Below are 55,453 nucleotides of genomic sequence, written 5' to 3'. Positions count from 1 at the left end.
CACGCTCTGCGTGGGAACGCATGCAGTGACGCTCTGCGTCACAGGGACGCGGAGCGTCCCGGGCGGCATTCCCACGCAGGGCGTGGGAACGATCATCCGGTGAACCGTCGTCCTGTGTGAGTGCTTACTTTGCAGCCCAGGAATTGAAGCGCTGTTCCAGTTGCTCGCCGTTGTCAGCCCAGAAGCTGACGTCGATCTGCACCTGGTTGGCGATGTTTTCCGGGGTGGTCGGCATGTCTTTCAAGACATCCTTGGCCAGCAACGGCACAGCCTGGGTGTTGGCCGGGCCGTAGGCGATGTTTTCCGAGTAGGTCTTCTGCTGCTGCGGAGCCACCGAGAACGCGATGAACTTCTTCGCCGCTTCAGCACGGGTTTTATCCAGGCCTTTTGGAATCGCCCACGCGTCGAAGTCGTAGATACCGCCGTTCCACACTACCTTCAGGTTGCTTTCTTTCTGTACTGCTGCGATCCGGCCGTTGTAGGCCGAGCTCATGACCACGTCACCCGAGGCGAGGTATTGCGGCGGTTGTGCGCCGGCTTCCCACCACTGAATGCTTGGCTTGAGTTCATCGAGCTTCTTGAACGCGCGGTCTTGACCGTCTTTGCCGGCCAGCACTTTGTAGACGTCTTTCGGCGCAACGCCGTCAGCCATCAGTGCGAACTCCAGGGTGTACTTGGCGCCTTTGCGCAGGCCGCGTTTGCCAGGGAATTTCTTGGTGTCCCAGAAATCAGCCCAACTGGTCGGAGCGGTTTTCAGCTTGTCGGCGTTGTAGGCCAGCACGGTCGACCATACGAAGAAGCCCACGCCGCAAGGCTGGATCGCGCCCTTGACGTAGTCTTCGGACTTGCCGAACAGCGCAGGGTCGAGTTGCTCGAACATGTCTTCGTCGCAACCACGGGACAGTTCTGGCGATTCAACTTCCACCAGGTCCCAGGACACGCTCTTGGTGTCGACCATGGCTTTGACCTTGGCCATTTCGCCGTTGTATTCGCCAGCGACGATTTTGCCGTGGCCCGCCGCTTCCCACGGTGCGTAGAAGGCTTTGACCTGCGCCGCCTTGTTCGCCCCGCCAAAGGACACCACGGTCAGATCCGGGCCCGCCGCCATTGCATGCGCCGCGCCCATCATCCCTATTGCCAAAGCGATAGCGTTAAATGAGCCGGTGCATTTCAGGGATTTCAACATTTATTGTTCTCCACGTGCAGGGTTGGTGTTGGTGAAGCAGGGGGCGATCAGTTCGCCTCTAGAAGTGGGTCGAGCGCGCGAACGTGTTCGACCTGCCAGCCAAGCGGTACCACGTCGCCGACAGCCAGAGCAGGATCGAGCTCGGCAATCGGTTGTTTCACAAAGAAGTCGGTCTTGCCGCAGACTTCCAGGCGAACCCGGACGTGGTCGCCCAGATAGATGAATTCCGCCACCCTTCCCGAGAAGCGGTTGACACAGGACTCGCTCGAACCATTGAGGCTCACGCGTTCCGGACGAATCGACAGTGTGACGGGCTCGCCGGTCTTGCCGACGTTGACTGCCAGGGCTTCAACCTTTTCACCACGACCGAGTTCGACCACGCAGCGGTCGCCGGTGTGACTGTGCAAGCGGCCGTTGAGGCGGTTGTTCTCGCCGATGAAGTTGGCGACGAAAGTATTTTTCGGCTCTTCGTAGAGCGTGCGCGGTGGCGCGATCTGCTGGATCTCGCCTTGGTGGAACACGGCGACGCGGTCGGACATGGTCAGGGCTTCGCCCTGGTCGTGGGTCACGTAGACCACAGTCACGCCGAGGCGCTGGTGCAGGTGTTTGATTTCCATCTGCATGTGTTCGCGCAGCTGTTTGTCCAGTGCACCGAGGGGTTCGTCCATCAGCACCAGTTGCGGTTCGAACACCAGGGCGCGAGCCAGGGCCACACGCTGCTGCTGACCGCCGGACAGTTGCGCCGGATAGCGCTGGGCGAAAGTGTCGAGCTGAACCATGCTCAGCACACGTTTGACCCGGTCACTGACGTCGCTTTTGTTCAAGCCACGCACGGTCAGCGGGAACGCCAGGTTCTCGGACACGGTCATGTGCGGAAACAACGCGTAGTTCTGGAACACCATGCCAATGTCGCGCTTGTGCGGCGGCACGTTGTTGATGGAACGCCCGGCCAGTTGAATCTCCCCGGCGGTCGGCGTTTCGAAACCGGCGAGCATCATCAGACTGGTGGTCTTGCCGGAACCGGACGGCCCGAGCAAGGTCAGGAATTCGCCTTTGCGAATTTCCAGGTTGAGGTCTTTGACGATCAGGTTCTCGCCGTCGTAGCTCTTTTGCACTCCACGAAAGCTGACCAGAATATCGCTGGCCCCTGCGCTTGAATCAACCTGGCTCATACCCACACCTTTGTTATTGATGACTGCTGTGGACTAAGCCTAGTGGACGCTGGGAGCCGCGCAAATCGGGGCGCAGGAGAGAATCGCCTCAGCCGGATGGAAGGTTGGGGGTAGGGATTGCCCTACAAGGATGGCGGGGATGGATATGCCGATTCGTGATGGCGACAGGCGGTGAGCTGCAAGCCACAGGAACCGGTAAAAGCGGCTTTGCGTGCATGTCGTAAATGGATATGCCCACTCCCACAGGTATTTGCAGTGAACCAGTGGATCGTGTGGATCAGAGCAATTTGTGTTCCATGGCGTACTTCACCAGTTCAGCCAGGGAGGTGATGTTGAGTTTCTGCATCAGCCGCGCCTTGTGTGTGCTGATGGTTTTGCTGCTCAAGGCCAGTTGCTGGGCGATGTCGTTGACGTTGGCGCCCTGGGCCAGGCGTTCGAATACCGAGAATTCACGCTCCGACAGCAGCGAGTGCAACGGCCGCGCATCGGTCAGGCCGACTTCGAACACCATTCGGTCGGCCAGGTCCGGGTCGATGTAGCGCCCGCCCGCCGCGACCTTGCGGATCGCCGTCAGCAACAATGCCGGATCGCTGTCCTTGGTCGCGTAACCCGCAGCGCCGACCTTCAACGCCCGAGCGGCCATCTGCGCTTCGTCGTGCATCGACAGCACCAGAATCGCCGGCGGATTGTTCAAGGCGCGAATCCTCGGGATCGCTTCCAGGCCGTTGACCCCGGGCATGGAGATGTCCAGCAACACCACTTCGCAGGGAACATGGCGCAAGGTATCGAGCAACTGCTCGCCATTGCTCGCCTCCCCGACCACTAGTAAGTCCTTGGCCAGACCGATCAATTGCTTGATGCCTTCGCGAACGATGGTGTGGTCTTCGGCTACCAGTACACGGATCACTTGCCTCTCCTCATTTATAGCGTTGAAGCCGAAAAGATCGTCCGATCTTTTATCAATCCAGCGGTACTCGCACCGTCAGGGTCGTGCCCTCCCCCGGCTCACTCTCAAGCGACAATTGCCCGCCCATGATCAACACCCGTTCACGCATGCCGACCACGCCAAAGGATGTCGGCCTGCCAGGTGCGGCGACAAATCCTACGCCATCATCGCTGACAGTCAGACAAAGTTCATCGCCCTCAAGGGCCAGCGTCAGTTCAACAGTATGCGCCTGGGCGTGGCGCATGACATTGGTCAGCGCTTCCTGAAGGATCCGGAACAGGCCGATGGCCTTGGCATCGCTGAGCACCGGCAAATTATCCGGCACTTGTACCAGGCACGGAATCTGCGTGCGCGCCTCGAACCGCCGGGCCTGCCACTCGATGGCCGAGGCGATACCCGCATCGAGAATCGGTGGCCGCAGCGCCGTGGCTACATCACGCACCAGTTGGAACAGCTGAGCGATCAAACGCTTCATGCTATTCAAGCGCTCGTGCAAGCCCGGATCGAGCTGCGCATAGGCCAGCTCACACATGGACGTTTCCAGCTTCAACACAGTCAACATCTGCCCCAGCTCATCGTGAACTTCCCGGGCAATCCGCGCCTTCTCCTCTTCCCGCACGCTTTCCAGGTGCGCGGACAACTCGCGCAATTGCTCACGGGAGCTGGCCAGTTCCAGTTCGATGCGCTTGCTCTCGGTGATGTCCCAGACGATCCCGTCCCAGACATAGGCGCCGTCTTCGAGCCGGCGGGTAATGGCCTTGATCTCGGCCCAGCGCTGTTCGCCCTGACGGGTCAGAATCCGTCCCTGCCACGACCAGTCGCTGTCGGTATCCAGTGCATGGTCCTGAGTCTGGTGATAACTGGCCTTGTCATCCGGATGCACCAGGCTGCGCAGGCCTTTGTCCCGATGAGCCAGGGTGGCCGGCGAGTACCCCACCAGACTTTCGCTGCCTTCACTGATGTAGGCAAAGTCGATCTGCCCGGTCACCGGTGCGCGCTCCAGGCGAAAGACCAGCCCGGGGACGTTGGCGGCGATGCCCTGCAGCCGCGCTTCGCTTTCCTGCAAGGCGGCCAGGGCACGCCGACGCTCGGTGACGTCATTGAGGTAAACCACCAGGTATTCGCCCTCGCGAAACCGCAAGAAACTCAACGAAACATCCGCCGGCAGAATACTGCCATCGGCCCGCACGCAATTGGTTTCGAAACTGAGCGGCCCTTCCTCGCTGGCCCGGGCACGCTTCCACAGGGTCAGCCAACGGTCCATGTGCAAACCGGGCTCGAAATCGATCAAGGGCCGATCAATGATCCCGCCCGCCGGGTAACCGAGCATGGTTTCGGCGGCACGGTTGGCGTAGCGCACATGGCTGTCCCAGTTGACCCAAAGGATGCCGACGGTGCTTTGATCGATGGAGAACTGCGTGAGGCGCAAGGCTTCTTCGCTGGCCTCGCGCAGGGCAATGTCTTCGCGCGCCGCCAGCAAACGTTGCTCCAGACTGTGTTGCTGACGACGCTGCCAGTACACAATGGCCATGCTGCTCAGCAATAACACCAGCAACAGCAGACAGAGGTTTTTCCAGAAAACCGGTGAATCGGACAGCCGCGGGTACTTGGGTTGCAGCCATTGATCGTGAAGTTGCTCCAGGTTCTTGGCCGGGATCGCCCGCAGCGCGTTTTCGACGATACCCGCCAGTTCCGGCCAGTCCCGGCGCGTGGCCACTCGCAGCAATTGCGGGAAACCGATGTCGCCCACCACGGCCAGCCCGGCAAACTCAGGCTCGGCTGACAGACGCCCGAATTGCGCTTCATCGACCACCGCGTAACCGGCCTGCTGACTCAACAACAGTTGCAACGCCTGGCGCTCCAGAGGCACACCTTGCAGGTTCAAATGCGGGTAGGTGCTACGCAAAAAATCGGCGGTGACGCTGGGCATGCGCACGGCGACGCGGGTCTGACTGTCGAGTTTTTCCAGCTCCACCACACCGGTGCTCTTCTGGTCGCTGACCACCAGTTGCGGCACCCGCATGTACGGATCGGAAAATTGCCAGAGCCGTAAACCGGCGGGGGTTTGGGTCAGCCCCGGCGCGATATCGATATCGCCTTCGCGCGCGGCGGCTTCCAGTTGCGCAAGATCAGGATAATTACGCCAGCTCAGCTCGACCTTGAGCGACTTGGCCAGCCACTTCATCAACTCGATGTTCACCCCGGACAGGCGCTGCAAGCGGCGATCGTATTGGGCATAGGGCGCCTGCAACACCACCCCGACCCGCAACTCTTCATGCTGCGCCAGCCATTGCTGTTGCGCCGAAGACAATGACACGACGTGCGCCGGTGGCGCGGGAGCCGCCCAGCCCATCAAGGGAAACCATAAACAGCCGATAACCCACAGGCAGCGAAAATGCATCATCGAAGTCTCACACACTGACAAATACTGACCAACCCATTAGGCTGCCGGAATAACTTCTGGCCTGGAATATCCGATGCCCCCTGTCTACCGCCTGGCACTGCCAGCATTGTGCCTGTCGCTGATCCTGCCGTGCGCCTTTTCCGTCGAGGCGGCCGACCCGGCACCTGCCACTGCGGAAAAACCCGCCGAAGAAAAACCGGTCGAACGCCAGCCGCTGCTTGAGCGTAGTCAGGAAGAAGCCACGGCACTTGAGCGACAAATCCCTGCGCAGGAACAGCAACAACTGCAAGCCGGCACCGACAGCTTCCTCGCCTTGTGGAAACCGGCCAATACCGCCGAACCCAAAGGCGCGGTGATTATTATCCCGGGTGCCGGCGAAACCGTTGACTGGCCGCAAGCAATCAGCCCGTTGCGCCGCCAATTGCCGGACGCCGAGTGGAGCAGCCTGAGTATCACCTTGCCGGACCTGCAAAGCGAAGCCATTGCGCCACGTATCGTCGAAGTGGCACCCGCGCCCAAAGCCCCTGAAGCCGGTAGCAAAGACTCGACCACCGCGGCGCCCATCGAACAGGCGGCCGGCGGCGAAGCGGAGGTGGCCGACAAGGCCATCGCCGAAACCACTGAAGAACAGGCCAAAGCCGACGCTGAGCGAATCTTCGCCCGCATCGACGCGGCCATCGCTTATGCCGAACAGCAAAGCGCTCGCAGGGTCGTCGTGCTGGGGCATGGCACCGGCGCTTACTGGGCTGCGCGTTATCTGAGCGAGAAGCAGCCATCGCAAATCGAGAAGTTCGTGATGGTCGCCGCCCAGACGCCCGTTACGGCGAAGCCCGGACTGGCCGAGTTGACGCCGACGATCAAGCTGCCGACCGCCGACATCTTCTACATGGACAAGCCGCTGGATCGCAACGCGGCACTGGAACGCTTGCAGGCCAACAAACGCTTGAAGACGTCGGCGTTCAGCCAGGTATCGCTCAAGGCACTGCCGGGCAATGCCAAGGCTGAGCAAGAGCAGTTGGTTCGACGGGTGCGCGGGTGGTTGAATCCGCAGACCGCGGACTGAGCAAAAGCAAAAGATCGTCCGAACGCGGCCCGAGCCTTCGGACGATCTTTTGACCGGCTTTGCGATTACCGGAAATCCCGCCGCTCACGAATCAACGTGTAGGCATTGTGCAACTCACGAGTCTTGTCCGTCGCCTCACGAACCTGCAACGCCGTCGCACCGCTGCCGGCAATCTTGTCCGGATGATGGCGACTGAGCAGGCGTCGATAGGCGCGTTTGATCTGTGCCGGCTCGCTGGTCGCCGACACTCCCAATAGCCGCAAGGCGTCCTGATACGTAATCGCGCTGCTGACCAATGGGCGCTTCGGCTCGTAGTCGCTCGCCAGTGCCTGCACCTGTTGCGGTGTCCAGCCCAACCATTTGCCCCACTGCGCAATCAGTTCGCGCTCACCGCTACCGGCGCGGCCATCGGCCCAGACCATCCGCCAACAGGCACGCAACACGCCTTCCGCCGCATGGGGTTGAGCACTCAAGCGTCGCAGATAACTGCGCAACCGGTCGTGTCCCGACTTGCCGCGATTGAACGCCGCTATCGCCCGACGTTGCGCCGACTCGGTCATCTCCAGCGCACGCATTTCCTGCCGTGCCTGCTGGATGTGGCCATCCACTACCCGCCCATCACTCTTGGCCAATCGGCCCAGCAACACGAACAGCAGTTCATCGTTGCGCAGCACCGAGCGGCCACCGATTTTTTCCCATAAATGCGCCCAGCTCTGCAGGTGCAAGCGCCGATCCAGCGCCTGCCCCAATAAAGCACCGAGCATGGCCCCCGGAATGCTGGCTATGGCAAAGCCCACTCCGGCTCCAATCAGAGTCCCTGGCCACAACATGTCAGCGTCTCGCTTCTATCAAGTTTTCTACTTCAGCCAGGCGTTCGTGGGTACCGACGTCCACCCAATGCCCATTCAGGCGTTCGCCCGTCACTTGCCCATCGGCCATGGCTTTGCGCAGCAGCGGCGCAAGCTTGAAGGCCCCGGCCGAGCAACCGTCAAACAACTGCGGGTGTAGCACGGCGATGCCGCTGTAAGTCAGAGTTGAGGTATCCGGCTGACCGTCCTGCACATGGCCATCGACCAGGGTGAAATCCCCGCTCGGGTGATGCGCCGGGTTGTCCGTCAGGATCAAATGAGCGAGCCCGACGATGGGCTGGTGCAACACGCTGAAGTCGTAGTCGGTCCAGATGTCGCCGTTGACCACCACAAAAGCCTCATCACCCAACAACGGCAACGCGCGGAAAATACCACCACCGGTTTCCAGCGGCTCACCTTCCGGCGAGTACTGAATGCTCACGCCATATTTCGAGCCATCGCCCAGATAATCTTCGATCTGCTGACCGAGCCAGGCATGGTTGATCACGATCTCGGTAAACCCTGCAGCCGCCAGAGCGAGCAGGTGATACTCGATCAAGGGCGCTCCGCCGGCGCGAACCAGTGGCTTTGGCGTAGTCAGGGTAAGCGGACGCATGCGCTCGCCTTTACCCGCCGCCAGAATCATTGCCTTCATGCAGTCGCTCCAGCACGCAGACTGGCCAGCAACACATCCAGCTCCGCCAGTTCAGGGCGACGGCTGATGACCGCGTCTATATAAGCAAAGAAGCGCGGCACGTCGCCGAGGTAACGTGGTTTGCCGTCGCGATGGCAGATGCGGGCGAAGATGCCGATGACTTTCAAGTGACGCTGCACGCCCATCAGGTCGCTGGCGCGCAGAAAGTCTTCGAAGTCCGGCTGAACCGGGATGTCGAGCGCGCCGGCTTGCTGCCAGTAATCTTCCAGCCAGCCGCGCACGCGTTCTTCAGGCCAGCTGAGGAAGGCGTCCTTGAACAGGCAGGTCACGTCATAGGTCACCGGCCCGTAGACCGCGTCCTGGAAATCCAGCACGCCGGGATTCGGCTCGCTGCGCATCAGATTGCGCGGCATGTAGTCGCGATGCACCAGGACTCTGGGCTGAGCCAGGGCGCTGTCGATCAGCAGGTCGCTGACCTGCTGCCAGAGCACCTGCTGCGCCGGGTCGAGTTCGATGCCCAGTTCGCGTTTCACGTACCACTCGGGGAACAGTTCGAGTTCGCGACGCAGCAGCGCGACGTCATAACTCGGCAGCGGCGCCACCATCGGCAATTGCTGGAAAGCCAACAACGCTTGCAGGGCATCCTTGAACAAATCGTCGGCATTTTCGCTGTCGATCACGTCCAGATAAGTCTTGTTGCCCAAGTCATTGAGCAAAAGAAAACCACGCTCGAGGTCTTCGGCATAAATTTTCGGCACGTTTATGCCGGATTTCGCCAGCAGAAAAGCGATATCCACAAAGGGTTTGCAGTTTTCCTGGGGCGGTGGCGCGTCCATCACGACGAAACTTCTGCCGGTGCCTTCCCAGCGGAAATAGCGCCGAAAACTCGCGTCGCTACTGGCCGCGGTCAACGTGGCCGGGGGCACGGTGCCCCAACCTTGTTCTGCAAAGAGGATAGCCAACTGTTCATCGAGCCAAACTTTCAGGTGTTGCAAGCGTACATCTTGGTCAGGCATTACAAGGGTCTCCGACGGCGCTAGCCGTCAAGCGGGTCATGCTTTATTATCCAGCATCTTTTTCAGACCATCGAGAGGCGTGCGGCCCACACCGCGGGCAGATGGCACGCAGGAAGCCCGGACTAATAAGATGGCATTGAAATCCCCCGCGTTTCGTAAAAAATTTCCGTTGTTGGTTACCGGCAGTCTGCTGGCCCTGCAACCCCTGGCCACGTCGTTCGTGGTCGCCGCGGAACAGTATGACTGCTCAGTCTCTGCTTCGGGTGCCTGGGACTGTGCGCCAAAGGCGCCGGCCGCTGCATTGCCGCCGCGTCCCGTCCATGACGGTAGCGCAGTTTCCGCCACTGGCGAGGCCCCGGCAGGCACCACCGCCAGCGAAGACTCCGGCGCCAAGCCTGTGCTGGTTACCGAGTCCAAGGGCCGCGGCCTGAAATCGCGTAGTGAAGACTACAGCCACCTCGACTGGGTTCCGCGCGAGAAGCTCACCGCAGCGCAATTGGCCGAAACCGGCCCTTACTGCTCTGGTTCCTATATCGAACCGATTCGTCCTGGCATGAATGACAAGACGAATAAAAGTGACGCACCGACCTTTATCGGCGCCAAAGCCTCCCGCTATAAGCAGGAAGAGCAGGTCGCGACCCTGGCCGGTGACGTGGTCATGCGCCAGGGCAGCATGCAGGTCGAAGCCGACGAAGCGAACCTGTACCAGGCCGAAAGCCGGGGCGACCTTAACGGCAACGTGCGCATCCGCGACAATGGCGCACTGATCGTGGGCGACCACGCCGACGTGCAGCTCGACACCGGTGAAGCCAAGGTCGACAACGCCGAATACGTGATGCACAAGTCGCGTATCCGCGGTAACGCGCTGTACGCCAAACGTGCCGAGAACGCGATCATCCGTCTCAAGGACGGTACGTACACCACGTGCGAACCGAACAGCAATGCCTGGCAGCTCAAGGGCAACAACATCACCTTGAACCCGGCTACCGGTTTCGGTACCGCGACCAACGTGACGCTGCGGGTCAAGGACATTCCGGTTCTGTACACGCCGTACATCTATTTCCCGATCGACGACCGTCGCCAGTCCGGCTTCCTGCCGCCGACCATCGGCACGGGCAGCGATACCGGCTTCATGCTGGTCACCCCGTACTACTTCAACCTGGCGCCAAACTATGACGCCACGTTGTACCCGCGCTACATGAGCAAGCGCGGCCTGTTGATGGAAGGCGAATTCCGCTACCTGACCAAGTCCAGCGAAGGTCAGTTCGGCGCCGCGTACCTCAACGACGAAGATACCGATCGCAGCAAGCAGACCGACTACGAAAAAAACCGCTACATGTACAACTGGCAGCACAAGGGTGGCCTCGACTCGCGCGTCCTGACGCAGGTTGACTACACCAAGATCAGCGATCCGTATTACTTCCAGGATCTGCAGACTGACCAGATTGGCGTGAAAAGCGCTGACTACGTGAACCAGCAGGGCTCTGTCACCTATCGTGGCGACAGCTACACCGCTCGCTTGAACGCCCAGGCTTATCAGCTGGCGACCGTTTCGAACATCACGCCGTATGACCGTCTGCCGCAGATCACCTTTAATGGTCAGCTGCCGTATCATCCGGAAGGTTTGAACTTCGATTACGAGACAGAGATCGTTCGCTTTGACCGCGATCTGAAGAGTGGAACATTCGTCCAGAAGGACGGGATTACCACCGAGTCACGTCTGGATAACAACATCTTTGGTCTGGCACGCGCCAACGGCGACCGCTTGAATCTCAAACCAAGTGTCAGCCTGCCGCTGAACTGGACCTATGGTTTCCTCAAACCATCGCTCAAGTACCAGTACACGCAGTATCAACTGGATCTGGACGGCCGGGGCAAAAGTGACATCGCTTCGCAAAGTGCGGAGCAAGACAGGCTCAACGGCACGTTCAGCAGCAACCAGAACCGTGGGGTACCGATCGCCAGCATCGACAGCGGCCTGTACTTTGACCGCAACACTTCCTGGTTCGGAAAAAACTACCGCCAGACCCTCGAACCGCGCCTGTTCTACCTCTATGTACCTGAGGAAGACCAGAAGGATATTCCGGTATTCGACACCAGCGAATACACCTTCAATTACGCGTCGCTATTCCGTGACAACCGCTTCTCCGGCTCCGACCGCGTCGGCGACGAGAACAAACTGTCCTTGGGCGTGACCAGCCGCTGGATCGAAGACAGTGGTTTCGAACGTCAACGTATCAGCGTCGGCCAAGCCTTGTACTTCAAGGACCGCGAAGTCCAGTTGCCAGGTATCGATGCTAAAACCCGCGCCGATGCTCAAGCCAATGTTTCACCGTACGCGCTGGAATACGAATACCGCTGGAACCGCGATTGGCGCACCACGGCAGACTACAACTGGGACCCGGACAGCCACAGCCCTCGCTCGGGCAGCGCGATGTTCCACTACCAGCCTGAAGACAACCCGAACAAGGTCATCAACGCCGGTTATCGCTATCGCAATGACCAGGTCCGTTATGACCAGAACACCGGTAAATGGTCGGTGGGCGGTGGTGACTACGGCACCCCGGGCACGCCTGGCTACGTGAAGGACTACTACAAGATCAAACAGCACGACTTCTCGGTGATCTGGCCGATCGTGCCGCAGTGGAACGCCATCAGCCGCTGGCAGTATGACTACAACCGCAACCGTACCCTGGAAGCCTTTGGTGGTTTCGAGTACGACAACTGCTGCTGGAAACTACGCCTGATCAACCGTTACTGGGTTTCCTATGACGAATTCAGTCAGGAAGCTCCACAAAACGAAAAAGGCGACCACGGCGTCTTCCTCCAAATCGTTCTGAAGGGACTCGGCGGCCTCACCGGCGCCAAAGTAGAGAGTTTCCTCGACAAAGGCATCCAAGGTTATCGTGAACGTGAAGACCAAGCTTTCTGATTGTCTGCGCCCGCTGATGCTGGGCGCGCTGTTCCTGGGTACCGCGGCCAACGCCGCGGTACAGTCCATTGACAAAGTGGTGGCCATCGTCGACAACGACGTGGTCATGCAGAGCCAACTGGACCGGCGCGTTCACGAAGTTCAGCAAACCATCGCCAAGCGCGGTGCTGCCGTACCGCCTGCCGGCGTACTGGATCAGCAGGTGCTCGAGCGTCTGATCGTCGAAAACCTGCAATTGCAGATTGGCGAACGTTCCGGCATTCGCATTACCGATGAAGAACTGAACCAGGCTGTCGGCACCATTGCCCAGCGCAATAACATGTCGATCGAACAATTTCGCTCCGCTTTGGCTCGCGACGGCCTGTCTTATGACGATGCCCGTGACCAGATCCGTCGCGAAATGATCATCAGCCGTGTGCGTCAGCGCCGTGTGGCGGAGCGCATCCAGGTGTCCGAGCAGGAAGTGAAGAACTTCCTGGCGTCCGACCTGGGCAAGATGCAGCTGTCCGAAGAGTTCCGTCTGGCTAACATCCTGATTCCTACGCCGGAAAGCGCCAACTCCGACGCGATTCAGAATGCCGCCAAACAAGCCGACGCGGTTTACCAGCAGCTCAAGCAAGGCGCTGACTTCGGTCAGTTGGCAATCGCCAAATCCGCCAGCGAAACCGCGCTGGAAGGCGGCGACATGGGCTGGCGTAAAGCTGCTCAACTGCCACCTCCGTTCGATCGCCTGCTGGGCTCCATGGCCGTTGGCGACGTGACCCAGCCAATGCGTACCCCGGGCGGCTTCATTATCCTGAAGATCCTTGACAAGCGAGGCGGCGAAGCCCAAGTGCGTGACGAAGTGCACGTGCGGCACATCCTGGTCAAACCGAGTCCGATCCGCGACGAAGAAAAAACCAAGGCTCTGGCTCAGTCGCTCTACACCCGTATCGAAGCAGGCGAAGATTTCGGCGAGCTGGCGAAAAGCTTCTCGGAGGATCCGGGTTCCGCCCTCAACGGTGGCGACCTGAACTGGATCGACCCGAACGCGCTGGTGCCTGAATTCCGCGAAGTGATGGCCAAGACCCCGCAAGGTCAGCTGTCCAAGCCGTTCAAGACCCAATATGGCTGGCACGTACTGGAAGTCCTTGGCCGCCGCGCCACCGACAGCACCGCCCAGGCCCGTGAGCAGCAAGCGATGACCGTACTGCGTAACCGCAAATACGACGAAGAGCTGCAAACCTGGCTGCGTCAGATCCGTGACGAAGCGTACGTAGAAATCAAACTCCCTGGTGCAGACCAGGCAGCGCAGTGAAACCCAAGCGTTTCGCGCTGACCCCCGGCGAACCAGCCGGCATAGGTCCCGACCTGTGCCTGCTGCTCGCCTCGCAAGCCCAGCCACACCCCTTGATTGCCATCACCAGCCGCGACCTGCTCATCGAGCGGGCCGCGCAGCTGGGCTTGGTTGTCGATCTGCTGCCGGTAGCGCCGGACAGCTGGCCGGATGCTCCTGCACCCGCCAACAGCCTGTATGTGTGGGATACGCCTCTCAACGCCAAGGTCACCGCCGGGCAACTGGACAAGGCCAATGCGGCTTTCGTTCTGGAAACCCTGACCCGCGCGGGGCAAGGCTGCCTTGACGGGCATTTCGCCGGCATGATCACCGCCCCGGTGCACAAGGGCGTGATCAATGAATCCGGGATCGCCTTTTCCGGGCACACGGAATTTCTCGCTGACCTGACCCACACCGCGCAAGTGGTGATGATGCTCGCCACCCGCGGCTTGCGCGTGGCACTGGTCACCACTCACCTGCCTCTTCGCGAGATTGCCGACGCGATCACGCCAGAGCGGCTGGAGCGGGTCACACGGATTCTGTACACCGATCTGAAAGAAAAGTTCGGCATCGCCCAGCCACGTATCCTGGTTTGCGGGCTTAACCCGCACGCCGGCGAAGGCGGTCATCTGGGCCATGAAGAAATCGACATCATCGAACCTACATTAGAGCGCCTGCGCGGCGAGGGCATGGACCTTCGCGGCCCCCTGCCCGCCGACACTCTGTTTACCCCCAAATATCTGGAGCACTGCGACGCGGTGCTGGCGATGTACCACGACCAGGGCTTGCCCGTGCTGAAATACAAAGGCTTCGGCGCGGCAGTCAACGTGACCCTCGGCTTGCCGATCATCCGCACGTCGGTCGACCACGGCACCGCCCTGGACCTGGCCGGCAGCGGCAACATCGACACCGGCAGCCTGCAAGTCGCCCTGGAAACCGCCTACCAGATGGCCGAGACCCGTTTATGACCGAGCATTACCAACACCGGGCGCGCAAGCGCTTCGGCCAGAACTTCCTGCACGATGCCGGCGTTATCGACCGCATCCTGCGCTCCATTCACGCCAAACCTGAAGACCGCCTGCTGGAAATCGGTCCGGGCCAGGGTGCATTGACCGCAGGCCTGCTCAACAGCGGCGCCCAACTGGACGTCGTGGAGCTGGACAAGGACCTGATCCCGATCCTCAACCAGCAGTTCGCCGGCAAGAGCAACTTCAACCTGCATCAGGGCGACGCGCTGAAGTTTGACTTCAACAGCCTGAACGCCGCGCCAAACAGCCTGCGAGTGGTCGGCAACCTGCCGTACAACATCTCTACACCGCTGATTTTTCACCTGCTGCACAACGCCAGCCTGATTCGCGACATGCACTTCATGCTGCAAAAGGAAGTGGTCGAGCGTCTGGCGGCAGGGCCTGGTGGTGGCGACTGGGGTCGGCTGTCGATCATGGTTCAGTACCATTGCCGGGTCGAGCACCTGTTCAACGTCGGCCCGGGTGCGTTCAATCCTCCGCCGAAAGTCGACTCCGCGATCGTACGCCTGGTGCCCCACGCGGTACTGCCGCACCCGGCCAAGGATCATCGCCTGCTGGAGCGTGTCGTGCGCGAAGCTTTCAACCAGCGCCGCAAGACCCTGCGCAACACACTGAAACTATTACTGAGCAATGCCGAAATCGAAGCCGCCGGCGTCGATGGCAGCTTGCGCCCCGAGCAGCTCGACCTGGCCGCCTTCGTACGCCTGGCCGACAAGCTCAGCGAACAAGTCCTACAAAAGCCCGCCACCGACTGACAGGCGATGAGCGCTATCGGGTAGGACGCCACTCTGGTTTACTACCCGATACTTGGCCTAGACTGAGTTCTATCAGCTACGCCCCGCGTTCCGCTTCGTTTCTAAGGCCTTTTGCATGTCCGATCCTCGTTATCAGGTCGACGTCAGCGTCGTCACCCGCTATCTGGCAGAACAATCGCAACCCGAGCACAACCGCTTTGCCTTCGCCTACACCATCACCGTGCAGAACAATGGCCTGCTACCCGCCAGACTGCTTTCACGGCATTGGGTAATCACCGACGGTGACGGCCATGTCGAGGAGGTTCGCGGTGCGGGCGTCGTCGGCCAGCAGCCGTTGATCGACGTAGGTAAGAGCCACACTTACAGCAGCGGCACCGTCATGACATCCAAGGTCGGCACGATGCAGGGCACCTACCAGATGCTCGCCGAAGACGGTAAGCACTTCGACGCCACCATCGCGCCGTTTCGCCTGGCGGTACCCGGAGCATTGCACTGATGGCGACGTATGCCGTCGGTGATGTGCAGGGTTGCCTTGAACCGCTCAAGTGCCTGCTCAAGCAAGTGGCCTTCGACCCTGCCCGGGACCGTTTGTGGCTGGTGGGTGACCTCATCAACCGTGGCCCACAGTCGCTGGAAACCTTGCGCTTCCTCTATAGCATCCGCGAGTCGCTGGTCTGCGTACTCGGCAACCATGACCTGCACTTGCTGGCCGTCGGAAAAAACATCGAGCGCCTGAAGAAAGCCGATACCTTGCGTGAGATCCTCGAAGCACCCGATAGCGCAGATCTGCTGGAGTGGGTTCGCCAGCAGAAGCTCATGCACTACGATGAACAACGCGAAATCGCCCTGGTCCATGCCGGCATCCCGCCACAATGGTCGCTGCGCAAAGCCTTGAAATGCGCCGCCGAAGTCGAAGAAGCCCTGCGCGATGACAACCGCTTCACGCCTTACCTTGACGGCATGTATGGCAACGAACCCGTGAAATGGGACAACGATCTCAAAGGCGCGGCTCGCCTGCGAGTCATCACCAACTATTTCACCCGGATGCGTTTCTGCACCAGCGACGGCAAACTCGACCTCAAGGGCAAGGAAGGCATCGACACCGCACCGCCGGGTTATGCGCCATGGTTCGCACACACAGAACGCAAGACCAAAGGCCTGAAGATCATCTTCGGCCATTGGGCGGCGCTCGAGGGCCAGTGCAACGAACCCGGGCTCTTTGCCCTCGATACCGGTTGCGTCTGGGGTGGCGCCATGACCCTGATGAACGTCGACACCTTCGAGCGCCTGCCATGCAAATGCGACGCCCATGGCCACGTTCGACCGGCAGTCGCCACCTCTATTCCCGAACCAACGTCAGCCAGCGCCCCGCGCTAGACTGCGCTTTCAGCCGAGCCACAGGAGCCCGCCATGAGCGAATTCAAACGTATCCCCCCAGAACAGGCCCAGGCCCTGCGCGAACAAGGCGCGGTGGTAGTCGACATCCGCGATCCGGCCACTTTTGCCGCGCTGCACATCGCCGGTTCGAAGCATCTGGATAACCATTCCATTTCGGATTTCATCCGTGCCGCCGACCTCGACGCACCGACCGTGGTGGTCTGCTATCACGGTAACTCCAGCCAAAATGCCGCCGCTTACCTGATCAGCCAGGGCTTTTCCGACGTCTACAGCATGGACGGCGGTTTTGAACTGTGGCGTACGACCTATCCTTCGGAAACGGCGCAAGGCATTTCCGAATAATTTTTTTCAGACGCGCAAGCCCCGGCTTTCGCGGGCTCGCGCGATGGCAGACGAACGGTCTGCCACAACTATTTACGCATTGCTACTTTATCTCTCTGATTCCGAACTATCCTTAAGCGCAGGCCATCCAAAACAGGGGAGAGCCGGTACACCGGCGCGCGGGTCATCGGGAGTAGCTTTCGGAGTCGTCAGCTCCGGGAGAGTTCTGGGGGGGTAAACAGCGACTGCCTGTTCGGTTGCTGCCAGCATCGACTGAGTGATCCGGCGTCGGCTCCACGTATCGAGCGAGGTGACGTCATGAGTATCTTTAGCCACTTCCAACAACGCTTCGAGTCCACGCGCCAGGAAGAACTCTCGCTGCAAGAGTATCTGGAACTGTGCAAAAAGGACCGCAGCGCCTACGTTTCCGCGGCCGAGCGTCTCTTGCTGGCCATCGGTGAACCGGAACTGCTCGACACCTCAACCAACTCGAGGCTGTCGCGCATCTTTTCCAACAAGGTGATCCGCCGCTATCCGGCCTTTGAAGACTTCCACGGGATGGAAGAATGCATCGACCAGATCGTGTCGTATTTCCGCCATGCCGCTCAGGGTCTGGAAGAAAAGAAACAGATCCTCTACCTGCTTGGCCCAGTCGGTGGCGGTAAGTCATCTTTGGCCGAAAAGCTCAAACAGCTGATCGAGAAAGTGCCCTTCTATGCAATCAAGGGCTCGCCAGTTTTCGAGTCACCCCTGGGTCTGTTCAACGCCACTGAAGATGGCGCGATCCTCGAGGAAGACTTCGGCATTCCCCGGCGCTACCTCAACACCATCATGTCGCCATGGGCCACCAAGCGCCTGGCCGAATTCGGCGGCGACATCAGCCAGTTCCGCGTGGTGAAACTCTATCCGTCGATCCTCAACCAGATTGCGGTCGCGAAAACCGAGCCGGGTGATGAAAACAACCAGGACATCTCGGCACTGGTGGGCAAGGTCGATATTCGCAAACTGGAAGAGTTCCCGCAGAACGACGCCGATGCCTACAGCTATTCGGGTGCGCTGTGCCGGGCCAACCAGGGCCTGATGGAATTCGTCGAAATGTTCAAGGCACCGATCAAGGTGCTGCACCCATTGCTGACGGCCACTCAGGAAGGCAACTACAACAGTACCGAAGGTCTGGGGGCGATTCCGTTCACCGGGATCCTGCTGGCCCACTCCAACGAATCGGAATGGCACACCTTCCGGAACAACAAGAACAACGAAGCGTTCATCGACCGGATCTACATCGTCAAAGTGCCGTACTGCCTGCGCGTCAGCGATGAGGTGAAGATCTACGACAAGCTGCTGTTCAACAGCTCGCTGGCCAAGGCCCATTGCGCGCCCGACACCCTGAAAATGCTCGCTCAGTTCACCGTGCTTTCGCGCCTTAAAGAGCCGGAAAACTCCAACATCTACTCCAAGATGCGCGTGTATGACGGCGAAAACCTCAAGGACACCGATCCGAAGGCCAAGTCGATCCAGGAATACCGCGACGCGGCAGGTGTCGACGAAGGCATGAACGGTCTGTCGACCCGCTTCGCCTTCAAGATCCTGTCGAAGGTCTTCAACTTCGATCCACACGAAATCGCCGCTAACCCGGTGCATCTGCTCTACGTGCTGGAACAGCAGATCGAACAGGAACAATTCCAGGCCGAGACCCGCGAACGCTATCTGCGCTTCCTGAAAGAGTACCTGGCGCCGCGCTATATCGAATTCATCGGCAAGGAGATCCAGACTGCCTACCTCGAGTCTTACAGCGAGTACGGCCAGAACATCTTCGATCGCTATGTGCTGTACGCCGACTTCTGGATTCAGGATCAGGAATACCGCGATCCGGAAACCGGCGAGATCCTCAACCGCGTAGCCCTGAACGAGGAACTGGAGAAAATCGAGAAACCGGCCGGCATCAGCAATCCGAAGGATTTCCGCAACGAAATCGTCAACTTCGTACTGCGCGCCCGTGCCAACAACAACGGCAAGAACCCAACCTGGCTCAGCTACGAAAAACTGCGGGTGGTCATCGAGAAGAAAATGTTCTCCAACACCGAGGACCTGCTGCCGGTCATCAGCTTCAACGCCAAGGCCAGCAAAGAGGACCAGCAGAAACACAACGACTTCGTCACACGGATGGTGGAGCGGGGTTACACCGACAAACAGGTACGACTGCTGTCCGAGTGGTACCTGCGGGTCAGAAAATCACAGTAACCCGCTGCCGGTCAGACCGGTTGTCGTTAGCCAGAGGCCTGTGTACGTTTTTTCTGTTACACAGACCTCTGGGAGGTGTTCGAAAGTCGGTAACGAGGTTCAGGCAGCATCCAGAAGCGCTTGGGGGAGCGTGAACATCCCTCGGCACAGTCGATGCTGCATAACCGCTCGCCCCTTTCAGGACAGCTTCTAAGGAGCAGTCATGAGCTATGTGATCGACCGACGTCTCAATGGCAAGAACAAGAGCACGGTAAACCGTCAGCGGTTTCTGCGGCGCTACCGTGATCACATCAAAAAGGCCGTCGAAGAGGCGGTCGGCCGGCGTTCCATTACCGATATGGAACACGGCGAGCAAATCAGCATTCCCGGACGCGACATTGACGAGCCGGTGCTTCACCATGGCCGGGGCGGCAAACAGACCATCGTGCACCCGGGCAACAAGGAGTTCACCAGCGGCGAGCACATTGCCCGTCCGCCCGGAGGTGGCGGCGGCAGAGGCCCCGGCAAGGCCGGTAACTCGGGTGAAGGGATGGACGAATTCGTCTTCCAGATCACCCAGGAAGAATTCCTCGAATTCATGTTCGAGGACCTTGAACTGCCTAACCTGGTCAAACGTCACCTGACCGGCACCGACACCTTCAAGACCGTACGCGCGGGCATCAGCAATGAGGGCAACCCGTCACGGATCAACATTATCCGCACACTACGTTCGGCTCATGCCCGGCGCATCGCCCTGTCCGGCAGCAGCCGGGCAAAACTGCGCGAAGTCAAAGAGGAACTGGCGCGGCTTAAACGGGAGGAACCGGACAACTTTGGCGACATCCAGGAACTCGAAGCGGAAATCGAGAAACTCAGCGCGCGCATTCATCGAGTGCCGTTTCTCGACACCTTCGACCTCAAGTACAACCTGCTGATCAAACAGCCGAACCCCAGCTCCAAAGCAGTGATGTTCTGCCTGATGGACGTGTCCGGCTCCATGACCCAGGCAACCAAGGACATCGCCAAACGCTTCTTCATCCTGCTGTACCTGTTCCTCAAGCGGAACTACGACAAAATCGACGTCGTGTTCATCCGCCACCACACCAGTGCCCGCGAAGTGGATGAGGAGGAGTTTTTCTACTCCCGGGAAACCGGCGGCACCATCGTCTCCAGCGCCCTGAAACTGATGCAGGAGATCATGGCCGAGCGTTATCCGAGCAATGAGTGGAATATCTATGCCGCCCAGGCGTCCGACGGTGACAACTGGAACGACGACTCGCCGATCTGCCGCGACATTCTGATCAACCAGATCATGCCGTTCGTGCAGTACTACACTTATGTAGAGATTACCCCGCGCGAACACCAGGCCCTGTGGTTCGAGTACGAACGCATCGCCGAAGCCTTCTCTGACACTTTTGCCCAGCAGCAACTGGTCTCGGCCGGGGATATCTATCCGGTCTTCCGTGAACTCTTCCAGCGCAGGTTAGTGACATGACCGCCAAAGAGCAGAAGCGCCAACCCATTTCCACCGGCTCTGAATGGACGTTCGAGCTGATCCAGGCCTACGACCGCGAAATCAGTCGTCTCGCGGCCCGCTACGCGCTCGATACCTACCCTAACCAGATCGAAGTGATCACCGCCGAACAGATGATGGACGCCTACGCCTCTGTGGGCATGCCCTTGGGTTATCACCATTGGTCCTATGGCAAACACTTCCTCAGCACCGAAAAGTCCTACAGCCGCGGCCAGATGGGGCTGGCCTACGAGATTGTGATCAACTCGGACCCTTGCATCGCCTATCTGATGGAAGAAAACACCATCTGCATGCAGGCCCTGGTGGTGGCTCACGCCTGCTATGGCCATAACAGCTTCTTCAAGGGTAATTACCTGTTCCGCACCTGGACCGACGCCAGCTCGATCATCGATTACCTGGTGTTCGCCAAGCAGTACATCATGCAGTGTGAAGAACGCCACGGCATCGACGCGGTAGAGGACTTGCTCGATTCCTGCCACGCACTGATGAATTACGGGGTCGACCGCTACAAACGCCCTTATCCGATTTCCGCCGAAGAAGAACGCCGTCGGCAGAAGGATCGGGAAGAACATCTGCAAAAGCAGATCAACGATTTGTGGCGGACCATTCCAAAAGGCGCGGACAAATTCAGCGACAAGGACAACGCACGCTTCCCCGCCGAGCCTCAGGAAAACATCCTGTATTTCATCGAAAAACACGCCCCGCTGCTGGAGCCATGGCAACGTGAAATCGTGCGGATCGTGCGCAAGATCGCCCAGTATTTTTATCCACAGCGCCAGACACAGGTGATGAACGAAGGCTGGGCCACCTTCTGGCACTACACCTTGATGAACGACTTGTATGACGAAGGCCTGGTCACCGATGGCTTCATGATGGAGTTCCTGACGTCCCACACCAGCGTGGTCTTCCAGCCGGGCTTCGACAGCCCCTACTACAGCGGAATCAACCCCTACACCCTCGGTTTCGCCATGTATCGCGATATCCGGCGGATATGCGAACAGCCTACCGAAGAAGACTACCGCTGGTTCCCGGAAATAGCCGGCTCCGACTGGCTGTCCAGCATCAAATTCGCCATGAGCAGCTTCAAGGACGAAAGCTTCATCCTGCAGTACCTGTCACCCAAGGTGATCCGCGACCTGAAGCTGTTCAGCATCCTCGATGACGATCAGAAGGACGATCTGCTAGTTCCGGCGATCCACGACGAAGAGGGCTATCGAACCATTCGTGAAACCCTGGCGGCGCAATACAACCTGGGCAATCGTGAACCCAACATCCAGATCTACAGCATCGACCGGCGCGGCGACCGCTCGCTGACCTTGCGTCATCAGCAGCACGACCGCAAGCCTCTCGGCGATTCCACCGAGGAAGTGCTCAAGCACCTGCACCGGCTCTGGGGGTTCGACATTCACCTGGAAACCCTGCAAGGGGATCAGGTGGTGAAAACCCACCATGTTCCACCCAGAAGCGAACACGGCGAGGGGGACTACGGCCGGCTAGACCTGGCTGTCATTCATCTTTGATCCTGTTTCGGCCTCCGCAAGTTCGACGCAAAGGTTATTCTGTCGGGCTAACGGAGGTTTTTTATGCAGATTTATAAAGTCGGTGGTGCGGTACGCGATCGCCTGCTGGGCAAGCCTGTCACCGATATCGACTGGGTCGTGGTAGGCGCCACCACCGAAGAAATGCTCGCCAAGGGCTTTCGCCCGGTGGGTGCGGATTTTCCGGTGTTTCTTCACCCCAAAAGCGGTGAGGAATACGCCCTCGCCCGCACTGAGCGCAAAAGCGGGCGCGGTTACGGCGGCTTCACCTTTCACGCCAGCCCCGAAGTCACGCTCGAAGAAGACCTGATTCGTCGTGACCTGACGATCAACGCCATGGCCGAAGACGATCAGCAGAACCTGACCGACCCCTACCATGGCCAGCGGGATCTCGAGGCTCGCCTGCTTCGTCACGTTTCCCCCGCGTTCGCCGAAGATCCACTCCGCGTTCTACGCGTTGCCCGCTTCGCCGCGCGTTATGCGGGATTGGGTTTCACCGTCGCCCCCGAGACACTGGCGCTGATGCGGCAACTCAGCGAATCGGGTGAACTGGAGGCTCTGACCGCGGAACGCAGCTGGAAAGAAATCGCCCGCGCGCTAATGGAAGACCAACCCCAGGTGTTCATCCAGGTGCTGCGCGAGTGCGGTGCGCTCAAAGTGCTGATGCCGGAAGTCGATGCGCTGTTCGGTGTTCCGCAACCCGAGGCCCATCACCCGGAAATCGACACAGGCGTGCATACCCTCAGCGTGCTGGAGCAAGCGGCACAGCACAAACAACCGCTGACCGTGCGCTGGGCCTGCCTGCTGCATGACTTGGGCAAAGGACTGACGCCCGAGGAGGAATGGCCCCGCCACATCGCCCACGAGCACAAAGGCCTGAAGCTGATCAAAGCGGTCAACGAGCGCTTCAAGGCACCGAAGGATTGTCAGGAATTGGCACTGCTGGTGGGCGAGTATCACACCCATGGCCACCGGGCTCTGGAGCTGAAACCGTCGACCTTGCTGGAGCTGCTGCAGAGTTTCGACGTCTACCGTCGACCTCAGCGCTTTGAGGAGTTTATCGCGGCGTGCGAGATGGACGCTCGAGGGCGCAAAGGCCTGGAGCAGCGAAGTTATCCACAGGCGGATTATTTGCGTGGCGCGGCGACTGCGGCGCGCAGCGTGGCGGTTCAGCCGTTGCTGGAGAAGGGGTTCAAGGGGCCGGAATTGGGCGAGGCGATCAAGCGCGAGCGGCTCAAGGCGTTGAAGGCTTACAAAGAACAAGCGTAGGCAAGGGCAAAAGATCGCAGCCTGCGGCAACTCCTACAGAGATCGGCGTAGGAGCTGCCGCAGGCTGCGATCTTTTGCTTTACAGCATATCGGAGGGGGTCAACTGCTCACCGCGCCACTCAAAAGCCACCGGCGCCAACACCTGATCGATCCGCGCCTCGCTCCACAAGGTCGCAAAGCTTTTGCCTACGCCCGGATGCACTCTGTCCGGCGCAATCAGCGACAACGGCCACAGCACGAAGGCGTTTTTCAGAATCTCTGCCCTGGGCAAAATCAAGCCATCGAAGTTACCCACCAGGTCGCCGAACAACAGCACGTCGATATCCAGCGGCAAGCCCTTGCGGTCCGGCGCGTAACGGCCGTTATCCGCTTCGATGAATTTCAGCCGTCGATCCAGCTCCATCAACGGTAGATCGGTATAGGCCGAGACCACAAAGTTGAAAAACGGCCCGCTCTTGATCCCCACCGGCTGGCTTTCGAACACCGCCGAGCAGCGCATATCCACCAGGAAACCCGCCAGGGCGTCCAGGCCAGACTGCAAATGGGATTCGCGCTCGATGTTGCTACCGAGCCCGAGATACACCTGAGTCAGCGACATCCGCGCTCGATCTCCACACCCACGCCCTTGGCCGCCGGAACGGCACCTGGCTTGGTCAGCTTGAGGTGCATCCAGGTGATATTGAATTCACTCATCAGCACTTCAGCCAAACGTTCGGCAAAGGTCTCGACCAGCTGGAACTGTGCCTGCTCGGCAAAAGCCTGAATGCGTGACGAAACGCTCGCGTAGTCGAGCGCCAGGGTCAGGTCATCACCCGCAGCGGCCGGACGATTGTCCCAGGCGAAGCTCAGATCAAGTCGCAGACACTGTCGGATGCCTCGTTCCCAGTCGTAGGCACCAATTACGGTGTCGACTTCCAGGCCCTCGATAAACACTCTGTCCAAGCACTTCTCTCCGCTGCACGACAAGGGCGCAATGCGCCGTTAGAATCAGGGCGTCCTCGCCCGGAATAGTTAGCATGTTTTGGTCACTGGCGATTTTCGCCTACCTGCTCGGCTCTCTGTCCTTCGCCATTTTGCTCAGCCGCCTGACCGGTAACCCCGATCCGCGAATGAGTGGCTCGGGCAATGCCGGTGCCACCAACATGTTGCGTCTGGCCGGCAAGAAACTCGCCGTCCTGACCTTGCTCGGCGACCTCTGCAAAGGCCTGCTGCCAGTGCTGGTCGCAGGTGCAATGGGCCTTTCACTACAGGAACAAGCCTGGATCGGCGTCTGGGCTGTCATCGGTCACCTGTTCCCACTGTACTTCCGCTTTCGCGGCGGCAAGGGTGTCGCCACCGCGGCCGGCATGCTGCTGGGGCTCTATCCACCCGCTGCGCTGCTGGCGGTTTGTGCCTGGCTTCTGACGTTCTACCTGACCCGCACCAGCTCACTCGCCGCCCTGATTGCCACACCCCTGACCCTGCCGCTGCTCGCCTGGCAAGAGCCGGCGGCACTGCTGCCCATGAGCGCGCTCACGGGGCTGATCGTCTGGCGTCATCGCGGCAATCTACGCGACCTGTTTGCCGGGCGCGAACGGCATTTTTAAATACCGCACGTGAGCGCCACTCATCACAGCGCCGACAACTGCTCCATCGGCCAACGCGCCTGCACGCTGATTGCCAGGCTTTCGTGCTGACCAGCCTGCAAGCGCTGGCAGCCGGCAAACGCAATCATCGCACCGTTGTCGGTGCAGAACTCTGGACGGGCATAAAACACATCGCCCCTCATGTCGCCGAGCATTTTTTCCAGTGACGTACGCAACGCCTTGTTGGCGCTCACGCCACCAGCGATCACCAGACGCTTCATGCCAGCCTGTTTCAGGGCTCGCTTGCACTTGATGGTCAAAGTCTCCACCACGGCCTGCTGGAACGCCAGCGAGATGTCGCAACGGGCTTGCTCGCCGTCGTCCCCGGCGCTGACGCATTGCTGCCAGGTGTTCAAGGCGAAGGTTTTCAAACCGCTGAAGCTAAACGCCAGGCCCGGACGATCACACATCGGACGCGGGAAGACGAAACGTCCGTCAACGCCTTGCGCCGCCAGACGAGCAATCTCCGGACCGCCCGGATAATTGAGGCCCATCATTTTTGCAGTTTTGTCGAACGCTTCGCCGGCGGCATCGTCGAGGGTCTCGCCCAAGAGCGTGTACTGACCGATCCCGTCGACCTGAACCAGCTGCGTATGACCACCCGAGACCAACAAAGCGACGAACGGGAACTCCGGTGGTTGCGGCTCCAGCATCGGCGCCAGCAAGTGACCTTCCATGTGGTGCACGCCCAGCGCCGGGATACCCCAGGCAAAAGCCAGCGCCTGAGCGCAGGAAGCCCCTACCAGCAGGGCTCCGACCAGGCCGGGGCCGGCGGTATAAGCGATGGCGTCGATCTCGGTCGGCACGCAGTCGGCCTCCGCCAGCACCTGACGGATCAAGGGCAGCATGCGTTTGACGTGATCGCGCGAAGCCAGCTCCGGCACAACGCCGCCATAGGCGCGATGCAGGTCGATCTGACTGAACAGCGCATCGGCCAACAACCCGCGTTCACTGTCGTAAAGTGCGACACCGGTTTCGTCGCAAGAGGTTTCTAATCCCAGTACTAGCATGGGTTTGCGCCTTGTAGAGGCTGAATTCGAAGGCGCGCATAATAGTCGTCGCGTGATGCCCCGACCAGCGGTTTTCGATCAGAGGCTTTGCATTCCGAGCGATGAGGGGTTAACATCCGCAACCCTTAAAAACCGACGTCTTCAAGTGCTCTTTTGCCGCGAGGATGTTGACCCCGGTAATGAATGAAGGTAGCTCTGGATGCCAGCCGTCAAAGTTAAAGAGAACGAACCCTTCGACGTAGCTCTGCGTCGTTTCAAGCGCTCCTGCGAAAAAGCCGGTGTACTGGCTGAAGTTCGTAGCCGCGAATTTTACGAGAAGCCTACTTCTGAGCGTAAGCGTAAAGCAGCAGCCGCTGTTAAGCGTCACGCCAAGAAAGTACAGCGCGAACAGCGCCGCGCCGTTCGTCTGTACTAATACGCAGACGATCGTAGCAAGCTTCTGCCAAGCCCGGCCCTCAGCCGGGCTAATGGCATTTGCGGACAACGCTTGATGCTTCACCGTCAAAGCCGCAGACGCGACCGAGACAAACCTGCTTCACAGCGTCAGACCTGGCTCTTTTGCCAGCGGTGCACGTCTTTTCTGACGAGCCTTTCAAGGCTACTGACGAGCACACCCACTGATTCCTCTCACGACGATCAGCCCAAGGCACCTTCTTGCGTGCCCGCTTATGAGCTATCCGAGGCCATTGACTGGCCGTCGCCGGACTCAGCGAAACACTTTCATATAGTCGAATGCTGATCGGTACTAACGTCAGTGGATTTTCGGCAGATACACTTCCTGACAGCGATTACGCAGACGACACCGGTCGAGCCGCACACCCTGCGCGCCTCAAATAATGACCTGCGTTCGGCCGCACTTCGTTTCGGGTCCATTTCAGCGCAGATGACGAGAACGCCATGGCCGGGCTAATTCCCCAGAGCTTCATTGACGACCTTCTGAACCGCACCGACATCGTCGATGTGGTCAGCTCGCGCCTGCAAATGAAAAAGGCCGGCAAGAACTACACCGCCTGCTGCCCGTTTCACAAAGAAAAAACCCCCTCCTTCAGCGTCAGCCCCGACAAACAGTTCTATTACTGCTTCGGCTGCGGCGCTGGCGGTAACGCCCTCGGCTTCATCATGGACCACGACAACCTGGACTTCCCCCAGGCTGTCGAAGAACTGGCCAAAGCCGCCGGCATGGAAATCCCCCGCGAAGAAAGCGGCCGACCGCACAAACCGCGGCAGCCCACCGATTCGCCGCTGTATCCGCTGCTCACCGCCGCTGCCGACTTTTACCGCCAGGCCCTGAAAAGCCATCCGGCGCGCAAAGCGGCTGTGGATTACTTGAAAGGTCGTGGATTGACCGGCGAGATCGCCCGGGACTTCGGCCTCGGCTTCGCCCCGCCCGGCTGGGACAATCTGTTCAAGCACCTGAGCAGCGACACCCTGCAGCAAAAGGCCATGATCGATGCCGGCCTGCTGGTGGAGAACGCTGAAACCGGCAAGCGCTATGACCGCTTCCGCGATCGCGTGATGTTCCCGATCCGCGACAGCCGCGGGCGCATCATCGCCTTCGGCGGCCGGGTGCTGGGCGACGACAAGCCGAAATACCTGAACTCACCGGAAACCCCGGTTTTTCATAAGGGCCAGGAACTCTACGGTCTTTACGAAGCACGCAAGAACAACCGCAACCTCGACGAAATCATCGTCGTCGAAGGCTACATGGACGTCATCGCCCTCGCCCAGCAAGGCCTGCGCAATGCTGTGGCGACCCTGGGCACCGCCACCAGCGAAGAGCACTTGAAGCGACTGTTTCGCGTCGTGCCCAACGTGCTGTTCTGCTTCGACGGCGACCAGGCCGGCCGCAACGCCGCTTGGCGCGCACTGGAGGCGACATTGCCGAGCTTGCAGGACGGACGGCGTGCACGCTTTCTATTCCTGCCCGAAGGCGAAGACCCGGACACGCTGGTCCGCTCCGAAGGCACTGACGCCTTCCGCGCGCGGATCAATCAGCATGCACAGCCATTGGCCGATTATTTTTTCCAACAGCTGACCGAGGAATCGGACCCGCGCTCGCTTGAAGGCAAGGCCCACATGGCCACCCTCGCCGCGCCACTGATCGACAAAGTCCCGGGCGCCAACCTGCGCATTCTGATGCGCCAGCGCCTGACCGAAATTACCGGGCTCAGCAGTGAAGCTGTAAGCCAACTGGTGCAAAGCGCACCTCAGGAAGCACCACCGGCGTACGACCCGGGCATTGATTACGACGCCATGCCGGATTACAGCGACTACCATCAGCCGCAGGCGCAAGAGATGTATGTGCCGCAGCAGGAGTGGACGCCGAAAAAACCTGGCGCCGGCGGCAAGAAATGGGACAAGAAGCCGTGGGACAAGAACGGCAAACGTGGCGGCGATCGAGATCAACCGCGCGCGCCACGGGTACCGGCCGCTGTAGAGCCGCCCACCCTGGCCGCCTTGCGCACGCTGTTGCATCACCCGCAACTGGCGGAAAAAGTCGAGGATGCCGGGCACTTTGCGGCCGAAGATCACACTAATACGCAACTGCTGGTCGCCCTGCTCGAAGCCGTACAGAAGAATCCCAAGCTAAACTCATTTCAACTGATTGCGCGTTGGCACGGCACTGAACAGGGCCGACTGCTGAAAGCGCTGGCAGAAAAGGAATGGCTGATTGATGGAGACAACCTTGAACAACAGTTTTTCGACACCATTACTAGCTTGTCAGCCCGCCAACGCGAGCGAAACCTGGAACAACTTCTTCGAAAAGCGCGTCAAAGTGAGTTGAGTGCCGAAGAGAAAAATCAACTGCGCGACCTTTTAAGCCGCAATGTTTGCGCATCAAACCCGACCTCAACTGGCGCGTGAGGTCATAGCTCAGGTATAATCCTCGGCTTGTTTTTTGCCCGCCAAGACCTTCAGTGGATAGGGTGTTATGTCCGGAAAAGCGCAACAGCAGTCTCGTATCAAAGAGTTGATCACACTTGGTCGTGAGCAGGGCTACCTGACTTACGCGGAGGTCAACGACCACCTGCCGGAGGATATTTCAGATCCGGAACAGGTGGAAGACATCATCCGCATGATCAATGACATGGGGATCAACGTATTCGAGGTTGCGCCAGATAAGGATTCCCTTATGCTGGCCGACGCCGATACCGACGAAGCCGCGGCCGAAGAGGCAGCAGCAGCGTTGGCAGCGGTCGAGACCGACATTGGTCGCACCACCGACCCTGTGCGCATGTACATGCGTGAAATGGGTACGGTAGAGCTCCTCACACGTGAAGGCGAAATCGAAATCGCCAAGCGTATTGAAGAGGGCATCCGCGAAGTGATGGGCGCAATCGCGCACTTCCCTGGCACGGTTGACCATATTCTCTCCGAGTACACTCGCGTCACCACCGAAGGTGGCCGCCTGTCCGACGTCCTGAGCGGTTATATCGACCCGGACGACGGCATTGCGCCGCCTGCAGCCGAAGTGCCACCGCCTGTCGACCCGAAAGCCGTGAAAGCGGACGACGACACCGACGACGATGACGCCGAAGCAAGCGATGACGAAGAAGAAGCCGAAAGCGGTCCGGATCCGGTCATCGCCGCACAGCGTTTTGGCGCTGTCGCCGATCAGATGGAAATCACCCGCAAGGCGCTGAAAAAGCACGGTCGCTACAACAAGGCTGCGATTGCCGAGCTGTTGGCCCTGGCTGAGCTGTTCATGCCGATCAAACTGGTGCCGAAGCAATTCGAAGGCCTGGTCGAGCGTGTTCGCAGTGCCCTGGATCGTCTGCGTCAGCAAGAGCGCGCGATCATGCAGCTGTGCGTTCGTGATGCCCGCATGCCGCGTGCCGACTTCCTGCGCCAGTTCCCGGGCAATGAAGTCGACGAAAGCTGGAGCGATGCACTGGCCAAAGGCAAAAGCAAATACGCTGAAGCCATTGGTCGCCTGCAACCGGACATCATTCGTTGCCAGCAGAAGCTGACCGCGCTGGAAACCGAAACCGGTTTGACGATCGCCGAGATCAAGGACATCAACCGTCGCATGTCGATCGGTGAGGCCAAGGCCCGCCGCGCGAAGAAAGAGATGGTCGAAGCGAACTTGCGTCTGGTGATCTCCATCGCCAAGAAGTACACCAACCGTGGCCTGCAGTTCCTCGATCTGATCCAGGAAGGCAACATTGGCTTGATGAAAGCGGTAGACAAGTTCGAATACCGCCGTGGCTACAAATTCTCGACTTATGCCACCTGGTGGATCCGTCAGGCGATCACTCGCTCGATCGCCGACCAGGCCCGCACCATCCGTATTCCGGTGCACATGATCGAGACAATCAACAAGCTCAACCGTATTTCCCGGCAGATGTTGCAGGAAATGGGTCGCGAACCGACCCCGGAAGAGCTGGGCGAACGCATGGAGATGCCTGAGGACAAGATCCGCAAGGTATTGAAGATCGCTAAAGAGCCGATCTCCATGGAAACCCCGATCGGTGATGACGAAGACTCCCATCTGGGTGACTTCATCGAAGACTCGACCATGCAGTCGCCAATCGATGTTGCTACCGTTGAGAGCCTTAAAGAAGCGACTCGCGAAGTTCTGTCCGGCCTCACTGCCCGTGAAGCCAAGGTTCTGCGCATGCGCTTCGGTATCGACATGAATACCGACCACACCCTCGAGGAAGTTGGTAAGCAGTTCGACGTGACCCGTGAACGGATTCGTCAGATCGAAGCCAAGGCGCTGCGCAAGCTGCGCCACCCGACGAGAAGCGAGCATTTGCGCTCCTTCCTCGACGAGTGATCACAGAACCCCCGGCCCAGGCCGGGGGTTTTGCTTTATGCAGATTAAATGCCCCGCACGTCCCCCCCTCCGAATAGCCCGTCTACACTCGAAGCATTCCCCCAAGCCATAACGAGACCGTTATGCCCAGATGGTCGACCGTGCTTTTTTTGCTGTCGCTGATGACCTGGACCGCAACGGCTGGCGCGCTGACTCTGACCGACGAAGAACGTAGCTGGCTGGCGGCTCACCCGGAATTGCGCCTGGGCGTCGATGCGTCCTGGCCGCCGTTTGAATTTCGCGACGATCATGGGCGTTATCAGGGCCTGGCAGCAGACTATATCAACGTCATCCGGCAACGGCTGGCCATCAAACTCACGCCCATCGAACCGGTCAGCTGGACTGAAGTGCTGCAGCAGGCCAAACAAGGCAAGCTAGACATCTTGCCGGGCATTATGTCGACCCCGGAGCGTCAGACCTATCTGTCGTTCACCCGCCCCTATCTCGATTTTCCGATTGTCATTCTGGCCCACGTCGGTGGCCCCCAACCACGCAAACTCGAAGACCTGTATGGGCTGAAGATCGCCGTGGTGGAAAACTACGCCCCCCATGAACTGTTGCGCACCCAGCATCCCGACCTGAATCTGGTGGCGATGCCCAACGTCAGCTCGGCGTTGCAGGCGCTTGCCACCGACGCTGTGGACGCAGTCGTGGGCGATCTTGCCTCCAGCGTCTGGAGTCTGCGCCAGCTCAAGCTCGAAGGGCTCTACGTCAGCGGTGAGACGCCTTACCGCTACCAATTGGCGATGGCCGTCCCCCCGAACAACAAGCTGCTGGTCAGTATCCTGGACAAAGTCCTGGCAGACATGAGCCCGAGTGAAATCAGTGCCATCCAGGAACATTGGGTCGGTAACGTCCTGGACCATCGTACCTTCTGGTCCGACGTGCTGATTTACGGCCTGCCAGGATTATTGGCTCTGATGATCGTGCTGGCAGTGGTGATCCGCATCAATCGCCGACTGAGTTCGGAAATTGCCCGCAGGGTCGACCTGGAACAGGAGCTGCGCAGCAGCGAATACCATTACCGCGGGCTGGTGGAGAGTCTTTCAGCCATCGCCTGGGAAGCGCAGATCAGCGATTACACCTACAGTTACGTTTCGCCCCACGCCCAGGACCTCCTCGGCTATCCCCTGTCCCACTGGCTGATTCCAGGCTTCTGGCGCAACATCATCCACCCCGCGGACCTCACTCGGGCCCAGGCCTTCTGCGACCGTGAAGTGGCGGCCGGGCGCGATCACAGCGTCGATTACCGGGTCATCACCGCTGACGGCCGCTGCCTGTGGGTCCGCGACATCGTCAGCCTGATAGAACACGGCCATGAACCGGTCCTGCGCGGGCTGATGATCGACATCAGCGAAGCCAAACGCACCGAAGAGGCGCTGCGCCTGTCGGAACAGAAGTTCGCCTCGGTGTTCCAGCAATGCCCGGATATTCTGGTGATTGCGCGGCTTTACGATGGTTGCCTGCTGGAAGTCAACGAAGCGTTCGAAGAACAGATCGGCCTCAAAGCCGAAGACGTCATAGGCCAGACCGCTACTGACCTGAACATCTGGGGCGTACCCGGCGTGGGACCGGGTTTGCTGCAGCGGTTGCAGGCCGGCAGTATCCGCAACCTGGAGATGCCCTTTCGCCGTAGCAATGGCCAGGTGTTCACCGGCCTGATTTCCGCCGAGCCTTTTGACCTCGACACGACCCCGGCCCTGGTGGTGGTTGTGCGAGACATCAGTCAGCTCAAGGAAACCCAACAACAGCTGCAAACCTCCGAAGAGAAATTCGCCAAGGCCTTCCACGCCTCCCCCGACGGCTTGCTGCTGTCCCGGCAGAGCGACGGCTTGCTGCTTGAGGTCAATGAAGGTTTCAGCCGTATAACCGGGTTCAACAGCGCGATGTCTGTGGATCGGTCGGCGCTGGACCTGGGGATCTGGGTCAATCTCAACGAGCGCAAACAGATGCTCGAATTGCTGCACCGGGATGGTTTCGTCCGCGACTTCAGTTGCCACATCCGCCGCAAAGACGGGCAGATCCGGCTCTGCGAGGTTTCAAGCCGGCCGCTGCCCATCGGCGATGAGGACTGCATGCTGACCATCGCCCGGGACATTACCGAGCGGCACCTGATGCAGGAAAAACTGCAACAGGCTGCCACGGTATTCGAGAGCACCGCCGAGGGTGTATTGATCACCGACACCCAACAGCACATCAGCGCGGTCAATCGTGCCTTCACCGAAATCACCGGTTACAGCGAGACCGAAGCACTGGGCCACACCCCTCGCCTGCTCGCCTCGGGCCTGCACGACAGCGCCTTCTATGCGGCGATGTGGCATCAACTGACCGCCGAAGGTCATTGGCAAGGCGAGATTTCCAACCGGCGCAAGAACGGCGAGCTCTACCCGAGCTGGCTGACCATCAGCGCAGTGCGCAACCGGGACAAACTCATCACCCACTTTGTCGCGGTATTCGCAGACATTTCCAGCCTCAAGCATGCGCAGGCCAAACTCGACTACCAGGCGCACCACGATCCACTGACCGGCCTGCCAAACCGCACGCTGTTCGAAAGCCGCCTGCTGACCGCGCTGAACAACCAGCAGGAAAACGGTGGCCAGGGCGCCGTGCTGTTCCTGGACCTGGACCGTTTCAAACACATCAATGACAGCCTCGGTCACCCGGTCGGCGACCTGCTGCTCAAAGGCATCGCCGTGCGCCTCAAGGAGCAGCTGCGCGATATCGATACCGTGGCGCGGCTGGGTGGCGACGAATTCATCATCCTGCTCCCCGGCCTGCAACAGGCCAGCGATGCCGACAACATTGCCACCAAGCTGCTCAATTGCTTCAGCGCCCCTTTCCAGGCCGGCGAGCATGAGTTCTTCATCAGCGCCAGCATCGGCACCAGCCTGTATCCCAAGGACGGCTGCGACGTTGCCACGCTGGTCAAGAACGCCGATGCCGCGATGTATCGCTCCAAGGCCAAGGGCCGTAACCGGGTTGAAAGCTACACCCGCGACCTCACCGCCCAGGCCAGCGAACGCGTGGCACTGGAGCATGAACTGCGACGCGCCATCGAACGCAATGAACTGTTTTTGTACTACCAGCCGAAAATCAGCCTCAAGGATCATCGGCTGGTCGGTGCCGAAGCGCTGATTCGCTGGCATCACCCGACCTTCGGCGATGTGCCCCCCGAGCACTTCATTCCCCTGGCCGAAGAAAACGGCATGATCCTGCAAATCGGTGATTGGGTACTGGAGACCGCCTGCCAGCAGATGTATGAGTGGAATCAGGTCTATGAGTGTCTCGGCCCACTCTCGGTCAACCTGGCGGGCGCTCAATTACGCCAGCCGAACCTGCTCGGCCGAATCGAGCAATTGCTCAAGGACAACCACCTCAAACCCGATTTTCTGCAACTGGAGATTACCGAAAACTTCATCATGAGCCAGGCCGAAGAAGCGCTGGCGGTGCTGCATCAACTCAAACGCCTGGGCGTGCAACTGGCGATCGATGATTTCGGCACCGGTTATTCGTCCCTGAGCTACCTCAAGCGCCTGCCGCTGGACATCCTCAAGATCGACCAATCCTTCGTCCGCGGCCTGCCGGACGACCCGCACGACGCGGCGATTGTCCGCGCAATCATTGCCCTGGGTCGTAGCATGCAATTCACCGTCATCGCCGAAGGCGTCGAAACCCATGCCCAGCAACAATTCCTCACCGCCGAAGGCTGCGAACAGATCCAGGGCTACATCGTCAGCCTGCCACTTTCCCCCGACGAATTCGCCGCGACGTTTCTTCGTATAGCTGTTTCAGACTTTTCGGATAGCACAGCCGAGAAACCGTCGCTATAATCCGCGGCCTACTGAGGGCCTATAGCTCAGTTGGTTAGAGCAGAGGACTCATAATCCTTTGGTCCACGGTTCAAGTCCGTGTGGGCCCACCAAACAAGAAAGCCGCGCTGATGCGCGGCTTTTGCGTTTTCTGAGATTGATGTTTGATCTTAGGGTTTAGACCAGCCGAGCCACCAAGGCGACGACAGCAAAGGTCACCAGGGCCAGCGCGGCGCCGAGCCCGAACGGCAGTAGTATCGCTCGGGTCGCGGTGGGGGCCGGGCTACGCATGTCTTCAGCTAAAGCAGCCACGTCTCGGTGCAACTGTTCAATGCTGGCTTGAGTCGTGGGGGGAGTGGACATACTACGTTTTCCTGTGTGGATCACGGGCCGCGCCTAATGCGCTAACCCTAGTTGGATAAGGTGGGCTGCTCCGCGGTAAAACTCAAGCGCCGCCGATGATTGGCTGCGCTCTGGCGGGCTCGGTATTAAAGCTTGGACCACAGCCCAACGGCGGCGACGAAGGCGGTGACCAGACCGGCGCCCACCGCAAACGGATACCAAAAGGCCTCCTGTCTAAGCTTGCTTTCTTCGGCCATAAACTTGCGGGTTTCGGCCATGAATTTCCGGATTTCGACCTGGAGCTTATCGAGTTCCGGATTATCGCGGTCATTCTCTAGCATCAGTCATCCTGTCGGGCTTGGGTCGCGCCAAGTGGGCTGCTCCGAGGCGGACGTGCGTCATTTTTTACTGTCTGCCGTCTAGGTTATATTTTGTGCGGACGGTGGGTTATCGGATGACGTCCGCTAAGGTTGTAGGCAAACTCCGAGAATTGCGTAATGAGCGCATTTGGGCACTTGACTCAAGCCTCCGACCTGCTATCCCTCGCCAAATCATTTGCCGAGGATGCAGCCTACGCAAAAGACACCGACCACCACGCTTGGGCCGCCGCTGACCGCGTTAGTCGGACTCACGACTGCTGCGCAGCCGAACGCAGCCTCCGGCAGCTGCTACAAGGAGTGCGTCGCGGCTGAAATTGTTTAACTGACTGGCATTAGGGCCCTGGACGCTTTTTAGACCCAAACACCCAATGAAGGGATCGATTGCACCGGCTGCAATCGCTCAAGCATTTCACCCGTCAACACCACCTCATACGTATCCGCCGGCCTCCCCCACTGTTCTACGATAGCCATGCGCTCTACCAAAAGCCCTGCCAATCCAGTAATCGTATCGGCCAATTCCTCGACGATTTGTTGAGTGCGCAACCACAAGCGATCATTAATGTCTGTCAGTTCAGCAATGATGCTCTCGGACGACGCTGGGTCCGTATCGGGATAGGTGATGTTTCGAAGCAAGTACCGCAATTCTCTTATTTTTGCGTGATCCTGTTCCGCTCCAAACTCTCCGTTCAGGATGGCTGCCGCTTTTGACTTATCGACGCGTTTCTCGGGCGAATGCTTTGCAGGCAATGTCTGCGCCATGGCGCCGGCGACGAGGACCATCATCCGGGCTTCCAAATGCTCCTTCATGGCGTCGATCGACGAAATGGACCGCGTCAAGGTAATGGAGGCTCCGCCATGGTGCGTCAGGCCCATGGTAACTTTCAGGGTCACATCACCCGTTTCAAAACCCAGGGCACGGGCTACGACGTAATGCCCCATTTCGTGATTGGCAATCTGCAGTGCATAGTCGCGCAGAGCCGCAGGCATGCTCTTCATTTCGATCCCCTCGCTTCACAGCCCCTGGTTGCGCATTCGACTACGAGTGACAATTTGTGTCCATCCAATTAACCCGTTGAGGGCGTGGACTGCCTGTAATATGCCTGCCCATTGCTCTGTACCGCTGGAGATGCCCCTTTGCCTGACACTCGCCCGCCTGTTCTCGACGAAATCGACCGCCAATTGATCGCCGCCCTGCAGATCAACGCCCGTGAAAGTGTGGCCATGCTTGCCCGGCAGTTGGGCATCGCCCGCACCACCGTTACTTCGCGCCTGGCACGGCTGGAAAAGGCCAAGGTGATCACCGGTTATGGTGTGCGCCTGGGTCAGCGCGTGATCGATGGCGGGTTGCAGGCATACGTCGGGATTACGGTGCAACCAAGGTCTGGCAAGGAAGTGCTGCGTCGTCTTAGCGCCATGGCTCAGGTGCAGCAGTTGTGTGCGGTGAGTGGCGAATTTGATTATGTGGCGTGGTTGCGCACCGATTCGCCGGAGCAGCTGGATCAGTTGCTGGATCAGATCGGCAGTGTGGATGGGGTGGAGAAGACGACGACTTCGATCATCTTGAGCAGCAAGATTGATCGGGGGCAGCCGGTTTGAGTTTCTACCGGTAGGTCTTTGGTGTCTGGTCGGGCCTCTTCGCGGGCAAGTCGGATCGCCGCACCGCTCGCCCTACAGTATGTAGTTATACGTCGTCATATTGATCCAACAATTAGCAAAACGACGACACATTGCGTCTTATTAACGTGTTCTACGCTCTCTAGAATGGCTGCCATCTTTTCCTATACTCAGACGCGCATCCTGCGTCGGGTCGCCAGCAAGGTCAGCCATGAACAAGAACAATCGCCATCCTGCAGACGGTAAAAAACCAGTCACCATTTTCGGCCCGGACTTTCCTTTCGCCTTCGACGACTGGATCGAGCACCCGGCCGGCCTGGGCAGCATTCCGGCGCACAATCACGGCGCCGAGGTGGCGATTGTCGGGGCTGGCATTGCCGGTCTGGTGGCCGCCTACGAACTGATGAAACTGGGCCTCAAACCTGTCGTCTACGAAGCCTCGAAGATGGGCGGTCGTCTGCGCTCCCAGGCGTTCAACGGCGCCGAAGGCATCATCGCCGAGCTCGGTGGCATGCGCTTCCCGGTGTCGTCCACGGCGTTTTATCACTACGTCGACAAGCTCGGCCTCGAGACCAAGCCCTTCCCGAACCCGCTGACCCCCGCGTCTGGCAGCACGGTGATCGATCTGGAAGGCAAAACCCATTACGCACAGAAACTGGCGGATCTTCCTGCACTGTTCCAGGAAGTCGCTGACGCCTGGGCCGATGCCCTGGAAGACGGTTCGCGCTTCGGCGAGATCCAGCAAGCCATCCGCGACCGCGACGTGCCGCGCCTCAAAGAGTTGTGGAACACCCTGGTGCCGCTGTGGGACGACCGCACCTTCTACGATTTTGTCGCCTCCTCCAAAGCCTTCGCCAAGCTCTCGTTCCATCACCGCGAAGTGTTCGGCCAGGTCGGTTTCGGCACCGGCGGCTGGGACTCGGACTTCCCCAACTCGATGCTGGAAATCTTCCGCGTGGTGATGACCAACTGCGACGATCACCAACACCTGGTGGTCGGCGGCGTGGAACAAGTGCCGCAGGGCATCTGGCGCCATGTGCCGGAGCGTTGCGTACACTGGCCGGAAGGCACCAGCCTCAGCTCGCTGCACAACGGCGCGCCACGTACCGGCGTGAAGAAAATTGCCCACGCGGCAGGCGGCCGTTTTGCGGTCACCGACAACTGGGGCGACATCCGCGAATACGCAGCGGTGCTGACCACTTGCCAGAGCTGGCTGCTGACCACCCAGATCGAATGCGACGAAACCCTGTTCTCGCAAAAAATGTGGATGGCTCTGGACCGCACCCGCTACATGCAGTCTTCGAAGACTTTCGTGATGGTCGATCGCCCATTCTGGAAGGACAAGGACCCGGAAACCGGCCGCGACCTGATGAGCATGACCCTCACCGATCGCCTGACCCGCGGCACGTATTTGTTCGACAACGGCGACGACAAGCCCGGGGTGATTTGCCTGTCGTACTCGTGGATGAGCGACGCGCTGAAAATGCTTCCGCAGCCGGTGGAAAAGCGCGTGAAGCTGGCGCTGGACGCATTGAAGAAGATCTACCCGAAAGTCGACATCGCCGCGCGAATCATCGGCGATCCGATCACCGTGTCATGGGAAGCCGACCCGCATTTCCTCGGTGCCTTCAAAGGCGCGCTGCCTGGTCACTACCGCTACAACCAGCGCATGTACGCGCACTTCATGCAGGACGACATGCCGACCGAGCAACGCGGGATTTTCATCGCCGGCGATGACGTTTCGTGGACGCCGGCCTGGGTCGAAGGCGCGGTGCAGACATCGCTCAACGCGGTGTGGGGCATCATGAAACACTTCGGTGGTGAAACTCACGCCGAAAACCCGGGGCCAGGCGATGTGTTCCACGAGATCGGTCCGATCGCCCTGCCCGAGTAAGAGGAATCCGAAATGCGCGTAGCCCTTTACCAATGTCCACCGCGGCCCCTGGATGTCGCAGGCAACCTGCAACGCCTGCATCAACTGGTGCTGGAGGCCAAGGGCGCGGACTTGCTGGTGCTGCCGGAGATGTTCCTGACCGGCTACAACATCGGCATAGATGCCGTCAGCGTGCTGGCGGAGGTGCACAACGGTGAGTCGGCGCAACAAATCGCGCGTATCGCCAAGGCGGCGGGGATTGCCATTCTGTATGGCTACCCGGAGCGTACCGAGGACGGGCAGATCTACAACGCCGTGCAGTTGATCGACGCCAATGGCGAGCGGCTGTGCAACTACCGCAAGACTCATCTGTTCGGTGACCTCGATCACTCGATGTTCAGCCCCGGGCCGGATGAGTTTCCGTTGGTTGAACTCAACGGCTGGAAGCTTGGCTTTTTGATCTGCTACGACCTGGAGTTCCCGGAGAACGCCCGGCGTCTGGCGTTGGCCGGTGCCGAGCTGATCCTGGTGCCGACGGCGAACATGATTCCCTACGATTTCATCGCCGACGTCACCGTCCGCGCCCGGGCCTTCGAAAACCAGTGTTATGTGGCTTACGCCAACTACTGCGGGAGCGAGGGCGAGATCCAGTATTGCGGCCAGAGCAGCATCGCCGCGCCGGATGGCAGCCGCATCGCCCAGGCCGGTCTTGATGAAGCGCTGATTGTCGGTGAGCTGGATCGCCAGCTGATGATCGATTCCCGCGCCGCCAATCGCTACTTCCTCGATCGCCGTCCCGAGCTTTACGACGCGCTGAACAAGCGCTGATCCACTTAGGGGGCGTTCTCAATATGTTTCCCCGGCGCAGTGTGGAAACTCATTGAGAACGCCCCCTAATCCGCTAGCATTAGCGCTTCCCTGTTCTGGAAGTGCTCATGCCTGCGCTGAATCACCCCCACCTTCACACTGAAACCCTGGCCAACGGTCTGCGGGTGACGCTGCGTCATGCTCCCGGTTTGAAACGCTGCGCCGCTGCGTTGCGGGTCGCTGCCGGCAGTCACGACGTGCCATTGGCCTGGCCGGGGCTGGCGCACTTTCTCGAGCATTTGCTGTTCCTGGGTACAGAGCGCTTTCCCGCAGGGCAAGGGCTGATGGCCTATGTGCAAGGTCATGGCGGGCAGGTGAATGCGCGCACCAGCGAACGGACGACGGACTTCTTTTTCGAACTGCCGCCTCAGGCGTTCAGCGCTGGGCTGGAGCGTCTGTCAGACATGCTCGCCCATCCACGTATGAATCCGGACGATCAGCGGCGGGAACGGGAAGTGCTGCACGCTGAATTTGTCGCCTGGTCGCGGGATGCCACAGCCCAACAGCAATTCGCACTGTTCGACGGGCTCTCGGTGGCTCACCCGTTACGGGCGTTTCATGCCGGTAACCGTTACAGCCTGCCGATTCCGCAGCCCGAGTTTCAGCAAGCGCTGAAGGACTTCCATCAGCAGTTTTATCAGACCGGGCAGATGACCTTGAGCCTGGCCGGCCCGCAGGGGCTCGATGAATTGAAGGGGATGGCGCAGGCGTTTGCCGTTGCCATTCCCGTCGGTGAAAAAGTCCCTCAGGCAAAGCCCACCCTGTTGATGGACTCTTCGGCCAATAGTTATCAACAGGCTGGAGAACGTCGGCTGGATCTGCTGTTTGCCTTCGAAGCCCTGCCCGACTCATCGCCCGAAGCGCTGGCGTTCCTGTGTCATTGGTTGAACGCCGCAAAACCCGGCGGCCTGTTGGCGCAGCTGCGAGACGCCGGGCTGGCGGACAACCTGAAAGCCGCACCGCTCTACCGCTACGCCGGGCAAGCCTTGCTGCACATCGAGCTCACACGGCCCGCCAATGCTACGCAATCGGGCAGCGTGATCCGTGAACGGCTTCTGGATTGGCTGGGCTTTTTTTCCTCCCGTCAGGACTGGGCCCCATTGCGCGAAGAATATGCCGCCCTGCAGCAGCGCCAACAGCAAGTCAGCAGCGCCTTGCAACTGGCCCAACGGGACAGCGAGCAACTTGAACCGGGGTTGTCCGAACAGGGCGTTGTCGCCCTCAAGGCAGTCCTGAAACAAATCGACGCTGTGGATAACTTCACCGGCCAGTGGCAACTGCCAACGCCCAACCCATTTTTGCGTACCGAGGCTCCAGCCGCGAATGCCGGTTTGATTCGCGGCCAGACCAGCGCCCACCGTGGCCTGCGGACTTTTGCCCAGGATCGCTCACGCAGTCGCCGCGAACGATCGCCAATGCAGTTCAGTCAGGCGTTGCCGGATAACACGGAGGAAGGTGCGGTTTATCTGCGCTGGCGCCTGGAATCCGCCCCTCACAGCCGCCTTCAGGCGAATCTGGAAAACAGCCTGCAGCCGTTGCGTGAAGAGGCACGTCAGGCCGGTGTCGACGTTTCCTTCAGTGCATCGGGCAATCAATGGCTGCTGAAAATGACGGGCCTGCAGGAGCCGATGCCAGGCGTCCTCGAACATGCGCTGAAAGCGCTGACAAAACCTGATGCCCGTTCCTCACAGGAAGAACCGACGGCCATTGCGTTGATGCCAATTCGACAGCTGCTCAAGGCACTGCCCGATCTATGCACTGAGCACACCGCAGCCTCGGATGACTTGCAGCAACTCTGGTCGAGCGCGCACTGGGATGGTCTGGCGACCGGTCTGTCGGCCCAGACACAAGCGGCGATGGCGCTTGCCTTGAGTCGTGTGCCGGGAACACCAGACAATCAATCGACGCCGCCTTTACCGATCGGCTCACAGCATCTCTGGAACACCGTCGATACCGGCTCCAGTGAACACGCGCTGTTACTCTTTTGTCCGACGGCAACCCATGACATCGCCGACGAAGCCGCCTGGCGTTTACTCGCACACGTATGCCAGACACCGTTCTATCAGCGCCTGCGGGTGGAGCTGCAACTGGGTTACGCCGTGTTCAGTGGGCTGCGCCAGATAAACGGTCAGACCGGGCTGTTGTTCGGCGTGCAATCGCCGAGCGTCGCGCCTCTGTACTTGTTGCAGCACATCGAACAGTTCCTCGGCGAGTTCGAAACGACGATCGAAAGCATCGATGAGCTGACCTTCATCGACCAACGCCAGGCCCTGGCCGATCAATTCGACAGCACCGTCCTGCCCAACGCCCAGGCCGCCGAACTGCTCTGGCAAGGCAAACTGGCCGGCCACTCGTCGGATTATCTGGGGCTTCTACCTCAGGCGATTGTGAAGATCGACCGCAAAGCCTTACTGGCCGCGGCACAACGATTGAAACAGGCGCAAGGCGGCTGGCGCTGTCTGGCCAGCGGACCTTGCCCGACTACGCTTTGGCAAGTGGCAAAATGATCATTACCGGCGCTGCAATTAGCTTTCTCAAAGATTCGCAGCCAATCGCTCTGTAATTTTGAGTAACATAGCCACCTAACTATCTGAACATCTCCGACTGGAGGTGGACTATATGTATAGGTCTCAACTGTCCCATCCACCTGAAGGAGCGCTCCTATGTCCTGGTCCAAACCTGCTTACACCGACCTGCGTATCGGCTTCGAAGTCACCATGTACTTCGCAAGCCGCTAAGCTCTGCCGTTTGGTAGAGAATGCAGTGCTACGCCTCGGCTTGCCGGGGCGTTTTTATTTTCAGTTTTCAATGATGGAGCGGCCATGTTTGTCCAGATTCTAGGTTCCGCCGCCGGCGGCGGTTTCCCCCAGTGGAACTGCAACTGCGCGAACTGCGCAGGTTTTCGCGACGGCAGCCTACGGGCCGAGGCGCGTACCCAGTCGTCCATCGCGATTTCCGATGACGGCGTGAACTGGGTGCTGTGCAATGCTTCGCCGGACATCCGCGCCCAGCTCCAGAGTTTCTCGCCGATGCAGCCGGGGCGCGCGCTGCGTGATACCGGTATCAGCGCAATCATCCTGATGGACAGCCAGATCGACCACACCACCGGCCTGCTCAGCCTGCGCGAAGGTTGCCCGCATCAGGTGTGGTGCACCGACATGGTCCACGAAGACCTGAGCACCGGTTTTCCGTTGTTCACCATGCTGACTCACTGGAATGGCGGGTTGAACTGGAACCGTATCGAACTCGATCAGAGCTTCACCGTCCCGGCCTGCCCGAACCTGCGCTTCACCCCGCTGCCCCTGCGCAGCGCTGCACCACCCTACTCGCCGCACCGCTTCGACCCGCACCCGGGCGACAACATCGGCCTGATCGTCGAAGACCTGAGCACCGGCGGTAAACTGTTCTACGCACCGGGCTTGGGCAAGGTCGATGCACCGCTGTTGAAAATCATGGCCAGCAGCGATTGCCTGTTGGTGGACGGTACGATGTGGGACGACGACGAAATGCAGCGCCGTGGCGTTGGCACCCGCACGGGCCGGGAGATGGGCCACCTGGCGCAGAACGGCCCCGGCGGCATGCTCGAAGTGCTGGAACAACTGCCCAGGCAGCGCAAAGTGCTTATCCACATCAACAACACCAACCCGATTCTCGATGAGGATTCGCCAGAGCGCGCGGAACTGGCCCGGCGCGAGGTTGAAGTGGCGTATGACGGCATGAGTATTGTGCTGTAGCGGATGGCCTCTTCGCGGGGTAGGAGCGAGGCTTGCCCGCGAAAGCGTCCGACCAGACACCCCAGAATCCACCGGTTGTTCCCCCGGAGAACCGCAATGACTGACACCCCAATGTCCCCCGCAGAATTCGAAGCGGCCCTGCGCGCCAAGGGCGCCTACTACCACATCTATCACCCGTATCACGTGGCGATGTATGAAGGCCGGGCAACCCGCGAGCAGATCCAGGGCTGGGTCGCCAACCGCTTTTACTATCAGGTGAACATCCCGCTCAAGGACGCCGCGATCCTGGCCAACTGCCCGGACCGCGAGATTCGTCGCGAGTGGATTCAGCGCCTGCTGGACCATGACGGCGCCCCCGGCGAAGACGGCGGTATCGAAGCCTGGTTGCGTCTTGGGCAAGCGGTCGGCCTCGACCCGGATCAACTGCGTTCCCAGGAGCTGGTGCTGCCTGGCGTGCGGTTCGCCGTGGATGCCTACGTCAACTTCGCCCGCCGGGCCCGTTGGCAGGAAGCCGCCAGCAGCTCGCTGACCGAGCTGTTCGCGCCGCAGATCCACCAATCGCGCCTCGACAGTTGGCCGCAGCATTACCCGTGGATCGACCCGGCCGGTTACGAATATTTCCGTACGCGCCTTGGCCAGGCTCGCCGGGATGTGGAGCACGGTCTGGCGATCACTTTGCAGCACTACACCACGCGAGAAGGCCAGGAGCGGATGCTGGAAATTCTCCAGTTCAAACTGGACATTCTTTGGAGCATGCTCGATGCCATGAGCATGGCCTACGAACTGAACCGCCCGCCGTACCACAGCGTGACCGAACAGCGGGTCTGGCATAAAGGAATCACCTTATGAGTTTCGATCGCAGCAAAACCCCGACCTGGCGCCCCGGCTACCGTTTCCAGTACGAACCGGCGCAAAAAGGCCATGTATTGCTCTACCCCGAAGGCATGATCAAACTCAACGAAAGCGCCGCGCTGATCGGCGGCTTGATCGATGGCCAGCGGGATGTCGCGGCGATCATCGCCGAGTTGAACACGCAGTTCCCCGACGTACCCGAGCTCGGTGACGACATCGAGCAATTCATGGAGGTCGCCCGTGCTCAGCACTGGATCGAACTTGCCTGAGTCCGCGTCAGGCAAGTTGCCAGCCAAACCCGACATCGGCCTGCCGCTGTGGCTGCTGGCCGAACTGACTTACCGCTGCCCGCTGCAATGCCCGTACTGCTCCAACCCACTGGATTTCGCCGAGCAAGGCAAAGAGTTGACCACCGAGCAGTGGATCAAGGTCTTTCGCGAAGCCCGGGAGATGGGCGCGGCGCAGTTGGGTTTTTCCGGTGGTGAGCCCCTGGTGCGCCAGGACCTCGCCGAGTTGATTTTTGAAGCGCGCAAGCTGGGTTTCTACACCAACCTGATCACCTCCGGCATCGGCCTCACCGAGCAGAAAATCAGCGATTTCAAGAAGGCCGGCCTGGACCACATCCAGATCAGTTTTCAGGCCAGCGACGAACAGGTGAACAACCTGCTGGCCGGCTCAAAAAAAGCCTTCGCGCAAAAACTCGAAATGGCCCGCGCGGTGAAGGCGCATGGCTACCCGATGGTGCTGAACTTCGTCACCCATCGGCACAACATCGACAAGATCGACCGGATCATCGAGCTGTGTATTGCCCTTGAAGCAGACTTCGTCGAACTCGCGACATGCCAGTTCTATGGTTGGGCGCAGCTCAATCGGGTCGGCCTGTTGCCGACCAAGGAACAACTGGTTCGCGCCGAACGCATCACCAACGAATACCGCGCGAAACTGGAAGCCGAAGGACATCCGTGCAAGCTGATTTTCGTGACGCCGGACTATTACGAAGAACGTCCGAAAGCCTGCATGAACGGCTGGGGCAGTATTTTTCTGACAGTCACGCCGGACGGAACCGCCCTGCCCTGTCACGGCGCCCGACAGATGCCGGTGCAGTTTCCCAACGTGCGCGACCACAGCATGCAACACATCTGGTACGACTCGTTCGGCTTCAACCGCTTTCGCGGTTACGACTGGATGCCCGAGCCATGCCGCTCCTGCGACGAAAAAGAAAAGGACTTCGGCGGCTGCCGTTGCCAGGCGTTCATGCTCACGGGTGACGCGAGCAATGCCGACCCGGTGTGCAGCAAGTCGGAACATCACGGCGTGATCCTCAAGGCCCGCGAAGAAGCCGAGCACGCAACCCAGACCATCGAACAACTGGCCTTTCGCAATGAACGAAACTCACGCCTCATCGCCAAAAGCTGAACCCTTGAGCGCCGCCAGGGCCGTCGCGGCCGGCATCGACTTCGCCGAGTTGCAAGTCGGCGAGCATGGCCTGTTCTGGAACGAGTACCGTCCAGAGGATGCCGCCTGCCGCATCTGGCAATGGCGCGACGGCCAGGCTCGTTGCCTGACACCGCCCACCTTCAGTGTGCGCAGCCGGGTGTACGAATATGGCGGCGGCGCGTTTTGCCTGACCGGCGACGGGCTGGTTTTCGTCAACGAGGCCGATCAGCAGCTGTATCGGCAATCGCTGATCGATGAAACACCTGAGGTACTGACTTCAAGTGAATGCCGTTACGGCGATCTGCAGTTCGCCAACGGGCAAGTGCTGGCGGTGGAAGAGAACCGCGATCGACATCGCCTGGTGGCGATCGATCTGGCTGACGGCCGACGCCATCTGCTGGCCGAGGGTGCCGATTTCTATGCGGCACCGACCCTGAGTCCTGACGGTCGGCGTCTGGCCTGGATCGAGTGGAATCGCCCGGATCAGCCCTGGACCGCCACTCGCCTGATGGTTGCCGAGCGCCAGAGTGATCAAACCTTTTCGCCGCCGCGTTGTGTGGCCGGCGACGACGCGCAGGAATCGCTGCAACAACCTCGATTCGATGACAGCGGCCGTCTGTTTTGTCTGACCGATCGCGGCGGGTTCTGGCAGCCGTGGGTGGAGTCGACCAGCGGTCTGAGCCCACTTCCGAGCGCTGCTGCCGACCATGGACCGGCGCCTTGGCAGTTGGGCGGTTGCACTTGGTTGCCGCTGAGCAAAGACACTTATCTGGCGAGCTGGACCGAAGGTGGGTTTGGCCGTTTGGGGCTCTGTCATGGCGATGGTTCCTGTGAAGATTTCACCGGCGACTACAGCCGCTTCCGCCATCTCGCACAGGATGAGCAGTTCATCTACTGCATCGCCGCTTCGCCGGTCAGTTCAGCGGCGGTGATTGCCATTGACCGCGAAACCCGGCAGGTGAAGACCCTCGCCGGTGGCGTTGCACCCCTGCCCGCCGATCAGATCAGCCGCCCGCAAACCCTGCGTTATCCGAGCGGTTCGGGCGAGGCCCACGGGTTCTTCTACCCGGCGATGACCGGCGACACGCAACCGCCTTTGGTGGTGTTCATTCACGGCGGGCCGACTTCGGCCTGCTACCCGATGTTCGACCCGCGAATCCAGTATTGGGCACAACGCGGCTTCGCCGTGGCCGACCTCAACTACCGAGGCAGCAGCGGCTACGGCCGCGCTTATCGACAGGCGCTGCATTTGAGCTGGGGCGACGTGGATGTGCAAGATGCCTGCGCAGTGGTCGGCTACCTCGCCGAACGCGGACTGATCGACGGCGAGAAAGCGTTTATCCGTGGCGGCAGCGCCGGCGGGTACACCACGTTGTGCGCACTGGCCTTTCACAAGGTCTTTCGCGCAGGCGCCAGCCTGTATGGTGTCAGCGATCCCGTTGCGCTGGGCCGTGTCACCCACAAGTTCGAAGGCGATTATCTGGACTGGTTGATCGGCGACCCAATGCAGGACGCTGAACGCTACGCCGCACGCACGCCGCTGCTACACGCGAACAACATCAGCGTTCCGATGATCTTCTTTCAGGGTGAACTGGACGCCGTGGTGGTGCCGCAACAGACCCGCGACATGGTCAAGGCGCTACAGGACAACGGCATTCTGGTCGAAGCGCATTACTACGCCGACGAACGCCATGGCTTTCGCAAGGCCGGCAATCAGGCCCACGCACTGGAGCAGGAATGGTTGTTTTATCGGCGGGTGATGGAATTGGCGGACTGAAGTCGGCGCGATCAACACAAAAAAACGCCCCACGCGAAAAGAATCAAACGTGGGGCGTTGCGTTATACCGCGAGACGGTTCGGAAATTCGTGTAGGGCGGGTCCGATCAGACCGCAATACCTTTGCGGCACTGCAGTTGCGCGGTGCGTACGCGGGAGAAGGCGCGGGCCAGGCGCAGGAGCATTTCGTCGATATTGGCCTTGCTGACAGTGAGGGCCGGGGTAAAGCGCAGGCAATCGGGTTGCGGGGCGTTGAGCAGCAAGCCTTCATACAACGCAGCCTTGACTACGGCGTCGGCCGAATCGTCGGACAGATCGAGCCCCCAGAGCAGCCCTTGCCCGCGCAATTCGCCGTGACCATAGCGATGGGCCAGACGCCCCAGGCCTTCGCCCAAGTGCTGAGCGGTTTCCCGCATATGATCGAGAAAGCCCTTGTCCTGCACGCTGTCGAGCACGACAAGCCCGGCGGCACTCATCAACGCATTGCCATGATGAGTGCCGCTCATTTCGCCGGTTTCGAAACAACAGGCCTTGCCTCGCGCCAACAATGCCGCCAATGGCACGCCACCGCCGAGCCCTTTGCCGAGCACGACGATATCTGCCCGTACACCGTAGGACTGTTCGGCGAGCAAGGTGCCGCAACGACCGACGCCGGTTTGCACTTCGTCGAGTATCAGCAGAATGCCAAGCTCACGACACAAGCGCTCGACGCCCTTGAGGTAGTGCTCGGTAGCGGGAATCACCCCGGCCTCGCTCTGGATCGGTTCAAGCATGATCGCGACCGTCTGGGCATCAACGGCCGCATGTAAGGCGGGCAGGTCATTAAACGGAACAGGACTGAAGCCCGGTAGCTGTGGCTCGAATCGGTTGACCAGGTTCGAACTGTCCGACGCCGAAATCGTCCCGAGACTACGGCCATGACAGCCTTTACTGGCCACGATGATCCGCGAAGCGCCGCCACGATGTTGCTGACCCCATTTGCGCGCCAGTTTGATCGCCGCTTCACAGGCTTCGCTGCCACTGTTGAGCAGGTACGCCTGGTCACTGCCAGTGCTGGCGCAGAGCCGCTCGGCAAGGTTGAGCATGCCGCGGTTGTGCAGTCCAAAACCCGGATTGATCAGCGACTGAGCCTGTTCCGAAATCGCTTTGACCAGTGCTGAAGGGCTGTGTCCGAGGCTATTGGCACCGCCACCTTGTGAGAAGTCCAGATAAGCGCGGTCATCGCTGTCCCACAACCAGGAGCCTTGGCCACGCACGAAAATCTGTTTCGGCCGTTCGACACTGGGCATCAGGCACTCGCTGGAAAAGTTGTCGCTTCTGGCCGGCAGGGAAGTGTCCATCGCCAGGTCATCAAGGCTCGGTGGCTTGCGTCGCAGGTTGAACAGATTCATCGGATAAAACCTCGTCCGAGGTTTTTTGCCTTGCCTATGTAAACACCATCGTCGTAAACGGTATTCATCGTGTGCTCTGGCCCTGTAAGCCTTGTGAATGCGGTTAGACTAGGCGTAGGCAAGGCACTGAGCCATTTCGATTTCTCAGCATTTTCGATAAGTATTACTTATGGATTTCAAACAACTGCGTTATTTCGTCGCGGTCTACGAAGAGGGCCACGTCGGTCGGGCCGCCGAGCGACTTTCAATCTCCCAGCCAGCGTTGTCCCAGCAGATCCGCCAACTCGAACAGAACCTCGATGTGAGCCTGTTCGAACGCAGTAGCAAACGTCTGCTGCCAACCCTGGCGGCCCACACGTTGTACAACCATGCCCTGCCCTTGCTCGATGGCCTGCAACGCGCGCGCGAAGCCTTGGGAAATTTCAAGGGCAAGGCGCTGCGAACCTTGGCCATTGGCGTGCTGCAGACCGTCCATTCCAGCCTGGTGCCGCAAATGCTCGAACGCGTGCGCAAGGCGCAGCCGCATTTGGTAGTGCAGATCTATGAACTGACCGGCCTGGAAATCGAGCGGCGCCTACTCAACGGTTCGCTGGACATCGGCATCAGTTACCTGCCGCCCCGTCAACCGGGTTTGCATGGCGTGCCGTTGTACGAAGATGAGCTGACCCTTGTCATCCCTGCGGACCATCCGTTGCGCGAATTCAAGAAGGTCTCCATGAGCCAGGCCGCCGAATTGCCGATGTTGCTGCTGGGTGAGGAGTTCCAGATACGGCAGATCTGGCAGACACAATTGGCCAATCTGGGACGCCGTCCGCAGGTGCAGGCCGAGCTGAACAACATGGCAGGGATTCTCGACAGCCTGCCGCACACGCGGCTGGCGACCGTGCTGCCCGGACGCTCACAAAAGACCCATGGCGACCAAGAGCTGCTGTGGAAACCACTGAGTGAGCCACGGGTGCCGCTGAAAGTGGGGTTGGTGTGTCGGGATGTGCAGCGGCAACAGGCTTCGCTGGCGTTGTTGCGGACATTGCTGGAAGAGGTGATGGATGATCACTTGCGTAGCCCGACAACCCCGGATGGGTTGAGCTGAACTTTTTTGCAGGCAAAAGAAAACCCCGCCGAAGCGGGGCTTTGCAGACTGTTTCCCTGACATCCATTTCACTCCGCCGTCCTGGCAGAATCCTACGTGTCCGTGTTGTTGCTTTGCGCTTCCTGCGCGACGTCCATGTGAAGTAGATTAGCTCTGGATCCAATTTGCGCATATGGGAAAACAGCAGCACGTCATGTAAGAGAATGCTTACATGACGTTACAGAGTCAGAACTGTCCTGCATCCAGCAGGAACAGCGACTCGCTACCCGCCTTTACCGACGCGCTCAACGAGTGAATACGCGGCAGCAGACGGGCGAAATAGAATCGCGCCGTACCGAGTTTGCTCGCATAGAAATCGTCCTGCGCTTCTTTGCCGAAGGCTGCCTTGGCCATCAGTGCCCACATGTAGGCGTAGGCTGTGTAACCGAATGCTTGTAGATATTCGACCGACGCAGCGCCGATTTCGTTCGGGTTGTTTTTCGCCCGGTCCAGCAGCCATGCGGTCAGATCGTCGAGGGTGTCCACTGCATCGTTCAGCGGTTTGGTGAACTCCGCCAGATCAGCACTGGCCGTCGCGGTGAAATGACGAATCTCGTCAGCGAACAGTTTGTAGAACGCCCCGCCGCTGCCGACGATCTTGCGCCCGACAAGGTCCAGCGCCTGAATACCGTTGGTGCCTTCGTAGATCTGCGTGATGCGCACGTCACGAACCAGTTGCTCCTGGCCCCACTCACGGATGTAGCCATGGCCGCCAAAAATCTGCTGGCCGTGAACCGTGGTTTCCAGCCCCAGGTCGGTCAGGAATGCCTTGGCCACAGGCGTCAACAGTGCAACCAGATCTTCTGCACGCTTGCGAGTGGTGGCGTCTTCGCTGAACTTGGCGGTGTCCAGCTGCATCGCCACGTAAGTGGAAAATGCACGGCCGCCTTCGTTGGAGGCTTTCATGGTCAGCAGCATACGACGCACGTCCGGGTGGACGATGATCGGGTCAGCCACTTTGTCTTTGTTTTGCGCGCCGGTCGGCGAACGGCTCTGCAGACGGTCGCGGGCGTATTCAATGGCGTTCTGGTAGGAACGCTCACCCGAGGCCAGGCCCTGGATGCCGACACCCAGACGCTCGTAGTTCATCATGGTGAACATCGCCGCCAGGCCTTTGTTCGGCTCGCCGACCAGGTAACCCACGGCTTCGTCGAAGTTCATCACACAGGTCGCGGACGCCTGGATGCCCATCTTGTGTTCGATCGAACCGCAGGTCGCCGGGTTGCGCGCACCGAGGCTGCCATCGGCATTGACCATGAACTTCGGCACCAGGAACAGCGAAATACCTTTCGGTCCTGCTGGCGCGTCCGGCAGTTTGGCCAGTACCAGGTGGATGATGTTTTCGGTCAGGTCGTGCTCGCCGCCGGTGATGAAGATCTTGGTGCCGCTGACCTTGTAGGAACCGTCGGCCTGAGGCTCGGCCTTGGTGCGGATAATCCCCAGATCGGTACCGGCGTGCGGCTCGGTCAGGCACATGGAACCGGCCCAGACCCCGGCGTACATGTTCGGCAGGTATGCGGCTTTCAGCTCTTCGCTGGCGTGGGCATTGATCGACAGGCAGGCGCCGGCGGTCAGCATCGGGTACAGACCGAACGACAGGCTGGCGGAGTTGACCATTTCTTCGACCTGCGCCGAAACAGCCTTGGGCATGCCCATGCCGCCATAGGTCGGATCGCCACCGACACCGACCCAACCGCCTTCAGCGTAGGTCTGATACGCCTGTGGGAAACCGGCCGGGGTGGTGACGGCACCGTCGGCCCAGTGGCAACCTTCTTCGTCAGCCGCACGGCTCAGGGGCGCGATGCTTTTGCTGGTGACCTTGCCAGCTTCTTCCAGAATGGCTTCGACAGTTTCAGCATCGACGGTCTCGGCGAGCGCAGGCAGTTCGGCCCAGAGTTTGGCGACCTCGAAAACTTCATTGAGGACGAAGCGCATATCGCGCAGGGGCGCTTTGTAGTCAGCCATGGCAAACCTCGCAAGATCTAAACAGGTGGTTCGTAGGAATAGTGATTTCGCTGTGTCCGAGTGTACCTCAACAACTTTTACGACACATAGGGTCAACCCATGACCAATTTGTTATTTTTGGTCACTGGCTAATTTGTCATAAAGAAGCCCGCAGCAAGGCGGGCTCTTTAGGCTGGTTAGAAAGATTAAAGCGCAAACAACTCCGCCGGCAGCGTCATCAGACAATCACTGCCCGCCTCGATGGCCGCCCGATGAGCGGCGGTACGCGGCAGCAAACGCTTGAAGTAAAACTCGTTGGTCGCCAGTTTGCTCCGGCAGTAATCGGCATCACCGCTGCCCGCCTCCAACTGCGCCTGAGCTACCAGCGCCATGCGTAGCCACAGGTAGCCGAGGATGATGTAGCCGCTGTACATCAGGTAATCCACCGAGGCGGCGCCGACCTCGTCCGGATTTTTCATCGCGGCCATGCCGATCCTGGTAGTCAACTCGCCCCACTGCTGATTCAGACCGTTGAGTTGCGCCACATAACTGCCGAGTTGCGGATGCTCAGCGTTTGCCGCACAGAACTTGTGGACGATCTTGGTGAAGCCGCGCAGCAGTTTTCCCTGGCTGCCAAGGACTTTGCGCCCAAGCAGATCCAGCGCCTGAATGCCGTTGGTGCCTTCGTAGATCGGCGCGATCCGACAGTCGCGAACCAACTGCTCCATGCCCCACTCACGAATGAAACCGTGGCCGCCAAACACCTGCATGCCGAGGTTGGTCACCTCCAATCCTGTGTCAGTCATGAAGGCTTTGCAGATCGGTGTGAGGAACGCCAGCAAATCCTCAGCGTCCTGACGCGCCGTTTCATCCGGGCTCAGGTGCGCAGCGTCCAGCAACTGTGCGGTGAAGTAAGTCAGTGCCCGGTTGCCCTCGTTGAAGGCCTTCATGGTCAGCAACATCCTGCGCACATCGGGATGAACGATGATCGGGTCGGCGGTTTTTTCCGGGGCTTTCGGGCCGGTCAGCGAGCGCATTTGCAAACGGTCGTTGGCGTATTTGATTGCGCCCTGGAAGCTCGCCTCCCCCAGACACAAACCTTGCATGCCGGTGCCGAGCCGCGCGTGGTTCATCATGGTGAACATGCAGTTCAGGCCCTTGTTCGGCTCACCGATCAAGAAGCCCTTGGCGTCATCGAAATTCAGCACGCAGGTGGCCGAGGCCTTGATGCCCATTTTGTGTTCGATCGAGCCGCAGGAAACGCCGTTGCGCTGGCCCGCCTCGCCCTCGGCATTGGGAAGGAATTTGGGCACGATAAACAGCGAAATCCCTTTGGTCCCCGCTGGCGCGTCCGGCAGTTTGGCCAGCACCAGGTGAATGATGTTGTCACTCATGTCGTGTTCGCCGGCGGAGATGAATATTTTGCTGCCGGAGATCGCGTAACTGCCGTCGGCCTGAGGCATGGCGCGGGTCTTGATGATGCCCAGATCGGTGCCGCAATGGGCTTCGGTCAGGCACATGGTGCCGGTCCATTGACCAGCGGTGAGCTTGCTCAGGTAGGTCTGTTTCTGTTCTTCAGTGCCATGGGCATGGATGGCCGACATCGCACCGTGGGTCAGGCCGGGGTACATGCCCCAGGACGTGTTGCTGGAGCCGACCATTTCGCTGATGACCAGCCCCAAGGAACTTGGCAAGCCCTGACCGCCGTAAGCCGGATCCGCCGCCAGACCATGCCAGCCGCCTTCCACGTATTGTGCGAATGCTTGCTTGAAGCCTGTAGGCGTTGTGACCACGCCATTGTCGAAATGGCAGCCCTCTTCGTCACCGCTGCGGTTCAGCGGTGCGAGAACGTTCTCGCAGAATTTCGCGCCTTCTTCGAGGATCGCATTGACCATGTCCGGGCTGGCATCGGTGGCCCCCAGCGCGGCGTAGTTGCTGTGAAAATCAAAGACGTGATCGATCAGAAAGCGCATGTCGCGCAGGGGAGCTTTGTACTCGGGCATGGTCATTTCTCCGGCAGCAGATGGCTCAAACCTACTGCCGTGCACCACGCCTCACAATCACAGTCCAGACGCTGAATGCGCCATCATCACTCAACCCGCAGCGGCGTCCATACGCACCGCACCACGGCGGGTCTGACCGAATGCCATCACACAGTTTCGCCCCGCGCCCTTGGCGCTGTAGAGCGCCTGGTCGGCGGATTTGAGCACTTCTTCAGGGGTGCGTTGTTCCAGCCGTTCGGCGACGCCGATGCTGACGGTAACCGAAACACTCGAGGCGCCCGAACCCGCGCGGCGCTGGCGTCCTTGCTGATCATCCTGGGGACGACTGTCCTGATTGCGCAGCTGGATGTTGTAGGTAGCGATGGATTCACGGATGACTTCCAGGTGCGGCATGCACTCTTCGAGGGTCTTGCCTGCGAACACCAAGGCAAATTCCTCACCGCCGTAGCGATATGCCCTACCGCCACCGCTGATTTTCGACAGCTTGCTGGCGACCAGTCGCAACACTTGGTCGCCGACATCGTGGCCGTGGGTATCGTTGAATTTCTTGAAGTGATCGACGTCGCTCATGGCCAGCACGTAATTGCGCCCCAGTCGTTGCATGCGTTCGTTCAGGGCGCGGCGCCCCGGCAGGCCGGTGAGTTCGTCGCGGAATGCCATTTGATAGGCCTCATGGGCCACCGCGGCGGCAATCATCAACATCACTTGGCTGCACATGATGTTGAGGGTGAAGGGCAGGATGAAGGTTTTTGGCAACATCCAGAACAATCCCAACAGCCCCACCAGCTGCGCAGCATGCAAGGGCCTTGGGTTGCGCCAATATTGCCAGGTCAACAGCAGAAACGAGGCGATGAACACCGGGTAAGACAACTGAATCAGGCTCATCCACGCACCATGCAACGCTGGCCAGCGAATTTCCGACAGCCACATCAACAGCGCCTGTGGGTAACTTTGCTCCAGCCCCAGCGCCACACTGCCGAACGCCAGCAACACAGCGAAGCGCGCCACCATGTCCTGAAACAGGTGAGTGCGCTCTTGCCAGGCGGCAAACAAGCCAAACAACAATGGCAACAACAAACAGCACAGATGGAACACCACCGCGGCGTCTTCACGAACCTTGCCGTAATCGCGGTAGTAGTCAGTCTGGGTGTCGAGCAGGAAATAGGCGATGTACACCGTGACCATCAGAAACAGTTCACGCTGACGTCGGTAAACCGCGCAATACGCACCGCCGAGCAACAGCACCAG

General features: G+C 59.7%; 45 protein-coding genes, 1 tRNA gene and 1 pseudogene (1 of these 47 running past the window's edge). 30 read left to right on the top strand and 17 right to left on the bottom strand.

Annotated elements, in window-relative coordinates:
- Positions 1-124 precede the first annotated feature (124 nt).
- The 4 genes from PMI21_RS18930 to PMI21_RS18945 form a co-directional block, all read right to left on the bottom strand.
- Positions 125-1,186: an ABC transporter substrate-binding protein gene (locus PMI21_RS18930; protein ID WP_007936606.1), complete on the bottom strand. Its 1,062-nt coding sequence runs from the start codon at positions 1,184-1,186 to the stop codon at positions 125-127.
- 47 nt (positions 1,187-1,233) lie between these two features.
- Positions 1,234-2,358 (bottom strand): ABC transporter ATP-binding protein, encoded by a 1,125-nt coding sequence (locus PMI21_RS18935; RefSeq protein ID WP_007936603.1) that lies wholly within the window; start codon positions 2,356-2,358, stop codon positions 1,234-1,236.
- Between the two features lie 277 nt (positions 2,359-2,635).
- Positions 2,636-3,265 (bottom strand): response regulator, encoded by a 630-nt coding sequence (locus PMI21_RS18940; protein WP_007936601.1) that lies wholly within the window; start codon positions 3,263-3,265, stop codon positions 2,636-2,638.
- Between the two features lie 52 nt (positions 3,266-3,317).
- Positions 3,318-5,708, bottom strand: a complete 2,391-nt coding sequence (locus tag PMI21_RS18945; protein ID WP_007936600.1) for a PAS domain-containing sensor histidine kinase — start codon at positions 5,706-5,708, stop codon at positions 3,318-3,320.
- A gap of 73 nt (positions 5,709-5,781) precedes the next feature.
- On the opposite strand from PMI21_RS18945, the gene PMI21_RS18950 reads away from it, so the two are divergent.
- The gene (locus PMI21_RS18950) at positions 5,782-6,771 is read left to right on the top strand and encodes an alpha/beta hydrolase family protein (protein WP_007936598.1); all 990 of its coding nucleotides are present in this window, start codon (positions 5,782-5,784) and stop codon (positions 6,769-6,771) included.
- A gap of 65 nt (positions 6,772-6,836) precedes the next feature.
- On the opposite strand, the gene PMI21_RS18955 is transcribed toward PMI21_RS18950, so the two are convergent.
- Genes PMI21_RS18955 through PMI21_RS18965 form a run of 3 tightly spaced genes read right to left on the bottom strand, consistent with a single transcriptional unit; the run spans position 6,837 to position 9,290 of the window.
- Positions 6,837-7,601, bottom strand: a complete 765-nt coding sequence (locus PMI21_RS18955; protein WP_007936596.1) for a TerB family tellurite resistance protein — start codon at positions 7,599-7,601, stop codon at positions 6,837-6,839.
- A gap of 1 nt (position 7,602) precedes the next feature.
- The gene (gene murU, locus PMI21_RS18960) at positions 7,603-8,274 is read right to left on the bottom strand and encodes an N-acetylmuramate alpha-1-phosphate uridylyltransferase MurU (protein ID WP_007936585.1); all 672 of its coding nucleotides are present in this window, start codon (positions 8,272-8,274) and stop codon (positions 7,603-7,605) included.
- Positions 8,271-9,290 (bottom strand): aminoglycoside phosphotransferase family protein, encoded by a 1,020-nt coding sequence (locus PMI21_RS18965; RefSeq protein ID WP_007936583.1) that lies wholly within the window; start codon positions 9,288-9,290, stop codon positions 8,271-8,273. Before PMI21_RS18965 ends, murU begins: the two co-directional genes overlap by 4 nt.
- Positions 9,291-9,420: 130 nt before the next feature.
- Here PMI21_RS18965 and PMI21_RS18970 point away from each other — a divergent pair, with 130 nt between their 5' ends.
- From PMI21_RS18970 to PMI21_RS19020, 11 genes are all read left to right on the top strand, one after another.
- Positions 9,421-12,222, top strand: coding sequence for an LPS-assembly protein LptD (locus tag PMI21_RS18970; RefSeq protein WP_007936574.1), 2,802 nt, complete (start codon positions 9,421-9,423; stop codon positions 12,220-12,222).
- A complete protein-coding gene (surA, locus tag PMI21_RS18975; protein ID WP_033063904.1) occupies positions 12,203-13,519 on the top strand; it encodes a peptidylprolyl isomerase SurA in 1,317 nt (438 codons plus the stop codon). Before PMI21_RS18970 ends, surA begins: the two co-directional genes overlap by 20 nt.
- Entirely contained in the window at positions 13,516-14,505 is a 990-nt protein-coding gene (gene pdxA / locus PMI21_RS18980) for a 4-hydroxythreonine-4-phosphate dehydrogenase PdxA (RefSeq protein ID WP_007936570.1), read from the top strand. The genes surA and pdxA overlap by 4 nt, the downstream gene beginning before the upstream one ends.
- On the top strand, positions 14,502-15,320 hold the full coding sequence (rsmA, locus tag PMI21_RS18985; RefSeq protein ID WP_007936568.1) for a 16S rRNA (adenine(1518)-N(6)/adenine(1519)-N(6))-dimethyltransferase RsmA: 819 nt from the start codon (positions 14,502-14,504) through the stop codon (positions 15,318-15,320). Before pdxA ends, rsmA begins: the two co-directional genes overlap by 4 nt.
- 115 nt (positions 15,321-15,435) lie before the next feature.
- Positions 15,436-15,816, top strand: a complete 381-nt coding sequence (apaG, locus tag PMI21_RS18990; protein WP_007936566.1) for a Co2+/Mg2+ efflux protein ApaG — start codon at positions 15,436-15,438, stop codon at positions 15,814-15,816.
- Positions 15,816-16,697 carry a symmetrical bis(5'-nucleosyl)-tetraphosphatase gene (locus PMI21_RS18995; protein WP_007936564.1) on the top strand — a complete coding sequence of 294 codons (882 nt, stop codon included), beginning with the start codon at positions 15,816-15,818 and terminating at the stop codon, positions 16,695-16,697. The genes apaG and PMI21_RS18995 overlap by 1 nt, the downstream gene beginning before the upstream one ends.
- A 33-nt stretch (positions 16,698-16,730) precedes the next feature.
- Positions 16,731-17,060 (top strand): thiosulfate sulfurtransferase GlpE, encoded by a 330-nt coding sequence (glpE, locus tag PMI21_RS19000; RefSeq protein ID WP_007936563.1) that lies wholly within the window; start codon positions 16,731-16,733, stop codon positions 17,058-17,060.
- A gap of 297 nt (positions 17,061-17,357) precedes the next feature.
- Positions 17,358-19,280 carry a PrkA family serine protein kinase gene (locus PMI21_RS19005; RefSeq protein ID WP_007904259.1) on the top strand — a complete coding sequence of 641 codons (1,923 nt, stop codon included), beginning with the start codon at positions 17,358-17,360 and terminating at the stop codon, positions 19,278-19,280.
- A 202-nt stretch (positions 19,281-19,482) separates the two neighbouring features.
- Positions 19,483-20,754 (top strand): YeaH/YhbH family protein, encoded by a 1,272-nt coding sequence (locus PMI21_RS19010; RefSeq protein WP_007936560.1) that lies wholly within the window; start codon positions 19,483-19,485, stop codon positions 20,752-20,754.
- Positions 20,751-22,313, top strand: a complete 1,563-nt coding sequence (locus PMI21_RS19015) for a SpoVR family protein (protein ID WP_007936558.1) — start codon at positions 20,751-20,753, stop codon at positions 22,311-22,313. Before PMI21_RS19010 ends, PMI21_RS19015 begins: the two co-directional genes overlap by 4 nt.
- 63 nt (positions 22,314-22,376) lie before the next feature.
- Positions 22,377-23,600 (top strand): multifunctional CCA addition/repair protein, encoded by a 1,224-nt coding sequence (locus PMI21_RS19020; protein WP_007936556.1) that lies wholly within the window; start codon positions 22,377-22,379, stop codon positions 23,598-23,600.
- A 79-nt stretch (positions 23,601-23,679) separates the two neighbouring features.
- On the opposite strand, the gene folK is transcribed toward PMI21_RS19020, so the two are convergent.
- Positions 23,680-24,198, bottom strand: a complete 519-nt coding sequence (folK, locus tag PMI21_RS19025) for a 2-amino-4-hydroxy-6-hydroxymethyldihydropteridine diphosphokinase (RefSeq protein WP_007936554.1) — start codon at positions 24,196-24,198, stop codon at positions 23,680-23,682.
- Positions 24,189-24,542 (bottom strand): dihydroneopterin aldolase, encoded by a 354-nt coding sequence (folB, locus tag PMI21_RS19030; RefSeq protein WP_007936551.1) that lies wholly within the window; start codon positions 24,540-24,542, stop codon positions 24,189-24,191. Before folB ends, folK begins: the two co-directional genes overlap by 10 nt.
- 74 nt (positions 24,543-24,616) lie before the next feature.
- On the opposite strand from folB, the gene plsY reads away from it, so the two are divergent.
- Positions 24,617-25,186: a glycerol-3-phosphate 1-O-acyltransferase PlsY gene (gene plsY / locus PMI21_RS19035; protein ID WP_007936548.1), complete on the top strand. Its 570-nt coding sequence runs from the start codon at positions 24,617-24,619 to the stop codon at positions 25,184-25,186.
- A 23-nt stretch (positions 25,187-25,209) separates the two neighbouring features.
- On the opposite strand, the gene tsaD is transcribed toward plsY, so the two are convergent.
- The gene (gene tsaD / locus PMI21_RS19040; RefSeq protein ID WP_007936546.1) at positions 25,210-26,235 is read right to left on the bottom strand and encodes a tRNA (adenosine(37)-N6)-threonylcarbamoyltransferase complex transferase subunit TsaD; all 1,026 of its coding nucleotides are present in this window, start codon (positions 26,233-26,235) and stop codon (positions 25,210-25,212) included.
- 199 nt (positions 26,236-26,434) lie between these two features.
- Between tsaD and rpsU the strand changes: the two genes are divergently transcribed.
- From rpsU to PMI21_RS19060, 5 genes are all read left to right on the top strand, one after another.
- The gene (rpsU, locus tag PMI21_RS28760; RefSeq protein ID WP_002551877.1) at positions 26,435-26,650 is read left to right on the top strand and encodes a 30S ribosomal protein S21; all 216 of its coding nucleotides are present in this window, start codon (positions 26,435-26,437) and stop codon (positions 26,648-26,650) included.
- Between the two features lie 482 nt (positions 26,651-27,132).
- Positions 27,133-29,100 (top strand): DNA primase, encoded by a 1,968-nt coding sequence (gene dnaG / locus PMI21_RS19045; RefSeq protein WP_007936544.1) that lies wholly within the window; start codon positions 27,133-27,135, stop codon positions 29,098-29,100.
- Positions 29,101-29,167: 67 nt separating this feature from the next.
- Positions 29,168-31,015, top strand: a complete 1,848-nt coding sequence (gene rpoD, locus PMI21_RS19050) for an RNA polymerase sigma factor RpoD (RefSeq protein ID WP_007936542.1) — start codon at positions 29,168-29,170, stop codon at positions 31,013-31,015.
- A gap of 122 nt (positions 31,016-31,137) precedes the next feature.
- The gene (locus PMI21_RS19055) at positions 31,138-34,884 is read left to right on the top strand and encodes a bifunctional diguanylate cyclase/phosphodiesterase (RefSeq protein WP_007936540.1); all 3,747 of its coding nucleotides are present in this window, start codon (positions 31,138-31,140) and stop codon (positions 34,882-34,884) included.
- A 15-nt stretch (positions 34,885-34,899) separates the two neighbouring features.
- Positions 34,900-34,976 (top strand) — tRNA-Ile (locus PMI21_RS19060).
- Positions 34,977-35,040: 64 nt separating this feature from the next.
- Here the strand turns inward: PMI21_RS19060 and PMI21_RS19065 are convergent.
- Both PMI21_RS19065 and PMI21_RS19070 read right to left on the bottom strand, forming a co-directional pair.
- Complete coding sequence (locus tag PMI21_RS19065) at positions 35,041-35,226, bottom strand: hypothetical protein (RefSeq protein ID WP_007936539.1); 186 nt, start codon at positions 35,224-35,226, stop codon at positions 35,041-35,043.
- Positions 35,227-35,351: 125 nt separating this feature from the next.
- Entirely contained in the window at positions 35,352-35,546 is a 195-nt protein-coding gene (locus tag PMI21_RS19070; protein WP_007936538.1) for a hypothetical protein, read from the bottom strand.
- A gap of 174 nt (positions 35,547-35,720) precedes the next feature.
- Here PMI21_RS19070 and PMI21_RS29860 point away from each other — a divergent pair.
- Positions 35,721-35,897, top strand: a pseudogene (locus PMI21_RS29860) (DUF3077 domain-containing protein); the annotation flags it as partial.
- 39 nt (positions 35,898-35,936) lie between these two features.
- Here PMI21_RS29860 and PMI21_RS19075 read toward each other — a convergent pair.
- Complete coding sequence (locus tag PMI21_RS19075) at positions 35,937-36,581, bottom strand: hypothetical protein (RefSeq protein ID WP_007936534.1); 645 nt, start codon at positions 36,579-36,581, stop codon at positions 35,937-35,939.
- A 138-nt stretch (positions 36,582-36,719) separates the two neighbouring features.
- Between PMI21_RS19075 and PMI21_RS19080 the strand changes: the two genes are divergently transcribed.
- The 10 genes from PMI21_RS19080 (at position 36,720) to PMI21_RS19120 (ending at position 47,739) form a co-directional block, all read left to right on the top strand.
- Positions 36,720-37,181: an Lrp/AsnC family transcriptional regulator gene (locus PMI21_RS19080; RefSeq protein ID WP_007936532.1), complete on the top strand. Its 462-nt coding sequence runs from the start codon at positions 36,720-36,722 to the stop codon at positions 37,179-37,181.
- A gap of 229 nt (positions 37,182-37,410) precedes the next feature.
- A complete protein-coding gene (locus tag PMI21_RS19085) occupies positions 37,411-39,093 on the top strand; it encodes a flavin monoamine oxidase family protein (RefSeq protein ID WP_007936530.1) in 1,683 nt (560 codons plus the stop codon).
- 12 nt (positions 39,094-39,105) lie between these two features.
- Positions 39,106-39,900 (top strand): carbon-nitrogen hydrolase family protein, encoded by a 795-nt coding sequence (locus PMI21_RS19090; protein ID WP_007936527.1) that lies wholly within the window; start codon positions 39,106-39,108, stop codon positions 39,898-39,900.
- Positions 39,901-40,007: 107 nt separating this feature from the next.
- On the top strand, positions 40,008-42,446 hold the full coding sequence (gene pqqF / locus PMI21_RS19095) for a pyrroloquinoline quinone biosynthesis protein PqqF (protein WP_007936525.1): 2,439 nt from the start codon (positions 40,008-40,010) through the stop codon (positions 42,444-42,446).
- A 156-nt stretch (positions 42,447-42,602) separates the two neighbouring features.
- A complete protein-coding gene (gene pqqA, locus PMI21_RS28750) occupies positions 42,603-42,677 on the top strand; it encodes a pyrroloquinoline quinone precursor peptide PqqA (RefSeq protein ID WP_009045898.1) in 75 nt (24 codons plus the stop codon).
- A gap of 84 nt (positions 42,678-42,761) precedes the next feature.
- Entirely contained in the window at positions 42,762-43,673 is a 912-nt protein-coding gene (gene pqqB / locus PMI21_RS19100; RefSeq protein WP_007936523.1) for a pyrroloquinoline quinone biosynthesis protein PqqB, read from the top strand.
- Positions 43,674-43,769: 96 nt separating this feature from the next.
- Positions 43,770-44,522: a pyrroloquinoline-quinone synthase PqqC gene (gene pqqC / locus PMI21_RS19105; protein WP_007936521.1), complete on the top strand. Its 753-nt coding sequence runs from the start codon at positions 43,770-43,772 to the stop codon at positions 44,520-44,522.
- A complete protein-coding gene (pqqD, locus tag PMI21_RS19110) occupies positions 44,519-44,794 on the top strand; it encodes a pyrroloquinoline quinone biosynthesis peptide chaperone PqqD (protein WP_007936506.1) in 276 nt (91 codons plus the stop codon). The genes pqqC and pqqD overlap by 4 nt, the downstream gene beginning before the upstream one ends.
- Positions 44,766-45,941 carry a pyrroloquinoline quinone biosynthesis protein PqqE gene (pqqE, locus tag PMI21_RS19115; RefSeq protein ID WP_007936504.1) on the top strand — a complete coding sequence of 392 codons (1,176 nt, stop codon included), beginning with the start codon at positions 44,766-44,768 and terminating at the stop codon, positions 45,939-45,941. Before pqqD ends, pqqE begins: the two co-directional genes overlap by 29 nt.
- Positions 45,907-47,739 carry a S9 family peptidase gene (locus PMI21_RS19120; RefSeq protein WP_007936502.1) on the top strand — a complete coding sequence of 611 codons (1,833 nt, stop codon included), beginning with the start codon at positions 45,907-45,909 and terminating at the stop codon, positions 47,737-47,739. The genes pqqE and PMI21_RS19120 overlap by 35 nt, the downstream gene beginning before the upstream one ends.
- Before the next feature lie 106 nt (positions 47,740-47,845).
- Here PMI21_RS19120 and PMI21_RS19125 read toward each other — a convergent pair whose 3' ends face one another.
- A complete protein-coding gene (locus PMI21_RS19125) occupies positions 47,846-49,129 on the bottom strand; it encodes an aspartate aminotransferase family protein (protein WP_007936500.1) in 1,284 nt (427 codons plus the stop codon).
- Positions 49,130-49,298: 169 nt separating this feature from the next.
- On the opposite strand from PMI21_RS19125, the gene PMI21_RS19130 reads away from it, so the two are divergent.
- Positions 49,299-50,219: a LysR family transcriptional regulator gene (locus tag PMI21_RS19130; RefSeq protein WP_007936498.1), complete on the top strand. Its 921-nt coding sequence runs from the start codon at positions 49,299-49,301 to the stop codon at positions 50,217-50,219.
- A gap of 225 nt (positions 50,220-50,444) precedes the next feature.
- On the opposite strand, the gene PMI21_RS19135 is transcribed toward PMI21_RS19130, so the two are convergent.
- The 3 genes from PMI21_RS19135 to PMI21_RS19145 all read right to left on the bottom strand — a co-directional run.
- Positions 50,445-52,223, bottom strand: coding sequence for an acyl-CoA dehydrogenase C-terminal domain-containing protein (locus PMI21_RS19135; protein WP_007936496.1), 1,779 nt, complete (start codon positions 52,221-52,223; stop codon positions 50,445-50,447).
- Positions 52,224-52,408: 185 nt separating this feature from the next.
- Positions 52,409-54,205, bottom strand: a complete 1,797-nt coding sequence (locus tag PMI21_RS19140) for an acyl-CoA dehydrogenase C-terminal domain-containing protein (protein WP_007936494.1) — start codon at positions 54,203-54,205, stop codon at positions 52,409-52,411.
- A gap of 90 nt (positions 54,206-54,295) precedes the next feature.
- Positions 54,296-55,453, bottom strand: the 3' portion of a protein-coding gene (locus PMI21_RS19145; RefSeq protein ID WP_033063903.1) for a GGDEF domain-containing protein. Its footprint extends 132 nt past the window's final position; only the last 1,158 of its 1,290 coding nucleotides appear in the window; the start codon falls outside the window, past its right edge; its stop codon occupies positions 54,296-54,298.

Origin of the sequence: Pseudomonas sp. GM18 (genome assembly GCF_000282195.1) — a bacterium.
GTDB lineage: Bacteria > Pseudomonadota > Gammaproteobacteria > Pseudomonadales > Pseudomonadaceae > Aquipseudomonas.
Note: the sequence above shows the minus strand (reverse complement) of the source record. Positions and strands in the feature narration are given on the sequence as shown.

Coding starts and splice junctions, on each gene's coding strand:
- PMI21_RS18930 (WP_007936606.1), bottom strand. CDS start 1,186: ATGTTGAAATCCCTGAAATGCACCGGCTCATTTAACGCTATCGCTTTG.
- PMI21_RS18935 (WP_007936603.1), bottom strand. CDS start 2,358: ATGAGCCAGGTTGATTCAAGCGCAGGGGCCAGCGATATTCTGGTCAGC.
- PMI21_RS18945 (WP_007936600.1), bottom strand. CDS start 5,708: ATGATGCATTTTCGCTGCCTGTGGGTTATCGGCTGTTTATGGTTTCCC.
- PMI21_RS18950 (WP_007936598.1), top strand. CDS start 5,782: ATGCCCCCTGTCTACCGCCTGGCACTGCCAGCATTGTGCCTGTCGCTG.
- PMI21_RS18955 (WP_007936596.1), bottom strand. CDS start 7,601: ATGTTGTGGCCAGGGACTCTGATTGGAGCCGGAGTGGGCTTTGCCATA.
- murU (WP_007936585.1), bottom strand. CDS start 8,274: ATGAAGGCAATGATTCTGGCGGCGGGTAAAGGCGAGCGCATGCGTCCG.
- PMI21_RS18965 (WP_007936583.1), bottom strand. CDS start 9,290: ATGCCTGACCAAGATGTACGCTTGCAACACCTGAAAGTTTGGCTCGAT.
- PMI21_RS18970 (WP_007936574.1), top strand. CDS start 9,421: ATGGCATTGAAATCCCCCGCGTTTCGTAAAAAATTTCCGTTGTTGGTT.
- rsmA (WP_007936568.1), top strand. CDS start 14,502: ATGACCGAGCATTACCAACACCGGGCGCGCAAGCGCTTCGGCCAGAAC.
- apaG (WP_007936566.1), top strand. CDS start 15,436: ATGTCCGATCCTCGTTATCAGGTCGACGTCAGCGTCGTCACCCGCTAT.
- PMI21_RS18995 (WP_007936564.1), top strand. CDS start 15,816: ATGGCGACGTATGCCGTCGGTGATGTGCAGGGTTGCCTTGAACCGCTC.
- glpE (WP_007936563.1), top strand. CDS start 16,731: ATGAGCGAATTCAAACGTATCCCCCCAGAACAGGCCCAGGCCCTGCGC.
- PMI21_RS19005 (WP_007904259.1), top strand. CDS start 17,358: ATGAGTATCTTTAGCCACTTCCAACAACGCTTCGAGTCCACGCGCCAG.
- PMI21_RS19010 (WP_007936560.1), top strand. CDS start 19,483: ATGAGCTATGTGATCGACCGACGTCTCAATGGCAAGAACAAGAGCACG.
- PMI21_RS19015 (WP_007936558.1), top strand. CDS start 20,751: ATGACCGCCAAAGAGCAGAAGCGCCAACCCATTTCCACCGGCTCTGAA.
- PMI21_RS19020 (WP_007936556.1), top strand. CDS start 22,377: ATGCAGATTTATAAAGTCGGTGGTGCGGTACGCGATCGCCTGCTGGGC.
- folK (WP_007936554.1), bottom strand. CDS start 24,198: ATGTCGCTGACTCAGGTGTATCTCGGGCTCGGTAGCAACATCGAGCGC.
- plsY (WP_007936548.1), top strand. CDS start 24,617: ATGTTTTGGTCACTGGCGATTTTCGCCTACCTGCTCGGCTCTCTGTCC.
- tsaD (WP_007936546.1), bottom strand. CDS start 26,235: ATGCTAGTACTGGGATTAGAAACCTCTTGCGACGAAACCGGTGTCGCA.
- rpsU (WP_002551877.1), top strand. CDS start 26,435: ATGCCAGCCGTCAAAGTTAAAGAGAACGAACCCTTCGACGTAGCTCTG.
- dnaG (WP_007936544.1), top strand. CDS start 27,133: ATGGCCGGGCTAATTCCCCAGAGCTTCATTGACGACCTTCTGAACCGC.
- rpoD (WP_007936542.1), top strand. CDS start 29,168: ATGTCCGGAAAAGCGCAACAGCAGTCTCGTATCAAAGAGTTGATCACA.
- PMI21_RS19055 (WP_007936540.1), top strand. CDS start 31,138: ATGCCCAGATGGTCGACCGTGCTTTTTTTGCTGTCGCTGATGACCTGG.
- PMI21_RS19065 (WP_007936539.1), bottom strand. CDS start 35,226: ATGTCCACTCCCCCCACGACTCAAGCCAGCATTGAACAGTTGCACCGA.
- PMI21_RS19070 (WP_007936538.1), bottom strand. CDS start 35,546: ATGCTAGAGAATGACCGCGATAATCCGGAACTCGATAAGCTCCAGGTC.
- PMI21_RS19075 (WP_007936534.1), bottom strand. CDS start 36,581: ATGAAGAGCATGCCTGCGGCTCTGCGCGACTATGCACTGCAGATTGCC.
- PMI21_RS19085 (WP_007936530.1), top strand. CDS start 37,411: ATGAACAAGAACAATCGCCATCCTGCAGACGGTAAAAAACCAGTCACC.
- PMI21_RS19090 (WP_007936527.1), top strand. CDS start 39,106: ATGCGCGTAGCCCTTTACCAATGTCCACCGCGGCCCCTGGATGTCGCA.
- pqqF (WP_007936525.1), top strand. CDS start 40,008: ATGCCTGCGCTGAATCACCCCCACCTTCACACTGAAACCCTGGCCAAC.
- pqqB (WP_007936523.1), top strand. CDS start 42,762: ATGTTTGTCCAGATTCTAGGTTCCGCCGCCGGCGGCGGTTTCCCCCAG.
- pqqC (WP_007936521.1), top strand. CDS start 43,770: ATGACTGACACCCCAATGTCCCCCGCAGAATTCGAAGCGGCCCTGCGC.
- pqqD (WP_007936506.1), top strand. CDS start 44,519: ATGAGTTTCGATCGCAGCAAAACCCCGACCTGGCGCCCCGGCTACCGT.
- PMI21_RS19120 (WP_007936502.1), top strand. CDS start 45,907: ATGAACGAAACTCACGCCTCATCGCCAAAAGCTGAACCCTTGAGCGCC.
- PMI21_RS19125 (WP_007936500.1), bottom strand. CDS start 49,129: ATGAATCTGTTCAACCTGCGACGCAAGCCACCGAGCCTTGATGACCTG.
- PMI21_RS19130 (WP_007936498.1), top strand. CDS start 49,299: ATGGATTTCAAACAACTGCGTTATTTCGTCGCGGTCTACGAAGAGGGC.
- PMI21_RS19135 (WP_007936496.1), bottom strand. CDS start 52,223: ATGGCTGACTACAAAGCGCCCCTGCGCGATATGCGCTTCGTCCTCAAT.
- PMI21_RS19140 (WP_007936494.1), bottom strand. CDS start 54,205: ATGCCCGAGTACAAAGCTCCCCTGCGCGACATGCGCTTTCTGATCGAT.